General features: G+C 36.3%; 60 protein-coding genes and 2 pseudogenes (1 of these 62 running past the window's edge). 26 read left to right on the plus strand and 36 right to left on the minus strand.

From position 1 onward, the window contains the following. Positions 1-224 (minus strand): helix-turn-helix domain-containing protein (locus BTHG_RS24440; RefSeq protein ID WP_010283503.1); only part of this gene is annotated, 224 nt, incomplete at its 3' end. A 145-nt stretch (positions 225-369) separates the two neighbouring features. On the opposite strand from BTHG_RS24440, the gene BTHG_RS07175 reads away from it, so the two are divergent. Both BTHG_RS07175 and BTHG_RS26700 read left to right on the plus strand, forming a co-directional pair. After that, entirely contained in the window at positions 370-1,512 is a 1,143-nt protein-coding gene (locus BTHG_RS07175; protein WP_010283504.1) for an MFS transporter, read from the plus strand. A 66-nt stretch (positions 1,513-1,578) separates the two neighbouring features. Further along, complete coding sequence (locus BTHG_RS26700; protein ID WP_157256141.1) at positions 1,579-1,749, plus strand: hypothetical protein; 171 nt, start codon at positions 1,579-1,581, stop codon at positions 1,747-1,749. Here BTHG_RS26700 and BTHG_RS07185 read toward each other — a convergent pair. Further along, a complete protein-coding gene (locus tag BTHG_RS07185) occupies positions 1,746-3,167 on the minus strand; it encodes an aldehyde dehydrogenase family protein (RefSeq protein WP_010283505.1) in 1,422 nt (473 codons plus the stop codon). The genes BTHG_RS26700 and BTHG_RS07185 overlap by 4 nt on opposite strands. 173 nt (positions 3,168-3,340) lie before the next feature. Between BTHG_RS07185 and BTHG_RS07190 the strand changes: the two genes are divergently transcribed. Then, the gene (locus tag BTHG_RS07190; protein ID WP_026021726.1) at positions 3,341-5,422 is read left to right on the plus strand and encodes a transglycosylase domain-containing protein; all 2,082 of its coding nucleotides are present in this window, start codon (positions 3,341-3,343) and stop codon (positions 5,420-5,422) included. 314 nt (positions 5,423-5,736) lie between these two features. Here BTHG_RS07190 and BTHG_RS07195 read toward each other — a convergent pair whose 3' ends face one another. From BTHG_RS07195 to trhO, 3 genes are all read right to left on the minus strand, one after another. Beyond that, positions 5,737-6,363 (minus strand): NUDIX hydrolase, encoded by a 627-nt coding sequence (locus tag BTHG_RS07195; protein ID WP_010283507.1) that lies wholly within the window; start codon positions 6,361-6,363, stop codon positions 5,737-5,739. Between the two features lie 16 nt (positions 6,364-6,379). Then, complete coding sequence (locus BTHG_RS07200) at positions 6,380-6,646, minus strand: hypothetical protein (protein WP_010283508.1); 267 nt, start codon at positions 6,644-6,646, stop codon at positions 6,380-6,382. Positions 6,647-6,752: 106 nt separating this feature from the next. After that, positions 6,753-7,721, minus strand: a complete 969-nt coding sequence (gene trhO / locus BTHG_RS07205; protein WP_010283509.1) for an oxygen-dependent tRNA uridine(34) hydroxylase TrhO — start codon at positions 7,719-7,721, stop codon at positions 6,753-6,755. Between the two features lie 223 nt (positions 7,722-7,944). Here trhO and BTHG_RS07210 point away from each other — a divergent pair, with 223 nt between their 5' ends. After that, the gene (locus BTHG_RS07210) at positions 7,945-8,760 is read left to right on the plus strand and encodes a bifunctional hydroxymethylpyrimidine kinase/phosphomethylpyrimidine kinase (RefSeq protein ID WP_010283510.1); all 816 of its coding nucleotides are present in this window, start codon (positions 7,945-7,947) and stop codon (positions 8,758-8,760) included. 197 nt (positions 8,761-8,957) lie between these two features. Further along, positions 8,958-9,203, plus strand: coding sequence for a helix-turn-helix domain-containing protein (locus tag BTHG_RS07215; RefSeq protein ID WP_010283511.1), 246 nt, complete (start codon positions 8,958-8,960; stop codon positions 9,201-9,203). A 39-nt stretch (positions 9,204-9,242) separates the two neighbouring features. Here the strand turns inward: BTHG_RS07215 and modA are convergent, their stop codons facing one another. The 4 genes from modA to BTHG_RS07235 all read right to left on the minus strand — a co-directional run bounded on the left by modA (position 9,243) and on the right by BTHG_RS07235 (position 12,785). Next, positions 9,243-10,013 (minus strand): molybdate ABC transporter substrate-binding protein, encoded by a 771-nt coding sequence (gene modA, locus BTHG_RS07220; protein ID WP_010283512.1) that lies wholly within the window; start codon positions 10,011-10,013, stop codon positions 9,243-9,245. 85 nt (positions 10,014-10,098) lie between these two features. Further along, positions 10,099-11,256 (minus strand): acyl-CoA dehydrogenase family protein, encoded by a 1,158-nt coding sequence (locus tag BTHG_RS07225; RefSeq protein WP_010283513.1) that lies wholly within the window; start codon positions 11,254-11,256, stop codon positions 10,099-10,101. Positions 11,257-11,407: 151 nt separating this feature from the next. Beyond that, entirely contained in the window at positions 11,408-11,749 is a 342-nt protein-coding gene (locus BTHG_RS25700; RefSeq protein WP_157256144.1) for a DUF2680 domain-containing protein, read from the minus strand. 343 nt (positions 11,750-12,092) lie between these two features. Continuing rightward, on the minus strand, positions 12,093-12,785 hold the full coding sequence (locus BTHG_RS07235) for a TerC family protein (RefSeq protein WP_010283515.1): 693 nt from the start codon (positions 12,783-12,785) through the stop codon (positions 12,093-12,095). Between the two features lie 167 nt (positions 12,786-12,952). On the opposite strand from BTHG_RS07235, the gene BTHG_RS07240 reads away from it, so the two are divergent. Then, positions 12,953-15,088: a GDYXXLXY domain-containing protein gene (locus BTHG_RS07240; protein ID WP_010283516.1), complete on the plus strand. Its 2,136-nt coding sequence runs from the start codon at positions 12,953-12,955 to the stop codon at positions 15,086-15,088. A 98-nt stretch (positions 15,089-15,186) separates the two neighbouring features. Further along, entirely contained in the window at positions 15,187-16,386 is a 1,200-nt protein-coding gene (locus tag BTHG_RS07245) for a M20 family metallopeptidase (protein ID WP_010283517.1), read from the plus strand. A 19-nt stretch (positions 16,387-16,405) separates the two neighbouring features. Here BTHG_RS07245 and BTHG_RS07250 read toward each other — a convergent pair whose 3' ends face one another. The 3 genes and pseudogenes from BTHG_RS07250 to BTHG_RS07260 form a co-directional block, all read right to left on the minus strand. Beyond that, positions 16,406-17,137, minus strand: coding sequence for an EcsC family protein (locus tag BTHG_RS07250; RefSeq protein ID WP_010283518.1), 732 nt, complete (start codon positions 17,135-17,137; stop codon positions 16,406-16,408). Positions 17,138-17,330: 193 nt separating this feature from the next. Beyond that, positions 17,331-18,556 (minus strand): annotated as a pseudogene (locus BTHG_RS24450) (ABC transporter permease). Continuing rightward, entirely contained in the window at positions 18,549-19,289 is a 741-nt protein-coding gene (locus BTHG_RS07260; RefSeq protein WP_010283521.1) for an ABC transporter ATP-binding protein, read from the minus strand. The pseudogene BTHG_RS24450 and the gene BTHG_RS07260 overlap by 8 nt, the downstream one beginning before the upstream one ends. Positions 19,290-20,108: 819 nt before the next feature. Here BTHG_RS07260 and BTHG_RS07265 point away from each other — a divergent pair. From BTHG_RS07265 to BTHG_RS07280, 4 genes are all read left to right on the plus strand, one after another. Continuing rightward, the gene (locus BTHG_RS07265) at positions 20,109-20,534 is read left to right on the plus strand and encodes an HIT family protein (protein WP_010283522.1); all 426 of its coding nucleotides are present in this window, start codon (positions 20,109-20,111) and stop codon (positions 20,532-20,534) included. A gap of 156 nt (positions 20,535-20,690) precedes the next feature. After that, positions 20,691-21,773, plus strand: a complete 1,083-nt coding sequence (gene serC, locus BTHG_RS07270) for a 3-phosphoserine/phosphohydroxythreonine transaminase (RefSeq protein ID WP_010283523.1) — start codon at positions 20,691-20,693, stop codon at positions 21,771-21,773. 119 nt (positions 21,774-21,892) lie between these two features. Next, a complete protein-coding gene (locus BTHG_RS07275; RefSeq protein ID WP_010283524.1) occupies positions 21,893-22,411 on the plus strand; it encodes a tryptophan transporter in 519 nt (172 codons plus the stop codon). 280 nt (positions 22,412-22,691) lie between these two features. Further along, positions 22,692-22,889, plus strand: a complete 198-nt coding sequence (locus BTHG_RS07280) for a sporulation YhaL family protein (RefSeq protein ID WP_010283525.1) — start codon at positions 22,692-22,694, stop codon at positions 22,887-22,889. Between the two features lie 49 nt (positions 22,890-22,938). Here the strand turns inward: BTHG_RS07280 and BTHG_RS07285 are convergent, their stop codons facing one another. Then, positions 22,939-23,796 (minus strand): peptidylprolyl isomerase, encoded by an 858-nt coding sequence (locus BTHG_RS07285; protein ID WP_010283526.1) that lies wholly within the window; start codon positions 23,794-23,796, stop codon positions 22,939-22,941. Between the two features lie 306 nt (positions 23,797-24,102). Between BTHG_RS07285 and BTHG_RS26170 the strand changes: the two genes are divergently transcribed. Then, entirely contained in the window at positions 24,103-24,183 is an 81-nt protein-coding gene (locus tag BTHG_RS26170; protein WP_087947064.1) for a YjcZ family sporulation protein, read from the plus strand. Positions 24,184-24,268: 85 nt separating this feature from the next. Here BTHG_RS26170 and BTHG_RS07295 read toward each other — a convergent pair whose 3' ends face one another. Next, complete coding sequence (locus BTHG_RS07295; protein WP_010283527.1) at positions 24,269-24,448, minus strand: hypothetical protein; 180 nt, start codon at positions 24,446-24,448, stop codon at positions 24,269-24,271. A gap of 34 nt (positions 24,449-24,482) precedes the next feature. Beyond that, entirely contained in the window at positions 24,483-25,022 is a 540-nt protein-coding gene (locus tag BTHG_RS07300; RefSeq protein WP_010283528.1) for a DUF3267 domain-containing protein, read from the minus strand. A gap of 246 nt (positions 25,023-25,268) precedes the next feature. Here BTHG_RS07300 and BTHG_RS07305 point away from each other — a divergent pair, with 246 nt between their 5' ends. Further along, positions 25,269-25,610: a DUF1878 family protein gene (locus tag BTHG_RS07305; protein WP_010283529.1), complete on the plus strand. Its 342-nt coding sequence runs from the start codon at positions 25,269-25,271 to the stop codon at positions 25,608-25,610. Positions 25,611-25,620: 10 nt separating this feature from the next. On the opposite strand, the pseudogene BTHG_RS24455 reads toward BTHG_RS07305, so the two are convergent. The 10 genes and pseudogenes from BTHG_RS24455 to BTHG_RS07355 form a co-directional block, all read right to left on the minus strand. After that, positions 25,621-26,200: pseudogene (locus tag BTHG_RS24455) on the minus strand (HTH-type transcriptional regulator Hpr). A gap of 109 nt (positions 26,201-26,309) precedes the next feature. Further along, positions 26,310-26,666, minus strand: coding sequence for a YtxH domain-containing protein (locus tag BTHG_RS07315; RefSeq protein WP_010283532.1), 357 nt, complete (start codon positions 26,664-26,666; stop codon positions 26,310-26,312). 91 nt (positions 26,667-26,757) lie between these two features. Beyond that, positions 26,758-27,600, minus strand: coding sequence for a hypothetical protein (locus BTHG_RS07320; protein WP_010283533.1), 843 nt, complete (start codon positions 27,598-27,600; stop codon positions 26,758-26,760). A 103-nt stretch (positions 27,601-27,703) separates the two neighbouring features. Further along, on the minus strand, positions 27,704-28,648 hold the full coding sequence (gene yhaM, locus BTHG_RS07325) for a 3'-5' exoribonuclease YhaM (RefSeq protein ID WP_010283534.1): 945 nt from the start codon (positions 28,646-28,648) through the stop codon (positions 27,704-27,706). A 65-nt stretch (positions 28,649-28,713) separates the two neighbouring features. Continuing rightward, positions 28,714-28,971 (minus strand): ATP-binding protein, encoded by a 258-nt coding sequence (locus BTHG_RS07330; protein WP_026021729.1) that lies wholly within the window; start codon positions 28,969-28,971, stop codon positions 28,714-28,716. Positions 28,972-29,120: 149 nt separating this feature from the next. Then, the gene (locus tag BTHG_RS07335) at positions 29,121-30,383 is read right to left on the minus strand and encodes an AAA family ATPase (RefSeq protein WP_026021730.1); all 1,263 of its coding nucleotides are present in this window, start codon (positions 30,381-30,383) and stop codon (positions 29,121-29,123) included. A 44-nt stretch (positions 30,384-30,427) separates the two neighbouring features. Beyond that, positions 30,428-31,729, minus strand: coding sequence for an ATP-binding protein (locus BTHG_RS07340; RefSeq protein ID WP_026021731.1), 1,302 nt, complete (start codon positions 31,727-31,729; stop codon positions 30,428-30,430). Positions 31,730-31,734: 5 nt separating this feature from the next. Beyond that, entirely contained in the window at positions 31,735-32,967 is a 1,233-nt protein-coding gene (locus BTHG_RS07345; RefSeq protein WP_010283535.1) for a metallophosphoesterase family protein, read from the minus strand. A gap of 194 nt (positions 32,968-33,161) precedes the next feature. Then, positions 33,162-34,415: an ABC transporter permease gene (locus BTHG_RS07350; RefSeq protein ID WP_010283536.1), complete on the minus strand. Its 1,254-nt coding sequence runs from the start codon at positions 34,413-34,415 to the stop codon at positions 33,162-33,164. Continuing rightward, positions 34,408-35,307 carry an ABC transporter ATP-binding protein gene (locus tag BTHG_RS07355; RefSeq protein WP_010283537.1) on the minus strand — a complete coding sequence of 300 codons (900 nt, stop codon included), beginning with the start codon at positions 35,305-35,307 and terminating at the stop codon, positions 34,408-34,410. The genes BTHG_RS07350 and BTHG_RS07355 overlap by 8 nt, the downstream gene beginning before the upstream one ends. A 162-nt stretch (positions 35,308-35,469) precedes the next feature. Between BTHG_RS07355 and BTHG_RS07360 the strand changes: the two genes are divergently transcribed. After that, a complete protein-coding gene (locus tag BTHG_RS07360) occupies positions 35,470-35,652 on the plus strand; it encodes a YhzD family protein (protein ID WP_010283538.1) in 183 nt (60 codons plus the stop codon). A 365-nt stretch (positions 35,653-36,017) separates the two neighbouring features. Here the strand turns inward: BTHG_RS07360 and BTHG_RS07365 are convergent, their stop codons facing one another. The 8 genes from BTHG_RS07365 to BTHG_RS27905 form a co-directional block, all read right to left on the minus strand. Next, on the minus strand, positions 36,018-36,806 hold the full coding sequence (locus BTHG_RS07365; RefSeq protein ID WP_010283539.1) for an enoyl-CoA hydratase: 789 nt from the start codon (positions 36,804-36,806) through the stop codon (positions 36,018-36,020). Between the two features lie 391 nt (positions 36,807-37,197). After that, positions 37,198-38,817, minus strand: coding sequence for a long-chain fatty acid--CoA ligase (locus BTHG_RS07370; RefSeq protein ID WP_010283540.1), 1,620 nt, complete (start codon positions 38,815-38,817; stop codon positions 37,198-37,200). A gap of 38 nt (positions 38,818-38,855) precedes the next feature. Then, complete coding sequence (locus tag BTHG_RS07375) at positions 38,856-39,995, minus strand: acyl-CoA dehydrogenase family protein (RefSeq protein ID WP_010283541.1); 1,140 nt, start codon at positions 39,993-39,995, stop codon at positions 38,856-38,858. A gap of 217 nt (positions 39,996-40,212) precedes the next feature. Next, positions 40,213-41,727 (minus strand): coproporphyrinogen III oxidase, encoded by a 1,515-nt coding sequence (locus BTHG_RS07380; protein ID WP_010283542.1) that lies wholly within the window; start codon positions 41,725-41,727, stop codon positions 40,213-40,215. A gap of 188 nt (positions 41,728-41,915) precedes the next feature. After that, entirely contained in the window at positions 41,916-42,779 is an 864-nt protein-coding gene (locus BTHG_RS07385) for a Cof-type HAD-IIB family hydrolase (protein ID WP_010283543.1), read from the minus strand. A 303-nt stretch (positions 42,780-43,082) separates the two neighbouring features. Continuing rightward, entirely contained in the window at positions 43,083-43,439 is a 357-nt protein-coding gene (locus BTHG_RS07390; protein WP_010283544.1) for a YlbF family regulator, read from the minus strand. 130 nt (positions 43,440-43,569) lie between these two features. Then, positions 43,570-44,304 (minus strand): DUF445 family protein, encoded by a 735-nt coding sequence (locus BTHG_RS27900; protein ID WP_010283545.1) that lies wholly within the window; start codon positions 44,302-44,304, stop codon positions 43,570-43,572. Further along, positions 44,301-44,705 (minus strand): DUF445 domain-containing protein, encoded by a 405-nt coding sequence (locus tag BTHG_RS27905; protein ID WP_148361152.1) that lies wholly within the window; start codon positions 44,703-44,705, stop codon positions 44,301-44,303. The genes BTHG_RS27900 and BTHG_RS27905 overlap by 4 nt, the downstream gene beginning before the upstream one ends. A gap of 295 nt (positions 44,706-45,000) precedes the next feature. On the opposite strand from BTHG_RS27905, the gene BTHG_RS07400 reads away from it, so the two are divergent. The 8 genes from BTHG_RS07400 to BTHG_RS07435 all read left to right on the plus strand — a co-directional run bounded on the left by BTHG_RS07400 (position 45,001) and on the right by BTHG_RS07435 (position 52,720). After that, positions 45,001-46,359: a YheC/YheD family endospore coat-associated protein gene (locus BTHG_RS07400; RefSeq protein WP_010283547.1), complete on the plus strand. Its 1,359-nt coding sequence runs from the start codon at positions 45,001-45,003 to the stop codon at positions 46,357-46,359. Between the two features lie 30 nt (positions 46,360-46,389). Next, entirely contained in the window at positions 46,390-47,451 is a 1,062-nt protein-coding gene (locus tag BTHG_RS07405) for a YheC/YheD family endospore coat-associated protein (protein ID WP_010283548.1), read from the plus strand. 16 nt (positions 47,452-47,467) lie between these two features. Further along, on the plus strand, positions 47,468-48,826 hold the full coding sequence (locus BTHG_RS07410) for a YheC/YheD family endospore coat-associated protein (protein ID WP_010283549.1): 1,359 nt from the start codon (positions 47,468-47,470) through the stop codon (positions 48,824-48,826). Next, the gene (locus tag BTHG_RS07415; protein ID WP_010283550.1) at positions 48,823-50,010 is read left to right on the plus strand and encodes a YheC/YheD family endospore coat-associated protein; all 1,188 of its coding nucleotides are present in this window, start codon (positions 48,823-48,825) and stop codon (positions 50,008-50,010) included. Before BTHG_RS07410 ends, BTHG_RS07415 begins: the two co-directional genes overlap by 4 nt. Positions 50,011-50,049: 39 nt before the next feature. Further along, on the plus strand, positions 50,050-50,262 hold the full coding sequence (locus tag BTHG_RS07420; protein WP_010283551.1) for a YheE family protein: 213 nt from the start codon (positions 50,050-50,052) through the stop codon (positions 50,260-50,262). Between the two features lie 79 nt (positions 50,263-50,341). Then, the gene (locus BTHG_RS07425) at positions 50,342-50,527 is read left to right on the plus strand and encodes a hypothetical protein (RefSeq protein WP_010283552.1); all 186 of its coding nucleotides are present in this window, start codon (positions 50,342-50,344) and stop codon (positions 50,525-50,527) included. A gap of 76 nt (positions 50,528-50,603) precedes the next feature. After that, positions 50,604-51,512: a PucR family transcriptional regulator gene (locus BTHG_RS07430; protein WP_010283553.1), complete on the plus strand. Its 909-nt coding sequence runs from the start codon at positions 50,604-50,606 to the stop codon at positions 51,510-51,512. Positions 51,513-51,622: 110 nt separating this feature from the next. Continuing rightward, a complete protein-coding gene (locus tag BTHG_RS07435; protein ID WP_010283554.1) occupies positions 51,623-52,720 on the plus strand; it encodes an ABC transporter ATP-binding protein in 1,098 nt (365 codons plus the stop codon). Positions 52,721-52,799: 79 nt separating this feature from the next. Here the strand turns inward: BTHG_RS07435 and BTHG_RS07440 are convergent, their stop codons facing one another. Continuing rightward, complete coding sequence (locus tag BTHG_RS07440; RefSeq protein ID WP_010283555.1) at positions 52,800-53,042, minus strand: hypothetical protein; 243 nt, start codon at positions 53,040-53,042, stop codon at positions 52,800-52,802. 289 nt (positions 53,043-53,331) lie between these two features. On the opposite strand from BTHG_RS07440, the gene BTHG_RS07445 reads away from it, so the two are divergent. The 3 genes from BTHG_RS07445 (at position 53,332) to BTHG_RS07455 (ending at position 54,360) form a co-directional block, all read left to right on the plus strand. Next, entirely contained in the window at positions 53,332-53,541 is a 210-nt protein-coding gene (locus BTHG_RS07445; protein ID WP_010283556.1) for an alpha/beta-type small acid-soluble spore protein, read from the plus strand. Positions 53,542-53,721: 180 nt separating this feature from the next. Beyond that, on the plus strand, positions 53,722-53,940 hold the full coding sequence (locus tag BTHG_RS07450; protein ID WP_010283557.1) for a YozQ family protein: 219 nt from the start codon (positions 53,722-53,724) through the stop codon (positions 53,938-53,940). 30 nt (positions 53,941-53,970) lie between these two features. Then, entirely contained in the window at positions 53,971-54,360 is a 390-nt protein-coding gene (locus BTHG_RS07455; protein ID WP_010283558.1) for a hypothetical protein, read from the plus strand. 81 nt (positions 54,361-54,441) lie between these two features. Here BTHG_RS07455 and BTHG_RS07460 read toward each other — a convergent pair whose 3' ends face one another. Continuing rightward, positions 54,442-55,710 (minus strand): hemolysin family protein, encoded by a 1,269-nt coding sequence (locus tag BTHG_RS07460; RefSeq protein WP_010283559.1) that lies wholly within the window; start codon positions 55,708-55,710, stop codon positions 54,442-54,444. Positions 55,711-55,956: 246 nt separating this feature from the next. Here BTHG_RS07460 and BTHG_RS07465 point away from each other — a divergent pair, with 246 nt between their 5' ends. Beyond that, positions 55,957-56,340: a globin domain-containing protein gene (locus BTHG_RS07465; RefSeq protein WP_010283560.1), complete on the plus strand. Its 384-nt coding sequence runs from the start codon at positions 55,957-55,959 to the stop codon at positions 56,338-56,340. A 355-nt stretch (positions 56,341-56,695) separates the two neighbouring features. Here BTHG_RS07465 and BTHG_RS07475 read toward each other — a convergent pair whose 3' ends face one another. Further along, on the minus strand, positions 56,696-57,671 hold the 3' portion of the coding sequence (locus tag BTHG_RS07475; RefSeq protein ID WP_010283561.1) for an ABC transporter ATP-binding protein. The gene runs 1,040 nt beyond the window's last position; only the last 976 of its 2,016 coding nucleotides appear in the window; the start codon falls outside the window, past its right edge — the gene reads right to left on this strand; its stop codon occupies positions 56,696-56,698.

Raw genomic sequence — 57,671 nt, forward strand, 5'->3', positions numbered from 1 at the left:
AATTTTAAAATCATTTCTTCGGCACTTTTAGCCAGGTATTCTCCCTGTGGTGTAAATTTGACACCGCGCCTATCCCTATTAATCATTTTAATTCCAAATTCCTTTTCAATTTGTTTGATCCGATTTGTTAAGGCCGGTTGTGAAATAAATAGTTGCTTCCCTGTTTTTGTAATATTTTTATTTTCATAGAGTACTTTAAGGATTTCCCAATCCTGACTGCGCATATCGAACACTCCTATCTAAACTTCATTTTAGATATTCATAAATCTTATGACTGTTAATTCAAATACAATATTTTACTTATATCTATCAATATACTATATTTATCAATACATAAGAAAGAATGAGTTAATAGGTGAGGGGAAAAACATGATTCTTTGGATAGTCATCATCATCTGTACTGGGTTTCAGACAATTTTAAACACAACTAGACCTATCATCACGTTGTATGCTTCCGAAATGGGAGCGAATACGTTTGATATCGGAATTTTGACAGCAGCCTATGCCTTTTTTCCGTTACTATTTGCAATACATGCAGGGAGAATTGCTGATAAAATTGGGGATCGATTACCTGTACTTCTTGGTTTAGTTGGGATTACAGCAGGAATGGTTATCCCATACTATTTTCCTTCTATGCTGAGTTTGTTTATTTCGCAACTCATTGTAGGAACTGCAGCAGTGTTTATTACGGTTTCTTTGCAAAACATACTTGGAAATATTGCAACAGAGGAAAAACGAGATCAATATTACAGTTTATTTGGAATTGCGACTGCTATGGGTGCAATGATTGGTCCTATCATCGGGGGCTATTTAGGGGAGCATATTTCTTATTCTTCTGTTTTTCTTGCTTCGATTTTCATCAATATCATTCCTATTTTGATTTCATTTTTCATTCCTGTTTTACGTAAACAAAAGGCCAAACAAAAAGCGAGCATTGGTGCTTCAATCGGTTTATTAAAAATGCCTTTATTACGAAAAGCACTAATTTCAAGTGCGCTTGTCCTTTATTCAAAAGATATTTTCATCGCATATTTTCCGCTGTTTGCAAAACAGTATGGAATTTCAACATCGACAATCGGATGGATTATCTCAATTCAGGGTCTAGCGATTATCCTCGTTCGATTCTTATTACCTGCTTTGACTGAAAAGCTAGGAAGAGACAGCGTTTTAATTGCTTCCGTTTTTATGGCAGGAATATCGTTTTTATTAGTTCCGTTTACTGGAAGTGTGATTTTATTAGGAGCATTAAGTGCCCTTATGGGACTTGGTTTGGGATGCGGTCAACCACTTTCGATGACTACTACCTATAATGCCTCACCAAAGTCCAGGACTGGGGAAGTTTTAGGATTACGTCTTGCCTCAAATCGACTTTCTCAGTTAATTGCACCCGTCTTTTTTGGTGTGGTGGGATCATGGGCTGGCATTTTTTCAGTGTTCTTTATCAGTGGAACATTTTTACTGGGCGGATTATTCGCCATTAAACCTGAAAGGAAAAGGAAACTAGCTTCATAACAAATGTGCAAGCGCCTTGAAAGATGAACATCGACTAAATACTGCCACGTCCTGTGGCAAACGTCGATGTCAGCACTTCCTGTGCAAGTCCGACAAGCACAAGATGGTCTGGCTAGAAGGTTGTTCTTTGACCTTCTTGACGGAACAGGTTGTGACCTCGAGGGGCTAGGCGCTGGAACTAGACGTAAAAAAACGGTAAAAGCCTACAGCATGTGTGCTGTAGGCTTCCTTTATTAGAGTTTAAATGATACAAATTTTAATTCTGTCATTTCTTCTGTAGAATATTTTATTCCTTCTTTTCCAACACCGCTGTTTTTCACACCACCATATGGCATATTATCTACTCTAAAGGTTGGAATATCATTAATAATTACTCCACCAACTTCCAAACGGTCTGCAGCCTCAAATGCTTTTTTTATACTTGTGGTGTAAACCCCTGCCTGTAATCCATATTCTGAGTTATTTACGAGCTCGATCGCCTCATCCCATGTTTTGTAAGAATTAACAGACACAACTGGACCAAATGCTTCATTACAGGAAATGGATAGATTTTCACCAGTATTAACTAGAATAGTTGGTTGAAAAACAGCTCCTTCTCGTTTCCCACCAATAACGACATTTGTCCCAGCTTGTTCAGCTTCTTTTACCCATTTTTCAATTCGATCCGTTTCGGTCGGATTAATGAGGGCTGATACATCTGTGGTTTCTAAATTCGGGTCACCGAGAACGAATTGACTAGTATAGTACTTCATTTTTTCAACGAACTCTTCAAATAAATTTTCATGGACATAAATCCGTTGTACCGAAATACATACCTGCCCTGCAAAATTGAAGGCACCTTCTGCACAGCGAGCAGCTACCGCGTCAAGATTATCCGTACTATCTATAATAACAGCAGCATTTGAGCCTAATTCTAGGGTAACACGTTTTAGTCCTGCTTTTTCTTTAATTCGCGTGCCAACTGGTACACTACCTGTAAAAGTAATCATTTTCACACGCGCATCCTGAACAAGCAGGTCTCCAACAACACTACCTTTACCTGTTACAACATTTAGTGCCCCTTCTGGAAGACCAGCTTCTTCAAATAGTTTTGCAGTCATAATTGCGCTTAATGGTGTTTGTGATGCAGGCTTTAAGACAACTGTATTTCCCGCAGCAAACGCTGGTCCAAGCTTATGCGCTACAAGATTAAAAGGAAAGTTGAAGGGTGTAATAGCCGCGATAACACCCAGTGGTTCTCTTTTTGTGTATCCGAATCTACCTTTTCCGCTTTTTGCAGCATCTAGCGGTACTGTTTCTCCATGAAGTCGTTTTGCTTCTTCTGCTGCGAATTTATAGGTTTCGGCTGTTCTCATGATTTCTGTCCTTGCTGCTTTTAATGGTTTTGCATTTTCAGCAGCGAGGATAAGAGCACATTCTTCAAGTCTTTCGGTGAAAAGATTGGACACTTTCTCCAGTATTTCCGCACGTTCAAATGATGTTAAATCTCGCATTATTTTAGTTGCTTCTTGTGCACTTGCAATCGAATTTTCTACTTGTTCTATTGTGGCAAGTGGTATCATCGCAACTACTTCTTGATTATAGGGTGAGCGTAATTCTTCGTACTCTACGCCTTCTTCCCAATTTCCGTTGATAAATAATTTTTGTTTTTCCATCTATTTATCCCTCCCGTAACACTTTTTAATTTAATCATACTACTATTTAAAATGGCTTTAAACTATACTTAAATTATATTATATTTCTCATAACCAAATAACTGTATTAAAATATAAGTTCAAGCTATCTAATGAATGGAGAAACAAATATGAGAGGTTTATTTGAAAAAATAATGCCGTATATAAAACGTGTCTGGCAATCTATTAAACGATTTTGGCGTGAAAAGCATCTTACAAAAATTTTATTGCTGATAATGTTAGTTTTTATTTTAGTGTCTATGCTCTTCTTTGCCTTTATGGCTAGTCAGGCCAACGTTCAATCATTGAAGGACGGTTTGCGTCAATCAACTGTTATTTATGATAAAGACGGTGAGGTTGCATCCAATATTTTGACAAATCGAACTGAAGGTGTATTAGTTGAAGACCTGCCTGACCATGTAAAAAATGCAGTAATCGCAATTGAAGATGAACGCTTTTATTCCCACAATGGATTCGACATTAAAGGGATTATGCGCGCCTTTTTTAATAATCTGTTTGCCAGAAGGATCACTGGTGGTGGAAGTACGATTACGCAGCAGCTTACTAAAAATGCTCTACTTTCTCCTGAACAGACCTATAAGCGAAAAATTGAGGAGCTCTTTCTAGCATTAGAAATTGAGAAGCATTATTCCAAGGACGAGATTTTGCAAATGTACTTAAACCAAGTCTTTTTCGGAAATGGTTCATGGGGAATAAGCCAAGCTTCAAAAAAATACTTTAATAAAGATATTGAAAATGTATCGATTAGTGAGGCTGCCATGTTAGCCGGTCTCCTTCAAGCTCCTTCTGCCTTAGATCCTTTTCGAAATTACGATGGAGCAATCAAAAGAAGAAATACCGTATTATTAAAAATGCATGAATTAAAAATGATCTCTGATAATGAATATGCACAAGCAAAAGATGAGGAAATTAAGCTTGAGGATGGCGGTGGAAGCTATATCGAAAGAAACTATCCTTATTATGTAGATGCCGTGCTTGATGAAGCAATTAACAAGTATGGACTAACACAAGAAGAAATTCTCACGCGTGGATATCGCATCTATACAGAAATGGACCAAAATATACAATCCGCTCTTGAAGCAGTCTATAAAAAGGACTACCTTTTTCCAAAAAGCCGGGACGTACTCGTGCAAAGTGGTGCTGTAATGTTACACCCTGAAACTGGAGGAGTACTTGGTTTAGTCGGAGGCCGTGGTGATTATGTGTTCCGTGGTTTCAATCGTGCAACACATTTGAAAGCACAGCCAGGGTCAACGTTGAAGCCATTAGCAGTATATACTCCTGCACTAGAAGAAGGCTATGAAGTAACTTCGGTGTTAGTAGATGAGTTGAAAACATATGGAGATTACACACCTGAGAATTTCTCAAGGACGTACCAAGGAGAAGTTAAAATGTACGAGGCGCTTGAAGATTCATTAAATGCGCCAACTGTTTGGCTATTAGACCAGATTGGCCTGGAAAAAGGACTTGATTCCTTGCGAAGATTTGGCATCCCGATTGAAAAAGAAGATGAATATCTTGGCATTGGACTTGGTGGAATGCATAAAGGTATTTCTCCTTTAAAATTGGCTGAAGGCTATTCGGTTTTTGCAAATGATGGAAAGCGTACAGATGGGCATCTCATTTCTAAAATAGTAGGTCCGACTGGGAATGTGATTGCCGAACATAAGGTCAAATCAACTCGTGTAACTTCTAAAAAGGTAGCCGATGATATGACATCAATGCTACTAAATGTTGTTGAAACAGGTTCAGGTAAAGGAACAAAAATCGCTGGGGTTGAGTTAGCCGGCAAAACTGGTTCAACTCAACTTCCATATAAAGGTATTAACGGCACAAAGGATCAATGGTTTGTTGGATATACGCCAAATTTCGTTGGGGCCGTTTGGTTAGGCTATGATAAAACAGACAAAACACATTATGTCCCTGGTAGCAGTTCAGATTATGTCGTTCCTTTATTTAAAGCAATCATGGAAGAAGTACTCCCGACCGTAGAAGTGGAACCATTTGAAGTCGTCTCTGTTAATGCGAAGCTTTCAGGACAAGAAAATCGAAAAACAATCACAAAAGAAGAAATAAAAGAACAAGCTGAAAAAATCGAAGAATCATTAAAAGAAGAAAGTGCAAAATGGAAGTTAGTATTAGAAGAAGCAAAAAAAGATCTTAAAGATGTTAATCAAAAGGTTAAAGAGAAACTTAGAGGTTTATTTGATAACTAGATGGATATAAGTAGAGTATTGCTCGATCGAGCAATACTCTTTTTCGTGATGATTTAAATATGGTTAAATTTACATAATGATAAACGAAAAGCCCTTATTTAGGGCTATCAAGGTGTAGACAAAGTCAGTACTGATTTTGTCTACATGAATTTTTAAGGATATCTAAATTTTAACTCAAGTCCCAGACTGTCTTGAAAGCGCTCGTCAGACAAGGCGCGCAGCTGAACGAAGACGCGAATAGAAGTTGCCGAATGAGCTCAACGAGCGAGGCAAGCAACGCAGTATGCGAGCGTTTGACAACAGTCTGAAAGCCCTTATTTAGGGTTTTTTTCTATGACTTCAATAAAATGTCTAAGTATTTCAGCAGTTAACCCCCAAATGACACGGTCCTCGTAATAATAGAAGTACTCATTCATTCCCCTTATCTGCCATTTGTAATTTTCTCCTCCAATGATATCGTTAAATGGAAAATTTTCTTCCGGTTCGACATGAAACTTAATTTTAAAGTTTTTCGGGGGATTTGTTTTAAAAAAAGATAAAGGTACTGTAAACACTTCTCCAACTTCTGCGGAATTCGGCCTGATTTGTTCGGGTTTGTTAATCACACCGACAAATGGATAAATAATCGTACCGAATGGCGATACAAAATAATCCAGTGGGGATACATCGGTTATCTGCTTTTCATTCACTCCTAATTCTTCCATCGTTTCCCTTATGGCAGTATGCTGTTCATTTTTATCAGTTGAATCCATTTTCCCACCTGGAAAGCAAATTTCCCCTGGCTGCCTTCTCAATTGATTGGAACGAACCTCAAATAAGATATGAACCTCATCCTCTTTTTTAATTAAAGGAAGAAGTATGGAAAAGTGTGTAAAATTCCCACGGCCCAATATAGAAGGTGTTCGGTCTTTTACTATAGATATAATGTTATCGATTTCCATAATTCACCTCAAATTGTTATTGTTTTAACTCTTTGAAAGCTTTAATAAATGCATCTGGATCTTCTTTTATATTATAGGAGAATACTCCCTGATTTGTGTGGAGGTATAAAAAGCTTGTTCTGTAGGAAACATCATATACATGTTCTAGTTGAAATTCATTAACAGAAGAAAGAATTCGGTCATCGAACAATCGTAACTGATGTTGTGTTTCAATATACTTTTGTTCATTCCACTCTATTTTTCTTTGGATAACTATGTAAGGATGGGATGTAATAAAATTCACGATTCGCTCCTTTCCTTTTACTCTATTGTACCAGAATTTCTAGTTTGGGTTATAAGTGCATGATATAAAAAACCACAGTGACCTCAATTCACTGTGGTTTTCATCATTATTGTTGTACGGGTTCTTTTTCAAGAGCTTCTAAACGCTCTGCTACTTCTTCTTCAGTTAAACCATTCTCCGCTACATAGCGGTTGCGTGGGTGTACACGGCATTCATGTGTGCAGCCTCTTAAATATTTATGCTCATTTTCTTCAGAACATAGAATTTGCTTATTACATTCAGGGTTTGCACAGTTTACATAGCGTTCACATGGTTCACCAGTAAAATGGTCTTTACCGACAATTACGTGTTCCTTATGGTTTACTGGAACAGCAATTCTTTCATCAAATACATAAAGCTGACCATCCCAAAGGTCACCTTGTACTTCAGGATCTTTTCCGTAAGTTGCAATACCACCATGTAGTTGTCCAACTTCTTCAAAACCTTCTCTAACTAACCAACCAGAGAACTTTTCACAACGAATTCCACCCGTGCAATAGGTTAAAATCTTTTTACCCTCTAGCAACTCTTTGTTTTCACGCACCCAATCTGGAAGGTCACGGAAAGTTTCAACATCTGGTCTAATTGCACCTCTGAAATGTCCTAAATCATATTCATAGGTATTTCGGGCATCTAGAATAATTGTATTTTGATCCTGCATTTTTTCATAAAATTCTTTTGGACTTAAATATTTTCCCGTTAATTCAAGTGGATTAATATCGTCTTCAAGGCTTAAATTTACAAGCTCAGGACGTGGTCTAACATGCATTTTCTTAAATGCATGTCCATCTGCTTCATCAATTTTAAATACAGTGTTTGCGAAGCGTGGATCTTTTCTCATTTCTTCCATGTACTTATCAGTTTGTTCAATTGTACCGGAAACTGTTCCGTTGATCCCCTCTGTCGCTACTAAAATACGGCCTTTCAGACCGATTTCTTTACAGAAAGCAAGATGCTCAGCTGCAAATTCCGCTGGGTTTTCAATTGTTACATACTGATAGTAAAGTAATACTCTATAAGGTTTTGTTTCTGTCATAATTTTCGACCGCCTATCATTAATATTTGCAAGATATGAATGTGTTTAGGATCGAATTACACTTTTCTCTTACAATAGTGTATTGTATCAAACTCTATACTAGAAAATCAATTTTTTATACCTTCCTTTTATTGTAAAAGCTCTTTTTTTATCATATTATATCTATTTGTGACAATTGTTATATAATATTAAATGTCAAACTTAAGAGATGGGGGTTTCAAATATGAGTTTACCAAAAGCGTTAACAATTGCAGGTTCCGATAGCAGCGGCGGTGCTGGACTTCAAGCAGACATAAAAACCTTTCAAGAATATGGAGTTTTCGGAATGTCTGCATTAACTGTAATTGTGGCGATGGACCCAAAAAATAGATGGAATCACCAGGTGTTTCCAGTTGACCATGATATTATCAAGGCACAATTAGCCACAATCCTTGATGGAGTTGGTGTAGATGCTGCAAAAACAGGTATGCTTCCTACTGTTGATATTATCGAAATTGCAGCTGATGCTGCGAAAAGGCATAATCTACAAAAATTTGTAGTAGACCCTGTAATGGTCTGTAAGGGTGAAGACGAAGTCCTCTTCCCAGACCATGCTGTTGCATTAAGGGAAATTCTTACACCTCTTGCAACAGTCATTACTCCAAATTTATTTGAAGCTGGACAATTAAGTGGAATTGGTTCAATCACAACTGTCGACCAAATGAAAGACGCTGCTGTTAAGATTCATGACCTTGGTGCAAAATATGTACTCGTTAAAGGTGGCGGAAAGTTAAAACATGATAAAGCAGTGGATGTTTTATATGATGGTAATGAGTTAGAAGTACTTGAAGGCGATCGTTTTGAAACATCTTTTACACACGGAGCTGGCTGCACATATTCAGCAGCAATTGCAGCTGGACTTGCAAAAGGATTACATGTGAAAGAAGCTGTATATGAAGCGAAGAAGTTCATTACAGCAGCTATTCGTCATTCCTTCCAATTAAATAAATATGTTGGTCCGACAAACCATGCTGCACGTCGTTTATACGGAGATAAATAAGTAGCGATTGCACAGCTGTAGCTTGACATTGATTGGATAGCTGTAGACAAGTGCCACAGCTTTTCCAATTCTTTAGGTATTTAAAAACCTGCCTAGACGAATTTTATATATGATGGTAATATTGTGGATATCATAGAATGATAGATTTTTCATTGATCTGTCCACTGGTAATAGCCATAGGTAAGGAGTGTGTAAAAATGCCTAGGATTGACAAAGATATCGTTAAATTTTTACGCAAAAGAAACAACATGACTCAACGTGATTTTGCAAAAGCTGTCAATTGCAGCTTTGCACTTATTGCCCTTGTAGAAGTGGGCAAACGCAGAATTACAAACAATCTTGAAACAAAGATTAAGGAGTCATTCAACTTAGACGACCAGCAAATTTCAGCGCTTGCATCTATCGTTCAAGAAGTTGCAAAGGGTGTACATCCGTATATGTGATTAAAAAAAGCAATTGGACATGTGCTCCAATTGCTTTTTTTAGTGTAATCTTAAAAATCCATATTTCTCGAAAATGGCTAAAGCCTCTTCACTTGATAAAAACTGATAAAACAATGTTGCTTCACTAATATGGTTCGACGATTTTATTACCCCAATCGGATAGATGATTGCAGAATGGGTGCTAGGGTCAATCGTTATGCTTTGAATTTGGTTAGAAATTTCAGCATCTGTTTGATAGACAATCCCAGCATCGACATTTCCTGTTTCTACATATGTAAGTACTTGACGTACGTCTTTTGCCGGGACAATCTTATTTTCAAGTACATCCCACAACTTCAATTTTACAAGACTTTCTTTAGCATATTTTCCTGCAGGAACTATTTCTGGAATGCCTATTGAAATTTGTTCAGCCTTCGTATTTACATCGGTGAGTGACGTAATGTTTTTTTCATTTTCTTTCGGAACGATTAAAACAATTTCATTTCCAATTAAGTGTTGATTAAGTTCATTATGAATAAGTCCCTCGTCCACTAAAACATTAAATTTCTCCATTGAAGCTGATAAAAATAAATCGACAGGGGCTCCTTGTGAAATTTGCTGACTTAGTGTACCAGATGCTCCAAAATTAAAACTAATCTTGATTGTAGGATATTCTTTTTCAAAGCTCTTTGTTAATTCCTCTAGTACGTTCTGCATGCTTGCTGCTGCAGAAACTGTTAACTCTACCTTTTCAGATTCTTGATTTGTCTTGGGTGAGCTACATCCGCTTATAAATAGGAAAAAAATGAGTAATAAAATAAATCTGTACATAAAACACCTTCCCTAAGCTAGTATAGCTGATAGGAAGGTGTTTTAAAAGGTTGTCACAAATGAAAACTTTGCGACAACCCACTTATTATTCCATTTCTTTAAATGCCAAATTTGCTAACTTCGCAATTGTCATATCATCCATTGGTGGGTTATGAAGCCCTGCTCTGACATCACGATAATATCGTTGTAACGGATTCGATTTTTGAAGGCTCCTCGCTCCGACAATTCGCATTGCCTTGTCAACAACAGATATGGCGCTATTTGTTGCAATATATTTTGCTAAGCCGAGCTCAGGACCAAGCTGACTTCGATCATCTAAACGATCCCATTTATCAGCAATTGAATAGAGAACGTGACGTGCTTGTAAGAGTTCTGCCTCCATCTCTCCTACTGTTCGCGCTACATTTGGTATCGTTTTAATTGGTCCAATAATGCTATTTGGTGAATATTCATTTGCAAACGTAACCGCGTAATTTCTAGCTGCAATTGCAATTCCAAGATAACATGCTGGGATATGAAGCAACCAGCCGTTTGGCTGGACTTTTAGCTCAGGTGTTGACATTTCGACTAAATCATCTTCTTCAAGTACTACATTACTAAGAACTAAATCATGACTTCCTGTACCTCTCATGGAAATCGTGTCCCAAGTTTCCTCAATTGTGACTCCTGGTTTTGTGCGTTCAACTAAAAATTCACCTACTTGATCCGTTCCATCTATAGAAGCAATAACTCCAATGTAATCAAGGACAGGCGCCATTGTTGTAAAGGTTTTTCGTCCGGATAGAATCCACTTATTTCCTTCCTTCTTAGCTGTTGTTTGAGGTTTCCCCCCTCTAGTCGGACTTCCTGTTTGAGGCTCAGTCGCCGCTCTGTTAAATAATGCACCTTGTAATACCTGTTTTGCATACCATAGTCGCTTTTCATCGTTCCAACGCTTTTTATCAAACAAATCCATGGTTGCCCCTAGGTGCCAACCTATAGATAACGCTGTTGATCCATCTCCTTGCGCAAGTCGTTCTTGTAGTAATACAAGATCATATAAGGAAAGTCCTTCTTCTCCACCATGTTCCTTTGGTATAGAAAGGCTAGTATAGCCTGATGTTCTCAATTCCTCGAAATTTAATAGAGGGAATTCACCTGCTTCATCATACTTTGCAGCTCTTTCATTGAACTTATCTGCTAATTCACTAACAAGTTTATATAAACGTTCTTGTTTCTCTGTTTTAATAAATGAAATGGGCATTTTCACCTCTCCTCCCTATTGTCAATGTTTTATGAAATTCATTATTCTTATTATACTACTAGGAATACAAGAAATAAAAAAAGAAACTCCACCTAATGGTTTGGGTGCTTTCCCAAATCAGGTGGAGATTCCTTATTATTGAAAATGTGCTTTAATCTTGGTCAGTTTTATCCTCATCATCTTTATGCTTTTTATGACGATGCAATGGTATGTATCCATGTTCTTTCACTTTTTCGTAATGTTCATCTAGCCAGTTACGTTTTTTATCGGCTTTTTCTTTTGACAGAACGCCAAATTCAACATACTTATTAAGTATCTCCTTTTTCGTTTTAAGAAGATCAAGATATAACTTATCAAGCTCTTGCTTTTGCTTATCAGTTAATTCAACTTTTGGACTTTCTACATCTTTCCCCATCTCTGCAGATGCTTGAATTCCCCCTAAAAGGAAAAAGCTTAACATTAAAATGATTCCTGACTGAATAATTCTTTTCATCAAAATACATCCTTTCTTCGTTATGTGAAAATTTTCGTGTTTAGTATCCATTATTATCCAAGGAATATACATTGTTTTTTGAAATACCAAAAAGGCAGCCCTATAGGCTGCCACAGACTGTTGACAAACGCTCGCATACTGCGTTGCTTGCCTCCCTCGTCCGCTCATGAAGGATAACTTCTATTCGCGTCTTCGCTCAGCTGCGCGCCTTGTCTGACAAACGTTTTCAAGACAGTCCGGGAATTAAATTTATATTTAGATATCCCTAATAATTCGTGTAGTGTAGACAAAGTCAGCACTGACTTTGTCTACACTCTGAGGCAGCCCTATAGGCTGCCATCTTTTATGAAGCTTTTTGTTTTTCTTTAATTGATTGTGCTTTCGTTTTCTTCATCTTTGTTCCAATCAATACAACAGCTATAATAACCAGAACTTCAAATGTGTATTTGAACCAGGGATTGTCAAAGACATCCTGAAGGAATGGTTCACCCACAATCATTTTTGCAGCTGTCCATGCAAGTATTGCTGAACCTATTGTAACAATGATTGGAAATCGATCGATTAATTTGATAAACAACGTACTTCCCCAAACCATGATTGGAACGGAAATAATTAGCCCCAGAATAACTAATAAAAAGCTACCATGGGCTGCCCCCGCTACACCAAGAACATTATCAAGACCCATCAATGCATCAGCAACAATAATGGTTCTTACTGCTGACACAAAGGATCCTTTAGCCTCTATTTCATGATCATCTTGTTCATCGGTGAGAAGCTTATAGGCTATCCAGATGAGGAGAATTCCCCCAAGAAGGTGCAATCCGGGAAGTTTGAGAAGCCATACTACAGCTAATGTTGCGGCAGCACGTATGATAATTGCTCCAACGGTTCCCCAAATGATTGCTCTTTTTTGCTGTTCCTTTGGTAAATTTCTTGCGGCTAAACCGATTACTATCGCATTATCGCCTGCTAAGACGAGATCAATTACTACAATTGCAAGTAGAGTTGAAAAGAACTCTGCTGAAAACAATTCCATACGTAATTCACCTCGAGAATAGGTTTCCCCAAATTACATGTAACTTTTATGAAAATAAAGGTATCATAATTGGAAAAATATATTATAATCGTTACAACGATTTGTTATTACAACATATAGTACTAGTAGAAAATTTTTATTTTTCCTAGGGAAATGGGGAGTATTAAATGAAGAGGCTGATTCCTTTTGGTTACTTTGCTTCGATTAGTTTGTTTTTATCTGGAATTCTTTACTTTTTTGCTGCCAATTGGCCAGAATTTACTCGATTTGAAAAACTGATTCTTGCAGTGTTCGGGATGTTGCTATTTTATATTTTATCGATGATATCCACAAAATTTCTATCTTATCAACTTTTTTTAGGAAAATGGTTCTTAGTTGCAGGTGCGATATCTTTTGGTTTATGTGTCGCATTAATTGGTCAAATTTACAATTCACATGCAGATAGTTATGTACTTTTTCTTGTTTGGTTAATACCGACATTACTACTCGCGCTAAGCACACGTTACTCCCCTGTCGCAATTCTTAGCTTTGTCCTATTTCATCTTGCATATTGGTTCTATATGAATCCCTCATCATACAGCATTGTTCGCACAGATTTTCAAGAGTGGCTCATATTTCTTATCATCGCAGTGCTTAATTTAATCGTGTTTATCATTTCATTTACACATCTACTGAGTAATAAAGCTATTAGGTATATGTCTTATACCATGGCCCATCTTATGTTAATTGGAATGAGTATTTTTGAATTATATGAACCATATAGCGGCTGGACAAACATCTTATATATTTTATTTGCAGTTCTCTCTTATTTTTATCTTGTTACGAAAAAAATTGATAAATATCTTTCCATTATTTTATTTACAATGGTCAGCATATATGTTTGTACCAAAATCATCGAAATTCCGTTTTTATTTGGAGATGCACTCGGATATCTTGGATTACAAATAATTGGCTCAATTGCCTCTATCGCCTTAATTATCGGTGGCGTCATGTTAGCAAAACATTTGTCATCAAAACATTCTGAAACCATAATAGGTCAAGCAATAAAAGGAACATTAATTGTAATTGTCACCCTTATAGGTTCCTTCATGTTTTCAATTAGTTTTGGAGGAGTACTCTTCCTGCTATTTTCGAGTTATTATGCAACAGTTGTGTTAAGTCTTTTATTTATTAGTGTTGGGCTATTTGTAAAAAGGCTTGGGCCATATGTCAGAAATACCTTGCTATTTATTGGATTCTTCTCGGGTTTATTTGAAGCATTTTTCCTTTCAACTCCTATTACGATTTTCTTTATCATCGTATCAGTTATCGTAACTGTTGTTATGAAAGATGGTTTGATTCGCTTCTTAAGTTACACAACTATCATTGGCTGTTTAGTTAACCTTTTATTTGATGAATTAGGCCTATGGGAACATGTAGAGGTAGTTTTGATTGGTGTCGCACTATTAAATGTGCTTATTTATTATTTTGTTCAATCACATGCTGCGCTTAAACGAATCTGTTCTTTTTATGCCTTACTCTTTTTCTATATGCTTACCTTTTTAAATGATATGCTTTGGCAGGAAATTTTATATAGCCTATTGTTTTTCATCATCACAACACTACTTATCCTTTACTTCTCACGCCAGGATGATGTATTTCTTTATCGCATGACTTTGTTGTTCTGGATAGCTTTATTGGTTTCGACATATTATGATTTTGTTTGGTCACTTGTCCACAAATCACTTTCACTCCTTATTATCGGGCTTGTGTTTTTTATTATCACCCAATTCTTTGAACGCAGATTAGGAATAAAAGAGATAAAAAAAGAAAAGCAATTTAAGAAAAAACAATGGAGTCTAGTTGGACTCATACTCCTTTTACAGTTAGGATTTATTGGTTATCAAATTGGTAGCAATGAATCACAATTAAAAAGCGGAAGAGAAATCAAGCTTGAATTAGCTCCCGTTGACCCACGTTCCATGCTTCAAGGGGACTATGTCATTTTGAGATATGAAATTGCAGAAATCAATGAACTAGAGAATATGCGTTCAGGAAATAGAGTCTATATCATTGCAAAAAAAGATAAAAATGGGGTATATCAACGTGAGAATATCCTCACTTCAATCAATCCTGATGAATATCAACTCGCCAATGACGAGGTGCTCATTGCAGGTAAATACAATGGCTATAATGGAGTAATACTTGGGATTGAAAGTTATTTTGTAAAAGAAGGAACAGGTCAAGATTTACAACGTGATGCCAAATATGCAAAGGTAATCGTTTCGATAAACGGAAATGCATTACTCAAATCTATACATTAAGGAGCCACATGGCTCCTTTTTTCATGCAAAAAAACAATATAATCCAAATATTCATGATATAATTTATTCGTATTACAAAGTAAAGGGGAGAACAGGAAATGTTACATAATCTATATGAATCGTTAGATAAAAAGTACCCTGAAATGGTTGATATTCGGCGTTACTTACATCAACATCCAGAAGTTTCTTTCAAAGAATATAAAACAGCTGAATACATCGCAAATTACTATAAAAAGTTAGGAATCGAAGTACGCACAAATGTAGGTGGAAATGGTATCGTAGCAAAAATCTACGGTAGCGCACCAGGTCCGACAGTAGCATTACGTGCCGATTTCGATGCCTTACCAATTCAAGATGAAAAGGATGTTCCTTATAAATCAACTGTCCCAGGTGTCATGCATGCTTGTGGGCATGACGGGCATACAGCTACCTTACTTGTATTAGCAAAAGCCCTACATGAAATGAAGGATAAACTCACAGGAACTGTAGTCCTCATTCACCAACACGCCGAGGAGTTCGCTCCTGGTGGTGCAATAGCTATGATTGAAGATGGCTGTCTTGAAGGTGTAGACGTTATTTTCGGTACACATTTATGGGCTACAACGCCTACTGGTACAATTGAATACCGTGTAGGACCAATCATGGCTGCTGCTGACCGGTTCGAAATTAACATTCAGGGTTCAGGGGGACATGGAGCACATCCACATACAACAAAAGATGCCATTGTAATTGGATCTCAGCTTGTTATGAATTTACAGCAAATTGTGAGCAGACGAGTTGATCCAATTGAATCAGCAGTTGTTTCACTTGGTTCTTTTATTGCGGAAAACCCATTTAATGTCATCGCAAACACTGCAAAACTTCAAGGTACAGTTCGAACTTTTAGTGAAGATGTTAGAAGTCAAATTGAAACAGAAATTGAACGGATCGTGAAAGGTACATGTATAGCAACTGATTCAACATATACCTATGCTTACCACCGAGGATACCCTGCTGTGGTCAATCATAAGCAAGAGACTGATTTTCTTGTAAAAGCAGCTGAAAACGTAACTGATTTATCAAAGGTAACAGAAGCTGCTCCACAAATGGGTGGTGAAGATTTCGCTTATTATTTACAGTACGTACCGGGAAGCTTTTTCTTTACAGGTGCAATGCCAGCTAATGAGGCGAATGCCTACCCACATCATCATCCCAAATTCGATATTGATGAAAAAGCAATGCTCATTGCCGCTAAAACACTAGGCACTGCAACCTTAGAATATCTATCCGTACAAAAATCTGAAGAAGCAGCTGTATAAAAAAAGAAGGATGTTGTTCTCACAGCATCCTTCCTTTTTCACTTCTTAAGATTCGTATTCGATAACAATTTTTTGCAACTTCACCTAAATGGTCAAGCAAATTACAATTTGCATAGGCACCAACAACTGCTCCTACACCCGGAAGTAATTGAAGCATTTTTACGAAATCAATATAATCACGGTATTCTTGCTGAAACACTTTCCAATCTAATTCCACAAGCTTTTGTTTCTTTTCTTCCCAATTCTCAATTATCTCAAATGTTTTCTTTTTTTGTTCATCACTTGAAAATGCTAATTGAAACACATATAACAAGAAAAGCCGTTCTTCATATTTTTTCGTATCAAATCCATGAATCGCAGCAACATCAAATAAAAACTTCATCTTTATCGAGAGAAGCAGTGGAAAATCAGCTAAGGACAAAAGAAAACCACCTGCACCTGTTCCTGCTCCTTCTGCGGCTGCAGTTCGTCGATAAACTGTTAACTTATCTTCAATTAATTTTTCCTTAACCTGTAACGTCATACCATTCGGATAGTTTCCTTTGGTTGTATATTCCGATCCAACCAATGTAGCCTGAACCATTTTTTTAATGCTTTCTGTAATCACAGAGTGGGCCTTCTCAGGTATCATTTCATTTACTTTAGTTTGCGCTTTTTTGGATACACGTTGAAGCATATTTGACTTCTTGATTAGCTTTTTACGCCATTGAAATAATTCCTCTTCCACCGTTACCAAATACGGATCGTTCATGGACCTCTCCCCTTCCTTTTGTTTATTTGAATCAAATGCGCCTTGGCGTATTTTCGCCCAGTTTTTTTGAGTTTGCTCGAAAACGTTTCATTAAAAAAGCTGTGGCATCCACCAAAGGCTTTACCTTTACTCAGAAGGTTTTTATCCACTAAGTAAAAGTAATACGGAAAAAAGGAGGGAAAGGTTTCATTGTTCAGCCATACATCCTTTCAAGCTTTTGTACTTTCCCCTTTGTATAAACAAACACAAATAGATAGATGAACACTAGACTTGCTACTAATAAGATGACTGAAGTCAACATTTCAGCAGCTAGTACGATGACCGTAAAGACAACACATTGGACAACAAGCAATTGAAATAATAACTGTAAATAAGATGAAAGCTTTGTAGCTTCGCTGATTGGATACATACGAACCCATATTTTCAGGCTATGATGCCTCCATAGTGTAATGAGCTGGTAGCCAGTTAAGTATAAAAATAAAATCATCACAAACGCTTTTCCATAAAGAAAAGGTACAAAATAAATCAGCAATCCGCCTATGATAGTTAACCTCACATACATTCCTAGGTAATCACTAGTTCGCAAAAAGGTGCGCATGTACAGATAGCGGAATGTATTTTTTTTCGAGTATGAAATAAAACCCGTAACCCAATTAAGCCATGGACGTTTCTTCACTCGTTCTTTTAGCTTTGGAACATCAGTAAATAAATTTGCTATCCGGTAAAATGTCAGCATTCTTTTCGCTTCTAACTCAATTAACAAATTCCATTTTAGCCCCTTATTCTCGACTGCTTTATGAAAATAAAGAAGTAACCCAATCATGATTACAACTATACAGCTGATAAAAAGAATGGATGCACCTGAAAACAATAAATACATTAATATGACATTCAATACAAGCCGAATTGCGATATCTGTGTGATAGGTTGAGCTTTCCGAATAATGTTGTGTAAACCAGGTCATTAGAAGATTCCATGCTTTACAAAAAAGAACAATCACAAAGATTGCAAATAAAGATGAGAAGGTTTTATCTGTTACAGCAAGATACAAAGGAGCTGCAACTGCAAAAACGATTAATAACAAATAAATCTGTGAGAAAAGACTATACCAAAAAGCCTTCTGAAAATAAGATGTTAGTTTTTTTCAATTGGTAATAAGAAAACAAGGTCAGCTTCTTTTAACAAAGTTTGGACACGACTACCAGTTAAAATGATTCCTAAAACAAGCCCAATAATAATAGCGTATGGAAAATCTTTTGGCACATCTTGTAGCCAATAATTGTAGTAGTACGCCCCTCCCCCTCCTAGAAATAGAAGTGCAATCAGCAGATGGTCATTTAACATATAACGTAAATAACGATTAATTTCCTTAAAATGTTGGGCTTGGCGCTTACTCCATAATTCTTTGATATCAATCATTTTCTTCTTCCTTTGTCAGGCTGATATAAATATCATCCAGTGTAGCATTCTCCATTTTGAATTGGTCACGGAGATCCTCCAAAGTTCCTGAAGCCTTTACCTTTCCGTTATGTAAAATAATAAAGGAATCACAATATCTTTCAGCTGTTGCTAAAATATGTGTCGACATTAAAATGCCAGCACCTTGATTTTTCATTTTGTTCATTAATTCAAGTAAAGATTGGATTCCCAGTGGATCAAGTCCTACAAAAGGCTCATCAATGATGTATAGGTCAGGCTCAACAAGGAAGGCACACATAATCATAACTTTTTGCTTCATTCCCTTTGAGAAATGAGACGGGAAGAATTTTACCTTTTTTTCCATACGAAATTCCTTCAATAATGGTTGAACCCTTTCTTCAAACACTCTTTTATCAAGTCCATAGGCCATTGCTGTTAATTCCAAATGTTCATAAAGAGTTAGTTCATCATAAAGAATCGGTGTTTCAGGGATTAAACTAAACATCGAGCGATAGGCTTCCATGTCCTCCTGAATCGTCTTCCCATTGATTCGAATAGACCCATTTTTCGGATCCATCAGTCCGATGATATGCTTTATGGTTGTACTTTTCCCAGCACCATTTAAGCCGATTAAGCCTACGATTTCATTTTGCTTGACTTGGAAGGAAACATCCTTTAAAACTGGATTTTTTGTATATCCACCTGTTAGATTTTGTATCTCTAATAGTGCCATGTAAAGCTCCCTTCTTACCCATTCAAAGATTTTACGTATTTTTTGAAATCTAGCTCCAGGTGCCATCAGCTTGCTACTCTTAAGCTGTCGCCGATTTGAGGACGCCTTTTGCTTTTCTTTTTATCATATCAAAAATTGCCAATTTTACATAGTTAAAAAGATTGTATATAACCATTTGAAACGGCCATACTAATTTTTGAAGAGGGCAAGAAAAAAGCCTTGATGTTAATCATCTACCTGAGATGAGGTGTTTGTTAAAGACAATATCCTTGTTTTAGACGACAGCTTTTTAAACTGTTATAAGGGGATGGTTACTTTGGGAAATGTGAGAGAATGTGAGTTCTAAACAAATTACCGCTAACAAAATAACATTATTTTGCAAATGAGGTGTTTGTTAAAGGCTACCTAGTCGCTTTATAAGTTGTATTAACTTATAAACAACAGACAAGGGGATGGTCCGCTTGAACCACGGAATAGACTCACTCCATTAGATAAAGACATTCATTCCTAAAAAAATGAGGTGTTTATCAAAGATACCCTTAACCTATAACAAAAGCCTTCTTCAAGAACAGGATGCATCCTTTGCGATTGCATCCTGTTTCTTGTTTACACCACGCTAATACAGGATGTTCCGTTTATGTACTTTTTTTCCGGTATACCATTTATCGTTTTCTCAGCTTAGCGATATTCCATTTATGGCGTTTTCGGTATACCATTTATCACGACCCACCAAGACGTAAATGAAATATGAAAATTTTTACATCTTTACAACATATGATAAAATAATTTTAAATAGTGATTTTGAAAGGAATGGACAAAATGAGTGATTGTATTTTTTGTAAAATCATTAATGGAGAAATTCCAAGTGCAAAAGTCTTTGAAAATGAACACGTATTTGCCTTCTTAGACATTAGCCAAGTTTCCAAAGGACATACTCTCGTAATTCCAAAAGTACATAAAGAAAACGTATTTGAGCTTACTCCTGAAATTGCCCAAAATATTTTTGAAGCTGTGCCATCTATTGCAAATGCAATAAAAAAAGAATTCAATCCTATTGGATTGAACCTTTTACAAAACAATGGAGAACAAGCTGGACAATCGGTCTTCCACTTCCACCTTCACCTGATTCCACGTTACGGAAAAGGCGACGGATTTGGAATTGTTTGGAAGTCACACGAAAATCAATATTCAGGCGAGGATTTACAAAATATCGCTTCAAGTATATCAAAAGCAATTCAAAACTGATTTATCTAGGCATGACTATACGTCTTGCCTTTTTTCTTTTTAAATTTGTTTTTTCGCTTTTTTTCGAAAAATTTCACGCTATTTTTCGGGAAAACATGATAAGATAAGACATACAAAATTTTAACCATGTAAAGCGATAAAATAGGAGGAGTTACTATGCAACGAGCTTACAACTTTAATGCCGGTCCTTCTGCACTACCACTTGAAGTACTGAACCGTGCACAAGCCGAACTACTCAATTTTAAAGGAACAGGCATGTCTGTAATGGAACTAAGCCATCGCAGTAAAGAATATGATCAAGTCCATCAACAAGCTATATCTGATTTACGATCCCTATTACGCATTCCTGATGACTATCATGTATTATTTTTACAAGGTGGCGCAAGTCTACAATTTTCAATGATTCCAATGAATTTCTTAACGCCAGGAAAAACTGCAGATTACATTTTAACGGGTTCTTGGTCCCAAAAAGCACTTGATGAAGCAAATAAACATGGAGAGACACATGTACTCGCAACAAGTAAAGAGGAAAAATACAGTTATATCCCTGAAATAGATGTTACCAATCACTCTATTAACTCTGCATATGTTCACATTACTTCTAACAATACAATTTATGGTACACAATGGGAAACATACCCAACATATGAGAATGTTCCATTAATCGCAGATATGTCTAGTGACATTTTAAGCAGAGAAATAAATATTAATCAATTTGATATGATATATGCAGGTGCTCAAAAAAATCTTGGACCATCTGGGGTAACAGTTGCGATTATAAAAGATTCCCTGTTAAAACAAGGAAATAGTAATTTACCAACCATGTTGGATTACAATACCCATGTAAAATCAAATTCTCTTTATAATACACCGCCAACTTTTTCAATTTACATGCTTTCACTAGTTCTTGATTGGGTGAAGCAACAAGGTGGTGTGCCTGCGATTGAAGCGAAGAACAACGAAAAAGCTGCACTTTTATACAATACAATCGATGATTCAGATGGTTTCTATAAAGCACATGCCAAGACAGGCAGCCGTTCTATTATGAACGTATCGTACACACTTCCTAATGAAGAGTTAACGAAAAAGTTTTTAACACAAGCAAAAGAAAAAGGATTTATTGGCTTAAATGGACATCGCTCAATCGGTGGCTGCCGTGCATCTATCTACAATGCAGTTCCTTATGAGTCTGTTGAAGCACTAGCTTCATTTATGGAAGTCTTTAAATCAGAAAATTAAAAACTTTAAAGTAGGTTAATAGTCTGATATAATAAAAGGTAAGATTTTTGCAATAGGCAATGAGTGCACTATTGGAAAATCCAAAAATATAGCTTAGAAAAGCTGAGGAGAGATGAGAAATGAATACAAAGGTTTTAGTATTTTTAGCATTATTAGTTGGAATGGGTGCTGTTCTGCACACAGTTATGCCGGGAATTTACCTAGGAATGAAGCCCGACTTGTTGTTGATCTTCATGTTTTTAGGAATTATGTTATTTCCTGAAAAGAAATACGTTTTGCTTGTTGCGATTGTCGGCGGTCTGATTTCTGCATTGACAACGACTTTCCCAGGTGGTCAAATTGCAAACCCTGTCGATAAATTAGTATCAGCATTTGTATTTTATGGCATGTTCGTGGTTGTTAGAAAGAAGACTCAATCACTAGTAATGGTATGTGCTATTACTGCAGTAGGAATTTTAGTTTCTGGATTTGTTTTCTTAAACACTGCACTTATCATAGCTGGGCTACCTGGAACATTCATCGGATTGTTCGTTACTGTAGTAATCCCAGCAACTGTAATGGGTACAATTGCAATGGCGATTATTTATCCAGTTGCACAACAAATTATTAGACGTACAAATTTTACAGTTAGTGCATAATCAAGATTTACGGGGTGTCCAACCATGTGTCGGGCACCCTTTTTTCTGTCCGTTTTTTGTGAATTTAGCTATCATCGATAGACATGAAATAAAACGGAAAGTTAGAAAAGAAAATCGATAGAATCCAAAGTAAAGTTGATAGAACCAAAGTAACGACTACAGAATCACGTGATTACAGTTTTGCTCCCCCCTTCTCCATCAAAAATCTATGAATTTAAGTGATATCTAGTTACTTTTCATCATATAGTAGAAGTAAAAGAGTGGACAAGGAGTGAATGCGATGTTATCTGTACCTTGGTTTGTATATGTAGCATTATTTGGAGTCCTTTTTAGTGCATATATGGTGATTCGAACAACTAAAGAGGAAAAGAAAATTGAAGACTCTTATATTGAGCAGGAAGGTAATGTATATATCGAACGCATGAACAGCGAAAGAGAAAAACGCTCAAAGCATGTGAATAAGCCAGAGGCTATGTAAAAAAGCACATAATAAAAGGACCGTTTCGTCAAAAAACGGTCCTTTTCCATTATTCTGCTGCAGCTTCAGTTTTAAATAAGTCTTTAAATTCTTTATCTTTTACTTTTACATCTGCATTATCGATTGCTTTATCTAAAGCATTTTGAAGAGCTGTTTGATCTGCTTGAAGCAACGCTCTACGTATTTCATCTTTTTCTTCTTGCTTCTTCTTATCGAAGTTTTCTACTGTACCTGTTACTTTAATAATATGATAACCATATTGTGATTCAACAATATCACTTACTTCGCCTTCTTTAAGAGCAAATGCTGCTTCTTCAAATTCAGGCACCATACGTCCTTTTCCAAACCAGCCTAAGTCCCCACCATTTTGAGCGGAACCATCGTCAGAGTATTCTTTTGCAACATCTTCAAACTTTTCTCCGTTATCAAGCTTTTTCTTAGCTTCATCAATTTTCTTTTTAGCTTCTGCTTTTTGTTCTTCTGTTGCCTCTTGTGGAACTTGTACTAAAATATGGCTAGCCTTAATAACTTCGCCTTCTTTTACTTCAATTTCATCCATTGCTGCTTTTTCCTTTAGCATGTCAGATTTAAGAAGTTCACGAACGAAATCTTCACCATTTTGCTCAACAATTGCATCAAATTGAGCACCTAAACTTGCTTGCATTTCATCGTATTTTGCATCTAATTCTTTATCAGTTACTTCATATTTCTCAGACAACACTTTTGTATAAACTAAATCTTTTAGGATGACAGCACCCGCTTGATCCTTCATGGCATTATATAATTCATCTTTTGTCACATTTCCTGCTTTTGTTTCAACTAGCACTGTTGAATCATTGGCATTGTTACATGCACTTAGGCCAAAAATTCCTACAGCTGCCGTTAGAGCAATTATTGATTTCTTCATAACACACTCTCCTACTGTATACATTTTTTATCTATGGTTTGTCCAAGGCTACAAAAATTACTATAACATACTTTTAAAAAAGAAAGAAAACATTTTCTTTAAAGTTATTTAAAAAATGGGACATTCGCACAGTCATATAGGCTTTTTGCGAATAGGATATAGTGAACTGAATAAAAGGCTATTGCCTTTAAAGGTTCAAAACTTCAGTTAGTTGTGAAAAAGATTTCCAATAGGCGAGACAAACGCCTATTCGTTCACAAATGATCTCGCATAAAATACCGTATGAAGAAAAATGGAGGTGTTAGTATGAGCGGATACGCAGGTGGATTTGCGCTAATCGTTGTGTTATTCATCCTATTAGTTATCGTTGGTGCTGCTTGGTTCTAAAAAATGCTCTTGCATAGCATTACGTGTAAACATGAAATCATGTTTACCAACAAGAAAAAGGATGACCTATTCCGGTCATCCTTTTTTACGTAAACAGGACCTCCACATAGGAGGAAATTAGTAAAATTGTAATTAATATATTGATTGTCCGATATACTTTTGGCTGGCGGTCATCAGGAATTTCTTTTTGCTCACAAAGCCGGTAAGTCATTTGATTAATATAAAACAAAATAAAAGCAGCAAACGGAATATAAAATAAGATCAATCCTAATCCCCCCATCTAAAATCAACTATGAAGTTTACTTATGAATTAAGATATCATAGCCATCCTCTATTTCTTCAACTGTACAGGACCTTGGTGCCTTTATAAACTGTCCTAAATGTATCAAATCGGGTACACATAATCCAAAATTCACCGCAGCAATTATCGAAAAATAATGAATATATCCTGGAAAAACAATACAAGCAACTAGCATAAGAGCCGTAACAAATAAAAATGGTGTACCCATAACCAGGATAATAAATGGTTTTGAAAGTGAACTTTTCGAACGAGTAGTAATGACCGGAATGATTCCTGAAACCCATTTAAATGTTACTTTTAGCTTCTTTCCAGTCAACCAGAACGGTAAAACATGCAGTGTTGCATGTAGTGGATAAATCAGCAATAATGCTAATAAAAAGTAAATTGATCCATTTTCTTTTAATTCAATTGAAGAATACATTAAATTCATTGGTAAGTAAAAGAGAATAAATGCTATGAACATTGATATCAAGGATATCAAAAGAATTCGATGGAATCCATAATCCTTTGAAAGATTAATGGTTTTCCAGCAAGTCATACAAAATCACCATCCGCAATCATTAGAAGTAAATTATTGGAAGTCATATCCAAACTGAAGTAAAAAATTCATTTGTAATTTAGATACTCTAAACTTACTAAACTACTTTACTGTGTTTCTAAAAAAATTGCAATAGGTATCCAAAAGAACGATAAAATACATGCTTTTTCGACTTTTTTCGAGTTTTTGGGGCATGTTATATATAAGAAGAAGTTTGCACATCTTTAAAAATTTGGAGTGTTAAAAATGGAAACCATTGAAGAGCGTTTAGAGAGGCTGGAGTACTATCAGACGTTAATTCTGAAACTCTTGGATGATAAGCTCTCCCCTTTTTATAAGTTAATTATGGAAGCAAAATTAACGAAAAGAGAGGTTGAACAATTGTTTAACACTTGTGAAGAACTGAGCAAAGAATACAAAATACAAAAAGCGGAGGGATTAATTAGTTTCACACCGCTTTTAACTCAATTTGTAGGAATGCTTCATCCAAGTTTAGATCCAAGAACAACCATTAACGCTTTAGCAAAAGAAAGAAAATATACCCCTTTAATGAACGAGTTTAAAGGGATTATTGACATAATTAAATAAGGCACGTTCATTACATCTCAATTTTCTCTTCCACTCGTTTGTAAAGCTTGCCATCTACCTCTATAAAATCTTCTTCGATATTCTTAAAGGACTTTTCAAAAATTTCCATATAATCATCACCATAAATATTGCGGACAATGCTCATTACTTCAACAATCTCCGGAAACTTTCCATAAAGGTTTTTTAGTGGTAGTGCCCCTTCCAATACTCCATTTTTACTAGGATTGTAGGCTTCAACTATTTTTAAAAAGATTTCTTCTCCTTTTGGAGTCAATTCGATATACGTGTTACGCTTATCGTTTTCCTTTTTTTGAAAATTGTAGTAGTCCACGTTCTTCTAACTTTTTAGAAAAGTTAAATGCAGTCGAAACATGCATAACTCCAAACTTAGCAATCTCTGAAATAGAAGCACCTTTCAAATGATAAGCTATCCAAATAATATGATGTTCATTAATATTTAAGTCATAAGGCTTGATCCATTGTTGCCAGTCCTTTTCAATAGATTTCCATAATGCCTTACTAAGTTGTGCGATTCTTTGACTAAAAAGGAGCGCTTCTTTGATGGAGGCCATTTTTTCTTCATGTTTCATAGATTCACCCACTTTTCTATTTTCTCTTATTACTATTATGCCAATAAAATAAAAATTAATAAAGATGTAAATTTACAAAATTTTTAAATTAGGTGAAAAAATTTTGATATCACTTGGTTGTAACCGCTTTTTCTAACTTTTCTAAAGCGTTTTCAATTGTTAAAAGCTCTTTTTGTATATTTTTTTGATTATTTTCTATTTCGTGTTTCCACTGATTCAGTGATTGTTTAACATCGCTAGATACTTTTGTGATTGTATTCATCGCAAGACTAGTTGACTTTGAAACCTGATTTGTTAGTAACTTCCCTTCAGTAACAACTTGAGACAAGGTACTTGAAAGCATTTTTTGATTATTTTTTAAAGTCCTTCTAAAATCTTTGCCAGAGGTAGGCGCAGTTAAAAGGACAGACATACCAACGATTACACTACCAATTAATACACCATAAAATAGAGATTTTGTTGACATCTTATTTAATCACTCCAAATCAAAACCATTATTTACAGAATTCAACAAAAACTAAAAAATTCCTTTTTACAATTTCATATTTTTTACAATATTAAAGCTCTTTTTGCAATTCTTTTTGTTGGATATACCAACGGTCAACCATACTGTTACGTACAAGAATAAAAACAAGCTGTTTCCGCTCTCTCCCTTGTTTCTCTCGATATATTTCAACTTCTACTGGAATTTCCATACTTAAGAGACCTTTTAAATCACTTAATGGTAAATAAGAGATATTTGTAATCGAAAATATCGTTATTTGGTCCAATGTTTTGTACAGCTTCTTATTTTTTGATTGTGGGAGAAAAGTTAGTTTTATTATCTTCCTGTCCTTTTGATTAACTCCCGTTGCAAATATTTCAATCAGGTGGTACGGGTCTGCATTGCTAACATATTCATCTAACTTACCACCAGCCTTTAGTAACATCAGTTTATGAGCTAAATCAGGTTCGTTTGAACGGTGGGTGGTGCTACCTAAAAAATGCACACAAAAATGACCAGGAAAACCATTCTTTAATGCACCAGCGCCATGTGGCATTCCATGCATGGAGGCAGCTATCATTTGATCACCATATTTCACGATGATTGCTCTCCGCTTCCAGCTCCACTTTCCATTGTAGATTTTTTTCATGACTTTCGTATCCTCAATTGTAAGTGGTTGAACATCTGCATGTCTGCTACCTGCCCTTCTTTGTACACGAAATTGAAGACCCGTTTCAACATCTATAATTGTAAAGAAGGATTTTCGCGGAAGAATCTCATTGACGATATCCCATGGAACCATTTCAACTTTAAAACTTAATGGGCTATCTTTCTCATCATATTGAGTTGTTGCCTCGACGGTTGCAAGGTTTGTGGAATATAAAAAAAGAAAAAGTAGAAGTATTATTCTTACCATTTTTCAGTACCTCTTTTTTTTACATAGCTTTCCAATAATATAGAGATTCTATTAATAAAAAAAACTCGACTCTAATAAAAAAAGAGTCGAGTTTATCATGAATTTAACTTTGAAAGTTTGGCTTATAAAAGCTTCGATTATCCAATGCAAAGACGCGTTCTGAAAATTCACCTGGTTTCACGCGTTCCAATGCACGATCTAACATGTTCATTTTAGCATCAAGATTATCGATATAATGAAGAATTTCTGCTTCTTTAATCATTGGGGGTTTAGGGCTACCCCATTCAGCCTTACCATGATGGCTAAGAATGATATGCTGCAATACGGTAACTTCTTCTCCCTCGATACCAAGTTCTTTCGCTGCTTGTCCAATTTCATTAACCATGATAGAAATATGGCCTAATAAGTTCCCTTCTATTGTATATGTTGTTGAAATAGGACCTGATAACTCTTTTACCTTCCCTAGATCATGTAGAATGATTCCTGAGTATAATAAATCCGTATCAAGAGACGGATAAAGGTTGGAGATTGCTTTTGCTAAATCCAACATTGAGACAACATGATAGGCAAGGCCAGAAACGAATTCATGATGGTTTTTAGTTGCAGCCGGATATTCGAAAAAGGCAGCTTGATGCTTTTTCAATAAATGCCTAGTAATTCGCTGGATATTTGAATTTTTCATTTCAAAAATATATTGTGTAATTTTTGATGACATTTCATCCTGAGGTATAGGTGCAACTTCGAGAAAATCTGATATTGTAACCCCATCTAAATCTGTAACAGGGCGGATATTTCGAATTTTAAGCTGGTTTCGACCACGATAACTATTAATTTCGCCTGCAAGTCTTACAATTTTTTGAGCAGCATAATTAGCTTCATCTTCAGAAGTCGCATCCCAAAGTTTTGCCTCAATTTCTCCGCTCTTATCCTGAAAAACGATAGTTAAGAATGGTTTTCCATTACTTGCTATCCCCTTGGTTGATGATTTAATAAACAAATACACATCAACTTGCTGTCCGACATCATAATGAACGATACCCTTTACCATATTTTCTCCCCCTGTGTGACTATTTGCTAATGTATCTATTAAAAGTTCTCAATTTCTATCAAAAATTATAGCACACTTTTGTGACTTTCTTTTATTACTTCTTTCCCTAAATTAACGAGTTCGACCTCTCCAAATCCTTCCACAACATGTTGATGACAGGTGAATAATAGAACCTGATTTTCCTTAGATAATTCTTTGATTAATGAAATTACACTTGATAATCGGTATGAATCAAAATTTACAAAGCTATCATCAATGATAAATGGATAGGATTGATTTGGGTGCATCGTTTTAGCAAGTGAAAATCGTAACGAAATATACAATTGTTCAGAGGTCGCCTGGCTAAGTTCATTCGGCTTAAAACGAACCCCATTTTCATCTTCAACAATAAAACCATCTTCTTCTTTGTCGAGGTAGATTCTTTTGTACCTCTCATCCGTGAGTACCGAAAAATAATGTTCAGCTCTCTCGACTACTTTTGGAAGTCGGAGCTTACGATACTGCTCAACTGTCTTAGATAAGATATCTTTCGCGACTGCAAGTGTTGCCCAGTTTTTTGCATGGTTTTTATTATAGATTTACCTGCCTCATAGGTATGGAGGGCATCCGCATAACTTCCACCTTCTTCAAGTTCATGTAGGCGGTGGTTGATAGCCGACAGCTGACTTAGCCTCTCTTTTTCAGTTGCATTAAGTTTAGTGATTTCACCCGACATTTCCTCAATATGATTTACATAATTCCTTTCAAGATTACAATTATTGACCAACTCTCCAAAACGCTCAAGTTGTGCATTAAGAAGATTCATTCGTTCCAAAAGTTCTTTTGCAGTAGCATTCGCTTGTCCCTTTGCCCTAAAAGCCTCTTCATTCGAAACTTCTGCGATTTGCCATAGTACCCTGCATTCTTTTTGAAGATAGTCTATCTCAAACGAAAGCTTTGAAATTTGTTCATTTGAATCCTTTAATTTTGCTTCAATTTGTAAAAGCTGTTCGTATTTCTTTTTTTCTTCCTTTAAACGGAAAGCGATTTGGTTAATTTTATTGGGTCCTTCATTTAAAAAATTCACCTGTTTTGCAACTGTATTGACTTTCGTATTGAAGTTGGAAACTTCATTTAGAAGTTCCTCTTTTATTTCGGAAAGTTTTTGTTTATTTAGTGCTCTATCCTTGATAGCCTCAAGAATTTGAAATGCATCCAATAATCGTTCATTGGAAATTTGAAATGGCAGTCCATATGTTTTTTTTATGTTTACAGCTCTTTCCTCTATAGAAACCCCCGACTTTTCCCATTCCTCAAAGCCCATGAGAACTTTTTCATATGCCCGTTCATTTTGAAGAAGTGTGGCAGTTTCAATCTCAATCTGTTGCCTTACATGTTGATCACGTAATAGCTTTTTAGTTATATCTTCATCATCCGAGCTGTGGCTTTCCATAATTTGCTCTTGTATAACCTCTAGCTTTTTCAGTAATCTTTCTTTATCTTCCTGAAGTTCCTTCATGATTGAGGAAGATATCTGAGAGGCCGTCCTTTTTCCAATAGGAAGAAGAAAAAGGGCTATAATTGTAACTATTCCACCAGTTATCCATTCTTTTGTAATATAAAAATAAATTGAAGTAATAAGTAACGCCAGGGTAATTCCATAAAATAAACGAGTAAGCTTAGCCTGATTTTCCGATTCCTTTGCTTTAACCCTTTGGATTTTTTGATTGATTCTTTTTACCTCTTCCTCAATCATTCTCTTTTCTTTTTCTTTACTTTCTTTCGCAGTATAATCGCCTTTTATTTTTCAAATTGTTTTCGTTCATCTTCTGAAAGAACTTGTTTCCTTAAGTCTTTTATCTTTTGTTCTGTATTTTCTAATGCTTCTTTTGCTTGGGTAAAGCTATCATCTAAGAAATTCTTCTGTTGTTTATGCCGTGCGGTATCAGATACAATTTCGGAAAATATATCTTTTACAGCAATACTAAGGTTTAATTTATAAAACTCTGATTCAGGTAAGGCAAAATTTATTCGATCCTTAAGTTGTTTTAGTTCATCTTCCACCTGTTGAAGTTCTCTTGCTACGAATTGTATTCTGTCCTGTTTTTCAATATAAAGGCTATTATTTTCAATTAATTCAAGTATTTGTTGTTCATTTTCTAGATATGGGGTTGATAATTGGATTTCGTTCTTTTCTTTATCCAATTTTTTCACTTGTTCTCCTAGGGCTGCTACTTGTGCTTCATATGGCTTAAGCTGTGCTTGTAGTTGTTCGTAACGTCTCAATCCATTCTCTGGGAATGGCTCAAATACAGGTAGCCCATTTAAGAGATTTCTTTGGGTTTGATATTCATCTAAAAGTGGCTGAATCGATTGAAGTTTTTCTGATTCTTGAATTTTGTCCTTTAGGTATTGTTTTCTTGAATCAAGGTTCCACAGTTCATTTTCAATTCGATGCCTTTCATCTAACAATTCCTCATATTCGTTGTTTTTTTCCTGCCATTTTACAACTTTTGTATGATCATCCTTAAGTCGAATGAGCTCGGTATTTAGGAGAGGATTCTTTCCTTTTGGTTTAAATAAGCTGTCCATTTCCTTTGTTAATTTATTTTGAAGTTCTAATAAAGCGTCTGTTCCAACGGTTCCTGCAGAAAATAAATATCTTCCTACATCCTCACTCTTTAAATTATGTACGCCTTGAAGACCATGAATATTAAAGGAGTATATATTTTGGTATAGATTTTTATCCATCCCTTGGAAAAGCTCTGAAATAAACTCTTCCCCTTTGACTGTGCCATCTGGCATATAAACAGATACATCGCCTGTCGCTTTTCCTGGCAATCTTTCAATCATAATTGTTTCACATTCATTTGTTTGGAGAATGAGCTTACCACCATATTTTGCACCTATTTTAGGGATATAGCGTTGTTCATTTTGTTGTTTCGTAGGAAACCCAAACAAAATGCTATGGATAAATGACATAAGTGTTGATTTCCCGGCTTCATTTTGACCAAAAAACACCTGAAGAGTTGGAGACAGATGTACTAGCTCTAAATTTTCTAGTTTTCCATATCCGTAAATCTGAATGCCAATGATTCTCATAATTTTCACCTCCTGTTGGAATAATAGAGTTCCCGAAGGATGATGCTTTCCGCATCATGAAGAATTTCCTTTAATTCTTCTTTTGTAAAACTGTCTATATATCTTCGAAAACTTTGATGGTTCCGTAATGGGAGTAGTGCTTGTTCAAAGTCCCCATAAGTCTCCATTTTTTCTAATAAATCACCTATAAAATGAGAATCTTCCTTTAACTTTTCTCGATTGATTTCGAATTGTATATTTTGTTTAAATCCAACAACATAAACAAAGTTATTCCTGTCTAAATCATCATTTAAAACAGATAGGAGATCTTCTTTTATTGCGTTTTCCTGTAGCTGGTTGTGAAGTGGCCCAGTTCCTGAATACTCAATTGTTACAAATAACCCTTGGTTTTCCTTACGGAGGAGATTGAGATGGGAAAGTGATATGTCGACGAGTTGGTCAAAACTAGTAAGCTCGGATATGTCGATAGTTGTGTTTTCCCAGATAAGGTCCGCTGTAGGAAAAAAAGTATAGTTTGCTTGGGCTTTTGAAAGCTTTACTAAATATCCTCCTTTTTCCCCTGTTTCCTTTTTATGTCGACCTTGAATATTACCAGGATAAATAATAGGAGGGTCTTCAGAAAGGACTTCTCTTGTGTGAATATGTCCTAGAGCCCAGTAGTCAAATCCTTTTTGCTGGAGCTCGGATAACAAGAAAGGAGCATAACGACTATGAGCACTTTCTCCTTCCTTACTACCATGTAAAATACCTATGTGAAACGGGGCTTCTCCTTTTTTTTCATAGGATGTGGTTTTATTTTCGATGACGGCCTTTTTCGTGTAGCTAAACCCGTATATGTTTGCAACTGTATCTCCATTTTTTAGATAAGTAATGACATCTACATCTTCATTTTGAAACACATGGACATTGCTTGGCCATTCAAAATATGGCCAGTTCCCCCCAAGATGATCATGATTTCCGTGGATGACAAATGCTTCTATTTCATGTTCATGAAGTCGTTCCATTTCCCTTCGGAACCGTGATTGGGCACGGAGACTCCGGTCTTCTCCGTCGAATAAATCACCAGCGATGATAACAAAATCAACCTTTTGTTCAATCGCAATGTTTATTAGTCTAGTAAAGGATGTAAAAGTACTATTTTGTGCACGCTTAAAAATATTTGATGGTAGATTTGTTAGCCCTGAAAAAGGGCTATCCAAATGTAAATCGGCGATATGTAAAAAAGTGAGTGAATCCATTTCAACACTCCTATTGATTATTTACCTTTATTCTAACATCTCCATTATACGAATGCACGTTCTTATTTTATGAACTTTTTTGATTAACTTATCAGGTTCTTTTGTACATAATATGAGGAGTCTTTAAAGGTAAAAAACCGAGGGAAAATATCCCTCGGTTAAATTGGAACCAGAAGAACCGTCCCTCTGGTACCTTATTTATCATTTTTCGTTAATTGCAGGGCTTTTTTGATGTCTTTGAAGGAGGATGATTTGCCGTACATAAGGACTCCTCCACGGTAGACTCGTGCACCAAATATTGCTAGTAGAGTGATTGTTAGAATTAGGATACCGATTGATAGTGCAATTTCCCAAGTTGGGAGGGTTAGCATACCAACGCGCAAGAACATGATCATTGGTGCAAAAAACGGAATATATGAAGTAATAGTAATTACAGTTGATTCAGGTTTTGTTAGGCCAAACATTGCAATCATAAAGGCTGCAACAATTAATAATGTCATCGGTGTAATCATTTGTTGAACATCTTCAATTCGACTCACCAGTGAACCTAAGAAAGCAGCTAGTGTTGCAAAAAGGAAATATCCTAAAATGAAGAAAATCCCAGCGTAAACAAAGGTTGAAACTGGTAGGTCACCAAACCCAAATACTTCGAAAAAGCCACCTTCCATTCCACTCATGCTTTGCTTTAAGGAAGCATATCCAATTGCTAAAATGACACCAAATTGAGTTAAACTTAGTAAAGCAATTCCGAGAATCTTCCCGAACATTTGCTTAATTGGAGAAACACTTGAAATTAGAATTTCCATAACACGGGATGACTTTTCAGTAGCAACCTCCATCGCAATCATATTTGCGTACATGATAACCGCAAAATAGATAACAAACAACAGAACATAAACCAGACCACGAGCTTGATTAAGTTCCTCTTCCGATTTTGCATTTTCCTCTAGGGCAACACTATCAAATTGAACAGGAGCATACAATTCATTAATTTGATCAGCAGATAACCCTGCTTTTGTTGTCGCAATTGTCACCTTCAATTGCTGTAATGCTTGTTCAAGTTGTCCAGTAATTTCAGAATCAGTAATGGATGGAGCTTTATACACCCCTTGTGGAAGTCCTTCCGGAGTTTCTGTCAAAATGAGATATCCATCCAATTCTTCTGCTTTAACCTGCTCTTGTGCTTGTTCTTCTGTTCCTCCTATTTTTTCGAGGACGATATCACTAGACATGGCTATAAATGCCTGTTCATATGCCTGATATAGTCCATCAGACTCAGTTAAGACTGCGACATGACTTGTTTCATCTTTATCAAATTTTTCAATGATTGATTGAATATTAGCTAGACCAACAATAAGGAGTGCTGTAATAAGTGTTGTGATAATAAAGGATTTCGTTTTTAATTTACTGACATATGTGTGAAATAAGATAATCCAAAACTTATTCATAGGAAGCACCTACCTTTTCGATGAATATATCATTTAAGGAAGGTTCCTCTAATACGAACTTTCGAATAAACCCTTTTCCCGCAATAGAATCAAGGATTTTTTGTGAAATTTCTTCACTTTCTACCTGTAAATGGAGGCCCTCCGCTGTTTCTTTTGCCTTTGTTACTCCTGCTAAGGTTTTTAAATGACTGATATCAAAATCAGCATGTACAATCACATTTTTCTTTCCAAAGGACCGCTTAATCTCCTTTAATGAGCCATGTACAACTGGTCTCCCATGATGCATAATACATAAATGCTCACATAGTTCCTCTACATGCTCCATTCGGTGACTTGAAAACACAATAGATGTCCCTGCATTTTTTAAATCCACCACTGCGTCCTTTAAAAGTTCAACATTCACAGGATCCAGTCCACTAAACGGTTCATCAAGAATAAGTAGCTTTGGATTATGAATGACAGAAGCAATGAATTGTATTTTTTGCTGATTCCCTTTTGATAATTCCTCGACTTTTTTCGTTGCATATTCAGGTACTTTAAATCTCTCTAGCCAGTAATCAATTTGTTTTAAAATCTCTTGTTTTTGCATACCTCGTAATCTGGCTAAGTAAACAAGCTGATCGCGCACCTTCATTTTTGGATACAAACCTCTTTCCTCCGGTAGGTATCCAATCATATGACTTGTGTCATAATTTATTTTTTTCCCATCCCAACTAATTCGGCCTTCACTAACATCTAATAGTCCTAGAATCATTCGAAATGTTGTTGTTTTTCCTGCGCCATTCGCTCCTAAAAATCCAAACATTTCACGCTCAGGAATTTCGATTGATAGATTGTCAACTGCAGTAAAGCTACCAAATCGTTTCGTTACATTTTCTAGCTGTAATGCCATATCGACTCCTCCTTCTCTCCAGTTGTTTTTACGATTAAGGTAGGAAAAAGTTTCATTTTTTATGATAACACGTAAGAAAATGATTTTTCTTGCGTACAATTTAGGAATCAACTACACTTTAGGTATCAGAATTTTTAACTTTTTTCATGGGGGAGTTCATCAATGAATTATGTGTTAACTGTCTTTGATAAAACGGGAGAAAAATTACTTGAAGAAACATTTGAAGCATCTACTGAGAAAGAAGCAAAGACAACTGGTGAAAGAATCCTTAAGGAAAAAAAATATCTAGAAACGACACATCGCTGTACAAGTTCTGCAGGAAAATTAGTGTTGTTTCATCGTTAGGTAGGTGCTCTTTCTTAGAGTGCCTTTTTTAGATTCTGAGGCACACAAATGATATACCGGAAACAGCTTAATCGGTATATCGCGAAACCAAAAAACAATAAATGATATACCCGCAAATGACATAAACGCTATATCGTTAAATCGACATACGATATATGATATACCGGAAACGGCTTAATCGGTATTTCGGAAAGTCAAGAAACAATAAATGTTATACCGCAAATGACATAAACGCTATATCGTCAAATCGACATACGATATATGATAAACCAAAAAAGGCATATACGGCATATAGGACAGCATCGACTGTAATTAATTTTTTCGATATAAAAAATCCCGCTGACTTCTCAGCAGGATTTTCTTCATTATTTTCCAGTAAATATCGGTTTTCTTTTTTCTAAAAATGCTTGAATTCCTTCACGGTGATCCTGTGTATTTCTCATTGCATACTGTCCTTGTTTTTCTAATTCTAATATTTGTTCAAGTTCTGGTAAGTGCATTTGATTATAGATGGATTTCGATTGAATCATGGCAAGAATAGGTTTCTTTTTCCACTTTTTCAACTTATGAATCACAGCTGTTTGCAATTCTTCTTCTGCAACTTCATCAATTAACCCAATGTGTAATGCTTCCCCTGGTGAGAGTTGCTTCCCTTCCCAAATCAGATGCTTGGCTCTTGCTTCGCCAAGCCTTTTTTCAAGGAAGAAATGTGCACCTCCATCAGGTATTAGGCCGATCCCGATAAAATTCATGGCAAGCCTAGAATGTACATCAGCAACAATATAATCTGCACCAAGCGCAAAGCTTAATCCTAGACCGGCAGCTGGTCCATGGATTGCGCTGATAACTAATTTCGGTATTGTGTAGAGCGTTTTCACTATTTCAGAAATAAGCTCCATTACAGGTGCAAAGGCAGTATCATCAGTGGTGTTTAACATTGTTTTAATGTCCCCACCAGCTGAGAATCCGCGTCCACTTCCTGCTAATACAAGGATATCCACTTCATCATTGGCAGCTACCTCTTTTAAACTATGTAAAATTTGGTTTAACATTTCAACATCCATTGAATTCAGTGCCTCCGGGCGATTTAGAGTAAGATATGCTACTCGCTCATCCATATGAAGAAACACTTTTTCTACTTGTTCAGTTGCCATTATTAAGCCCCCTTAAGTGGTGTTTCTAATATTATACAATTATATTAAAATAAAAGAAACCGTTTTCAAAAAAATAAGGTCATCCAAAATTATTTGGATGACCACAGAGTGTAGACAAAGTCAGTGCTGACTTTGTCTACACGAATTATTAAGGATATCTAACTATTAATTCTATTCCCAGACTGTCTTGCGAACGCTTGTCAGACAAGGCGCGCAGCTGAGCGAAGACGCGAATAGAAGTTGCCTTCATGAGCGGACGAGGGAGGCAAGCAACGCAGTATGCGAGCGTTTGTCAACAGTCTAAGGTCATCCTAAATTATTTGGATGACCATTTTATAATATACTTTTCTCTCATGTTATCCAGGTGCACTCCTCATAAACCTTTTAATCATTATTTTACTTGTGAAAGATGTTCCTTTAATTGGTCCCTTAGTGCTCTCTTTAGAAACTTACCTACCGATGTTTTTGGAATTTCATCCATGAAGATAATATCATCTGGTAACCACCATTTTGCAAATTGTGGCTTTAGAAACTCGTCCAGCTCTTCCTTTGTGGTTTGGCCCTTCACGGCATCTTTTAAAACCACACATGCCACAGGTCGTTCTTGCCATCTTTCATGCGGAACCGCTATAACCGCTGCTTCAAACACCGCTTCATGTGCCATAAGTGCATTTTCAATATCAACAGAGGAAATCCATTCCCCACCACTCTTGATTAAATCCTTTGTTCGATCAACAATTTTTACAATCCCCTCTTCATCGATTGTGACAACATCTCCTGTATGGAGCCACCCATCACGGAATGCTTCATTTGTCCGCTCATCCTTGTAATATTCATCAGCAATCCAATTTCCTCTTAACAACAGTTCTCCCATTTCTTTTCCGTCATTTGCAACCTCTCCATTTGCCCCAACTACCTTCATTTCAACTAAAGGCACAATGGATCCTTGTTTTGAACGTATTTCTAATTTTTCCTCTTCTGAAAGGTTAGTTTGATAGCTTTTAAGACGAGATAAAACAACTAATGGTGTAGTTTCTGTCATCCCATAAGCATGGATAAACGGGATTTTATATTTTGATTCGAACGCTTTAATGAGTCCTTTTGGAGCCGCAGATCCTCCACATAAAATGCGGGTTAAACTGCTCGTATCGTAGTTTCCTTGTTCTAATTCATTGAGAAGCCCGAGCCAGATTGTCGGTACCCCCGCTGTCATTGTTACCTTCTCAGTATCGATTAATTGTGCTAAAATCTTTGGAGTAAAATATGGTCCTGGCATGACGAGTGTTGTTCCAAACCACACTGCAGCAAATGGTAACCCCCAAGCATTCACATGGAACATGGGAACAACTGGCATGGCGATATCACTTTCTGATAATCCAGAGCTATCAGCAAGCCCGAGCGCCATACTATGCAACACAACTCCTCTGTTGGAATAAATAACCCCTTTAGGATTTCCTGTTGTTGCAGATGTATAGCACATTCCCATTGGGTCATTCTCATCTAAATCTTTCTTAAATTGAAATGTTGGATTTCCCTCACTTACAAGCTTCTCGTAATGATAAAGTGGTTCTAAGTTTGATTTAGGCAACTCATCCTTATCTGTCATGACAACAAAGGCCTCAACGGATTTTAATTGATCTTTTACTTTTTCTAAAAGTGGGAGCAGATCTTCGTCAAAAAGCAAAACCTTATCTTCAGCATGGTTGATGATATAGGTAATATGAGCAGGTGAAAGGCGTATATTGATTGTATGCAAGATTGCTCCGATCCCTGGAATTGCAAAGTACGCTTCTAAATGGCGATGATGATTCCATGCAAGTGTTCCAACACGGTCCCCTTTAGACACGCCTATTTTTTCCAGTGCACTTGATAATCTTCTTGTTCGGTCACCTATCTCCTTATAAGTATGAGTTACAATCCCAGAAGAAGTTCTCGAAATAACTGTTTTCTTTGGAAAATACTTTTCTGCGCGTTCTATCATTGAAGAAACTAGCAATGGTACATTCATCATAACTTATTCCTCCACTTCTAAAATTTTTATTGATACCCTTATAACCCCATATTCTTTACAATGATGGATTTCATAATTTCATTTGTACCTGCATATATCGCTGATACTGGAGTGTCACGATACCTTCTAGCAATCTCGTACTCTTCCATATATCCATAGCCTCCATGAAGATGCATGCATTCGGCGGCCACTTTTTTCGCCATATCAGTTAACCACCATTTTGCCATTGAAACCTTTGTCACCACATCCTTTCCTGCCATATGCTGTTCAATCAAATCATCTAAAAACGTACGCCCGATTTCAATTTCTGTAGCCATTTCAGCTAGTTTAAATTGAATATGTTGGAATTTACTAATTGACCGTCCAAAGGCTTCACGCTCTTTCACATATTTTAGCGTCAGTGTTAGCATTGTTTCCGCTGCAATTTGAGCTGAAATCGCAACGATCAATCTTTCCTGTTGGAGCTGCTGCATTAAATAATAAAAACCTCTCCCCTCGATTCCAATGAGATTTTCCGATGGTACCTTTGCATCTTCGAAAATAAGTTCAGCTGTATCTTGGGCATGAAGACCAACTTTATCCAGCTTCCTGCCTCTTGAAAATCCCGGTGTATCTTTTTCAATCGCTAATAAACTAATCCCTTTATGTTTTTCTTTAGGATCTGTCTTACATACAACAAGGACCAAATCCGCATGGATACCGTTTGTAATAAATGTTTTCTGACCATTGACAATGTAATGGTCATCTTTCTTAATTGCAGTTGTTTTAATTCCTGCCAAATCAGAACCAGCACCAGGTTCTGTCATTGCGATTGCGGTTATTATTTCGCCAGAGATACATTTTGACAGCCATTTTTGTTTTTGTTCCTCAGTCCCATATTCACTTAAATACGGAACGACAATGTCACTATGAAGCCCAATTCCAATCATGCTTGCGCCAACCTTTTCGAGCTCTTCGTTAATCACCACTGAGTAGCCAAAGTCAGCTTCAAGACCTCCGTATTTTTCATCAACCCAAGGGCAAAGGAATCCATTTTCCCCCATTTTTGTCCAAAAGGAACGTGGGATAATCCCGTTTTTTTCCCAATTGTTATAAAAGGGGTATGCTTCTTTTTCAAGGAACTTCCGAAAGGCATCTCGAAAAATATGATGCTCATCTTGTAAATAACGTGCTGTCATACTATCCCTCCTTATTTAAGGGTTTGTTTTAAGTAAATTGTATGTGTCTTGTTGGGTAAAAATAATGGCGGTATGTAAATGAAGGTCCATTAAAAAGGAAAGCGTTTTCATTTTATAAAAAAGGAGTCTGTTAAACTTTATGAGGTCTCGTACTTGAATAATTCCTCATTAAGACGAAAAATCCTCTATTTTCAGTTAAAAAAAGAGGCATAGTTTCCTATACCCCTTTTGGAACTCCAAATAGTTCGTTTAAGATATTGATTTTTTTAGTTGTGTATTCAATAAAATGATCATTATAGGATTTTGGATCCTTTGGGTTTGCAAACTGAGTAATCTTTCCTGTTACCGGATCTACAAATTTACTAGCTGCTCCGCAGCCTAGGCCAATTATTGTTTGCATTTCTTCCATAATCATAATATTGTAGATACTCTCTTGCCCTGGAATTGAATAGCCTACATTCTCTAGGTTTCCGAGGATATTTTTCATTCGATACAAATAATAGGGCACATAGCCATGTTCCTTCGTCCAAGATGAGGCATTGTCCATCATTTCAGTTATTTCTTCACGGCCTGCAACCTTATATTTCTCTTTGTTTCTCGTCATTTCAGATGCACGTTTAAAAGATAGGGTATGAACAGTTAATGACTCAGGCATAAGCTTTTCTGTTTCTGAAAGTGTGTAAGCAAACTCTTCCACTCCCTCACCTGGAAGACCAATGATTAAGTCCATATTAATATTGTTCATTCCCATATTGCGGGCAAGATGGAACTTTTCAATGGTTTCTTCAACAGTGTGATGACGTCCAATCGCCTTTAACGTTTCCTGTATATAGGACTGTGGATTAATACTTATGCGGTCAATATTCCACTTCTTGAGTACTTCTAATTTTTCTGGTGTAATCGTGTCAGGTCTACCTGCTTCAACAGTGATTTCACGTATGTTTTTAACATCAGGGAAGGACTGATACATTTCTTCATATAACATGTCCATCTCCTCAGCTGAGATGCTTGTTGGTGTTCCACCACCATAATAGACGGTTGTAATTTTAATGTCATTTTCCTTTAACCAGCGACCTATCTCACGCATCTCATAATGGAGCCCACCAAGAAATGAATTAACGGAACCTTGTCTTCCATTAATGGCATAAGCCGGGAATGTACAATAGGCACATTTGGTTGGGCAGAATGGAATCCCGATATAAATACTAACTTCATTTTGAAGTTCATATAAATCAGGTACCATTGTCAGTTGACGGTCAACGATTTGCTTCATTAATTCAATTTTTTCGTCGGTAATTAAATACTCTTCTTTTAGCTGTTTGTGTGCTAATTCTGAAGAAATACCCTCTTGAATTTTCTTATGTAAAAGCTTTGTTGGGCGGACACCTGTAAGCATTCCCCATGGTTGAATTATTCCTGTATAATCTTCCATGATCATGACATATACATGTGAAACTGTATGTTTCATTTTTTTAAATAACTCTTTTTCATTTTCAAATGGAGGATACTCCTTATGATAGCTTCCCTCGTATTCTTGGCTGAACTTCATATCAGTCAGCTTTGCATATGTGGTAATTGAAGGATTGTTATATTTATATTGGAAGTCTATAATAAGGTCTGGATTTTCAAGATTTGTAATTGAAACTTCACTTTCCTCGTAATATAGATTCGTGATGAGCTGTAAAGGTCGAATAAACCGCTCATCCTCTAGCCCTTTGAACAAAATACGCATAGTTTGTCTCACCTTTTCAAAAAATTAGCTCCTATAAGTGTACAGAATGTCCGTTTTTTAATCAATATAAGAATATTGGATGGTTATTGAGTTGGCGTTGGATTTTATCGATTTTATTTTAGTTCTATTAATTTTAGCAGCTTTCCCAATAAAAAACCCCCACAACTGTGGAGGCGTAAAACTCAATTCTATTTTTCAATCTTAATTTGTTTTAAAAACTCAATTCGTTGTTGCTTTCTGAAATGCTCTTTAATCATGTAAGAGACGCCATTCATATTATTAGAACGGGTTACCCAATCGGCAGCAAATTTTACTTCCTTCGGTGCATTCCACATCGCCACTCCTAAACCAGCAGATCCAATCATTTCGATATCATCTAGAGAATCACCGATGACCACTGTTTCATGCAATGGAATATCTAGGTGATTGGCTAAAGCTTTTAAACCATTAAGTTTTGAAACTCCTAAAGGTGTGATTTCTAACTTATGTGGTTCTGTTAAAGCGACTTGAACGTCCTGGAAGTGCTCATTCATTGTCTTCTTTATTGACTTAAGCTCATCATCACTTTGTGAATAGACCTCAATTTTAGGTGGTGCAACAGGATTATCCGTTAAATAGTCCCCAAGTGAATCGACAAACTGCATTGGATAAAAGAGTGGGTCTCCGGAGCCAAACATCGCTTTTGCGATAAGATTTCCTGGGAACCTCATACGATTTCCAATAGAAAACTTCTCGTGTTGGAGGCGAATGCTGCACTTAAAGTTTTCTAATACCTGGACAATGTTAAATGTTTTTTCTTCTGAGATTCGTTTTACATAAATTGGATCATCTAGATTGTCACTGATGAATCCTCCATTATGCGTGATTAGCAAAGTATCAAGCTTTAATGCTTTTGCTATTTTTTTTGTCGATGGAAAGTGACGTCTTGTTACAAGTGTCACATAAACTTCCTTTGCTCGGACATATTCAATGGCTTCCTTTGAACCACTTTGAAGCCGACCATTCGGACGCAGTAATGTGCCATCAACATTTATTGCTAGTAACCTATACATATAGCAGGTCCTCCTTCTCGATGTTACTGTCCCTATACATATGGTTATGAAAAAATAAAACTGATTAGAACAAAAGACTATTATAGAAAAATGGGAAACGGGAAGATTTTTCTTAAGTAGATATACAAGGAATTTTTTTCTCATTCATTTAAGCTCTTGGCTTCACATACCTTTGGTGCTTTATGGCTGAAAGGAGGCACAATACACTGAAGCTCTTGAGCAATCAAGCTTGCTCTAATTATTTCAGTGTATTGTGGATAAAAAAAGAGCCCTCGCCAATTTCGCGTAGGGCTCCTTGAATGATTATTGTTGGTCCATGCTGCCGTATAATTCTTCAAGTGGCTTTAGCATGATTTGGTTTAGTTCGCCAATAACAACGCTCATCCGTTGCTCAGCTTCCATAAGTTTTGCAATTGTAGCATGTTGTTGAACAAGTGCTACTTGTTTTTGAGCTTGCATGACTTCTTCTTGTGAAATATCTTCACCCATCATTTGTTTTTGTTGAAGGGATAACTGAATGTTTCGAAAGCTTTCAAATAATTTTTTTGCACCTTGGTCATTGTTAACTTGATCATATAACTGTTTTAGTTGCTTAAACTCATCACTTTCACGAATCGCCTTTTCTACTCCATACGCAACATCATATAAATTTACACCCATTTTACCTACCTCCTTTTCCAGACTTAATACTAGGAAAATGGTTCCTTTCCACTATAACAAACATTGCCACACAATTCATCTTTATTCAGAAGCTAGGATATTGTCTTAACAATAGGGCTTTTTCCTAGACCTACTGAAGAAATTGTGCAATAATCCCTTGAAATATCCCGATAATCCCACCAAGCAACGCTCCTAAGTAGGTAATCATCTTAAATTCCCGTTTCGAAATTCCTAACACCATTTCCTCTAGACGTTCAACTGAAAATGTTCCAACCTGATCTTTTACAATCTCCTCTATCTTGAGGCTTTTCATCAATTTTTCAATACGATTCGCTACAAATTCGCCTGCCACTTCAATTCCTTTAGGGACTAGTGTCTCAAGAATTCGCTCTTTATAAGGAATCAGCATCACATTTGCTGGGGTCGCGAGATATTTCTTAACTGGAATGAAGTTTAGAGTTTGTTCATTTAGGAAGGAAAGGATTTTTTCTGATCCTATTTGTTCAACAACTCTGTTAAACTCCCATGCTTTTACCTTATTCCATTCTCGACTAATTAAAGAATGTAAAAGTTCCTTCGTTCCTGGGTTTCTAAGGAATTTAATAATTTCTGGCTGAATTTTATCCATTAAGCTCGAATTTCCTAAAAACATTTGCAACATATTTCCGAGCATGCCCCGAGTCGCTAAGAAGTCATCCACCATTCTTTTTAATCGTTGTTTTCCTTCATCACTTTCGAAATACTCTATACCTTTTGCCGTAATATATTCAGCAACCTTGGGAAACGTCACCTCAATTTTTGCTAGTAGTTCCTCAGGAATGACATGTCCAATTTCCTTTGAACCGAATTCGTCTATAAGACTCATATATTTTTTTCTATAAAGCGAATTACTTTCTCCTCTGCCACTTCATCAAGATTATGTATCCCTAGTTGTTGCGCAAGCTCGATAAAGTTTTTTTCCGTATCAAGGAATTTTCCGACTTCTTCCTTCGCCCAGCCCTCAATTGTTCTGACAAAGTTTTCATCCTTTAGCTTTTTCTTCAGGCTTTCAGGAGTTAATAGATGTTCTACTACAGTCCTACCCATTTGATATGCCAGTTCATCTCTTCTTTTCGGAATTAATCCAGGTGTAAACGGAAGTCGCTTTCCCCCAATATAGATGGCTTTATAGGGTCGAAACAGCATTTTAATTGCCAATGAATTTGTTACTCCCCCAATAATCGCTCCAATCACCATCATCAATACAATCATTAAAAATACATTCATACAATCACCCTTTAAAAATAAACTTTTACCTTTATTCAGCAAAATACGGCTGAATAAGTTAATCCTCCGGAAGATGCCACAGATTTTCAGAGGAAATATTCGAGCAAGCTCGAAAAAATCTGAGCACAAATACGCTTAGGCGCATTTGATGTAGTCACAGTTTTTACTACTTTTTCATACGATACGATATCAGACATTCGCCTATATATGTGGCTAAAAGAGGATTTCTGAGATTGATGCACCACCTAATCAATTATAGTGTTTGAACGTCAAGTCAGCAAATGGGGTTATCATTATGACAGAAAAAATTCTTATCGAGGTGATTCCTGTTCCTGACGAGCAGGAATCTACTTTTCAAATAAAAATGAGTGATAGCATCTTCAAGAAACTTGGCTTAGAAAATCAACAGAAAATTGAATTATACTGCAGTAGGAATAGTATCATCGTTGATATCGTATCTATTAATGAAAGCGAGCCTGTAATGCAATGTACTAACCTTGTCTTACGTGAATTACAACTCCCTACTGAAAACTTTTCAATCATGCTATTTAAAAAAGAAAAAGGCGAACTTGAAATTGGTCCGGTTGTAGGTCTTTTAACAGAGGTAGTTGAGAAAAACAATCGGGTTGGACTTGGCACAATTGCTGAGTTTTGCGAGGAATTATCGCTGTATGCAAATGAAATTGGAGTACTCTTTTATGTATTTTCTTTAAATACATTTTATGAACAGAAAGGATACATCTATATAGATGGGATATGGAAGAAATCCAATGTGCCTTATCCCCATGTGGTTCACAATCGAATTCACTCGCGTAAACGTGAGCAATCATTACGTTTTATTGATTTTACAACTGAGTTGCAGATGAACAATGTTCCATATTTTAACGATCATTTTTTAAATAAATGGGAAGTTCATGAAATTCTTAGGGACAATAACCATCTACATTCCTACATGCCAGATACCATGCTTCTAACAAGTAAAGATGTCCTATTTGAAATGCTAGAGAAATATAAATGTGTATTTGTTAAACCAGTTCATGGGAGTCAAGGGAGAAATATTTTTCGTATTCAAAAAACCGATGAAGCCACTTATTACTTAGATTATACTACCTTTTCAGGCGACATTGAGACTATCCATCAAAGCTTTGCTTCCCTATTTCAATCCTTATTTTCAAGGCTAAAACAGCATACTTTCATCGTTCAACAGTGTATCCCGCTATTATTGTTTAAAGAAAAACCATTGGACTTTCGGGTGCTATGTCAAAAGCAATCAAGTGAAAAGTGGCAATTAACCTCTATAATTGCCCGTGTATCGTCAAACGAAGATTTCGTTTCAAATCTTGCAAGAGGTGGGGAAATTCAAAAGGTCAATCATGTTCTATTAGAGAACTTTGATGTTAAAGAGATTCCTCATATTAAAAGGTTAATAAAGGATTTAGCACTTGAAGTTGCCGAAATTATTGATGGATCAGCTGATGGGATTTTCGCAGAATTAGGTATTGACCTAGCACTAGATCAAAACGGTAAGCCAAGTATTATTGAGGTCAATACAAAACCATCAAAAAATCTGGATCAAGAAAAATTATCCACCAAAATTCGCCCAAGCGCAAAAGCACTCATCCATCATTGTGTCTTCCTTTCCAACCTGATTTAAAAATAATGATGCATAGAAAGGAGTGGGTTTATGATTTCACTAGGTTTTGTTACTCTTTATCCCAACCAAGAATTAGGTTATGCAACGGAGCTTGCAAAACGTGCCCCCCAATTTGGTATTCAAGTTTATCGATTTTCTCCAACATCAATCGAACCAGGCACTGAAATGATTCGTGGAGAAAAATACAATCATGCTTCGAATACATGGGAAAGAAACTTATATGAGATTCCCATGTATTTATATGATCGTTGTTTTTACTCTAATGATGAAGTCTCTAAGAAGAGTCAACCGATTATGAACTGGTTAAAAATGAGACCAGGAAATATGTTTCTAGGGCAAGGTCTTCCTAGTAAATGGGAGATTTATAATGTTTTAAGTCAAGATGAGAAATTATCACCATATATCCCTTCTACTGAGCAAGCTCTTTCCTCTTCTGCCATCCTACGAGCCCTAATGAAGCAGCATCAAATTATGTTAAAGCCGGAGAAAGGATCAATGGGCAAAGGCATTATTGGCCTATTTCTTCATCAGAATCATGTAGAGGTAGCTTATAAAGAGGCAAACCTTTTAAAAAAGAAACAATTCACCACACGAGGGGATTTAAAAAAGTGGATTGACGCTGTTATTACCACCCAACCATATTTGTCCCAAATTTATTTACCATTACATGATGAAGAAAATCGGCCTTTTGATATTCGAATTTTACTTCAAAAAGGTGAAAATGGAAAATGGTTTGAGCAAGGTCGAGGGATACGACTAGGATTGAAGGATCATCTCATTTCAAATTTAGGAGGTGGCGGTAAAACTCACTCTTTTGAAAGCTGGACTGAAAATTTACCCTTCAATCAAAAGAAATTACTTGAGGATAATATTCATACAATTATTAATAAGTTGCCTGATGTGTTAGAAGAGAAATTTAGTCCCCTGTTCGAACTAGGAGTTGATTTAGGCCTTACAAGGGATGGTGCCATCTGGATTTTAGATACAAACTCAAAACCAGGTAGAAAGGTCATTTTAGAAACTAGTCCGACACAAGAAGAATCCCTTTATACAACACCATTACAATACTGCCTCCACCTTCATTCTACCTAAAAAAGGAGCTAAAAGAATGCGAACACCACTTCCACTTACAATAATGAAACAAGAAAACGGAAAAGTGTATATACCAAAATCGTTCCAAATAACAACACCTATTAAACATATCTTTTTTGGAACGTCCTCCTGTGAATGTGAGGTTACCCAAACCGATAAGGAAGAAATCAAAATCTCCGAGGATATTTTTACAACTTTAAATATCCCATACTCAGGTACAACACAGGTTATTATTCATGAAGAAAATCTCCATATAGGTCCACTGATTGGAATTTTCACTGCTGGGTTTAGTGAGTCAATGATTCGTCCAATTGGAGATCGGACTTTGTTTTTTTCAAAACTTTTAGCGCAAGAAAAAGCAGTTGGAGCATATGTTTTTATTTTTGGAGCAAAACATATTGATTGGGAAAAAGGTACAATTCACGGACTATTTCATAACCATAATGGTTGGGAAACGTTTGAAGTTCCGTTTCCTAATGTTGTTTATGACCGCCTACCAAACCGTCGTACAGAAAAACATAAAACATTAAGTGAAATAAAGCAACGTTTGCATCATGAATACTTAATTCCGTGGTTTAATCCAGGATTTTTTAATAAATGGGAAATTCACCAACTGTTAGAGGCGGACCGTCGAGTCGCTACGTATTTACCTGAAACCCATAAAAGCCCGACATTTTCTCTAATTGAACGTATGCTTTCGAAATATCAGCATGTTTACATTAAACCTGCTAATGGAAGCCTTGGTTTAGGGATTTATCAAATTCTATTTGATCGCGAAACGGAAGATTATTATTGCCGTTTCCGCGACGAGGATGGAAAAAACCGTTTACAGCGTTTTTCATCCATTGAAACTTTTATTAATACACATTTCCGAAACAAGCGGTTGGAACATTATATTGTCCAACAAGGGATTCATTTACTTCGAATTGATCACAAAACAATTGATTTTCGAATCCATACGAACAAGGATGAAAATGGGAAATGGCAGGTAAGTGTGATGGCCGGAAAAATTGCTGGACGTGGCAGTGTTACAACCCATCTAAATAATGGTGGCGTCGTACGGACACTCAATGAAGTTTTTCCCGATGTAGAAGAATGTAAGAAGGTAACTGATTCACTAACACAGGCAGCTCTTTTGTTAAGTGAGGTCATTGATACCAGACAAAAAGGAAACATTGGAGAACTTGGATTTGATTTAGGCGTTGATAAAAATGGTAGTGTTTGGCTTTTCGAAGCCAACTCAAAACCTGGTCGCTCCATTTTTTCACATCCAAAGTTAAGGAAATATGATAAGCTCTCAAGCAGGCTTCCTTTACAATACGCCGTTTATTTAACTGAGGCGACAATTAAGGCACCTGAGGAAGTTTTCAGATGAGCACCATTTATTATCACACCAAAAAACGAGAATGGTACCAATGTGAGGAGACAAATAGCCTTTTCTTCGGAAAGGTAAATACGAGAATTTCTTATGTGGGGAGCAAACAAGATCATTCGCTCCCTTTTTCTGTTAAAAGAGTGGGGAAACAGGTCGGACCTTTGGTTGGGATTCTAACTGGATCTTCAAAAGATAATACCTTTATTGGAAATTTTTCTGTTTTAAAAAACATCCTAAAGTCCTTGAAAGACAGTGGAGCACTTGGAATTGTCATAACGCCAAATTCCATTAGGGATTTTCAAGCAGTTGAAGGGTTTACTTTTTATCAACCTTTGCAAAAATGGATTAAACTGCGCACCCCTCTCCCTAATGTAGTATATAATCGCGTTCCCTACCGTCTTCTGGAGAAAAGTCAACCATTTATTGAAATTTCTTCTTTATTTAAAGCAAATGGAATCCCTTTTTTTAATCCTTACTTTTTTTCAAAATGGAAGGTTTATCAAATCTTAAAGAAAAATAAATTTATTTCCTCCTTTCTTCCGGAAACCGTTCTCCTTAAGCAAAAAAGGGACCTTGAACAAATGGTTATAAAACATCACGACCTTTATTTAAAAAATACGGCAGGACATAAAGGACTGGGACTTTACCGGATAAAAAAAGATAAAACTACCTTTGTCGTAGAGACAGCAAACGAAAAACAAATCTATCCTTCCCTTTCCTCATTCTGGGAGAAGAACGAAAAAGTCTTTGTTCAAGAGGAGTTTATTTTGCAAAAAGCCATTCAATCTGACAAATTTAATGGGAGACGCTATGATTTACGGCTTTTATGTCATTATAATGAAAGTGGACATTTCATTAGCGGCATCGGAGTACGTGTTGCTGGTGATCATAAAGTTATCACACATGTTCCAAATGGTGGAACGATTATTCCATATAAATCTGTTCGTCCACGATTTAACGAAACGATTCTGCAGCAACTTGTATATGAGATTGGAAAAGAACTTGAGGAGCAAACAGGTGAATTTATCGGAGAATTCTCAATTGACCTTGGTCGCTCACTAGATGGGGCCATTTTTATTTATGAAATTAATTCAAAGCCAATGGTATTTGATGAAGAAGACATACAAAAAAAAGGGCTTGAAAATTTAACCAAACTCCTTATAATGAAAGGAACAAAAGCTTAAGAAGCTAGACGTACAAATACAACCTAGGGGAGTTAACCGATGATTTCACATTTTCAATGGAAACCGTTATATAATAGTAATCAAATTCCTGGCTGGAGCTTTTCCTTCTACTATCACGGAACAAAATATAATGGAAATTATAATAAAGATGGAAGCATTGATTGGCATGGCAATCACCCTGATTTGAAATCCTTAGATGAGATAACAAAACAAATTCATGAGTTAATGCTGTTTCATGTTTATGACAATTAGTTTAACCTAACAAATATACTGCACTTTTGTTTAATTTTTTGCCTCCTTCACATACTAATTCAACAAAGGAGGTTTTATTATGACTAAAAAAGGGAAAGAACGCGAAGACCTTCAATATGAAGGAAAAGATGAAGTATTTATGGACGTCGACCGCTTTATTAATGAGGGAATGGCTGGTGGAAGTGTTTATCGTTTTCATGGCCAAACAAATATAGAAGAAGCACGCGAACTTGAGGAAGAAGAACCACCCAATATAGTGGAATAACAAGATAACGACTCACTCTCCTTCTGTTATAATAGAAGGAGATTTTTTATGCAGATGCATGTAAGGAGTATTTCAAATGATTGAAAATTTAAAGTTACATTATAAAGATGCTTTTATTACAGCCAAGTCTCCATTTAAAACAGATCAGTTTTTGTGGTTCATAACAGATTCAGGAACCTTTTTTGGGATAAGAAAAGAACGCATTTCAACACAAGAGGCTTCCCTCTTATCTTCACTCTTCACACCTTATAGTACGTTTGACAATGACATGTCCGATAACGAGGCTTTTTGGTATAACCTTTTGTTTTTACAGCAAGGAAGCCTATCACCTAATCAATTTTCGTTTACACATTGTCGGTTTATTCAATTTCATATCGACCAACCCATTACTGATCAACTTGAATTCCAGGAGGCTTTTCAGGCTCTTTTACCCGGTGACACGATTTTTCTATGGGAAAGTGATACAAGTGGTGTTCTAATTGAAACAAGAAATGAGGATATGATTGAGGATGTGATTTACGAAGAAATTACAGTTACACTAACGAGTGATTTTTACACTGACATGAGTTTATTCATCGGACAAACCCATCCCCTGTCTGACAATCTCAGTTCTTTTTATAAAAATGAAAGAGTGTGGTTCCAAAAGGGAATGCATTTTTTACATAAACAGAAGGTCTATCGACTACATGATATTATGCCGTTTTTATTGCTTGAAAGAATGGACATTGATTTTCGAAAGCAACTAAAAAATGTGATTCCAGAGGATCTTCAAAATGACCAGGAATTACTTGAAACCATTAAGGTTTTCTTTGAAAGTGATTTGAATGTATCCAATGCAGCTAAACGACTGTATATGCATCGCAATAGTCTACAATATAGAATAGAAAAATTTATTGAGAAGACCGGAATTGATATAAAACATTTTCATGGTGCCTTTACAACCTACTTGGCCATTTTGGAATTAGAGCATTTTCCCAATTCGTAGACTTGCACGAAAACCCTTATATCGTTTTGTGCAATATACACATTTACGAATTTGTCCTACCTGGAGTAAACTTTATTTATAGAAAACGTTTACACTAGGAGGAGAAAAAAATGGCAGAATTAGTTCTAGATCATATTTATAAAGTATATGACAATAAAGTTACTGCGGTAGAAGATTTTAACCTTCATATTCAAGATAAGGAATTCATCGTATTCGTAGGTCCATCTGGTTGTGGTAAATCAACTACATTACGTATGATTGCTGGATTAGAAGAAATTTCTCAAGGGGATTTCTTCATTGATGAAAAACGTGTAAATGATGTTGCCCCTAAAGACCGCGACATCGCAATGGTATTCCAAAACTATGCGTTATACCCACATATGAGTGTATATGATAACATGGCTTTCGGATTAAAACTTCGTAAATTCCCGAAAGATGAAATCGATCGCCGTGTTAAAGAAGCTGCAAAGATTCTTGGCCTAGAAGAATACTTAACTCGTAAGCCAAAAGCTTTATCAGGTGGTCAACGTCAGCGTGTTGCTTTAGGACGTGCGATTGTTCGTGACGCTAAGGTATTCTTAATGGACGAACCTTTATCAAACCTTGATGCAAAGCTTCGTGTACAAATGCGTGCTGAGATTTCTAAACTTCACCAACGTCTACAAACAACAACTATTTACGTAACACATGACCAAACAGAAGCTATGACGATGGCAACTCGTCTTGTTGTTATGAAAGATGGTATTATTCAACAAGTTGGTGCACCTAAAGATGTTTATGATAATCCAGAGAATGTATTCGTTGCTGGTTTCATTGGATCACCTGCAATGAACTTCTTCCCAGGTAAATTACAGGATGGTACTTTCACAACTGGTAATGTAAAAGTTGCTGTACCAGAAGGAAAAATGAAAGTTCTCCGTGAACAAGGATATGTTAATAAAGATATCATCCTTGGTATCCGTCCTGAAGACATCCATGATGAGCCTGTATTTATTGAATCTGCTCAAGATTCAAAAATTAATGCTCTTATTGAAGTATCAGAATTAACTGGTGCTGAAACAATGCTTTATTCACAGCTTGCTGGTACTGACTTTGTTGCACGTGTTGATTCACGTACACAAGCAAAACCAGGTGAAACAATCGAACTTGCATTTGACATGAACAAATGCCACTTCTTCGACGCTGATTCAGAAAGAAGAATTCGATAATAAAAAACAAAGGGGCCAGAGGGACGGTTCTACTGGTTCTCCAATAAATGGAGAACCGCAAGAACCGTCCCCTTGGTCCCTATTCTTTTATGATCTTCATTTCTTGGTTGTGGCAGTTTGGGCAATAGAATAGATGACCACATTCGTTGTTTTGAAAAGTTGTTTGGATACCATCTATTTTCTTCATGTCATCAATTTGCATATAGGCACTGTAATCATCAAAATAATCTATAATACGACCTGAATCCTCTAACAAATTCCCACATTGTGCACATGAGAAGCTTGCATTTTTAAAGCCATTACATAATGGACAAATAGGCATGGTCTTCTCTCCTACTCATATTCATAATTACTATAGTAGTTTTCGAAGAAACAAACCTGTTATGCTTTCTTTTTCATAGGAATTAATTGGTAGATAGAATTTCGAATATAATCTTCTCTTCGTCACATAATACTTAGTACAAACACAGCAAAACACAACTCACCAAGCAACAAAGCATCTTCAAAAAACATTTTTATATGGGTTAGCCTAGAGGCTAAGGAAACCCTTATATCTGGTGCAATTCCGGAGTAACCCACCAAAAAAAATCAGTTTAAGGAGATGAAGGAAAATGGCAAACAACAATAGCAACAACAGTAACCAATTATTAGTACCAGGTGCAGAACAAGCTATCGACCAAATGAAGTATGAAATTGCTCAAGAATTTGGTGTTAACTTAGGTGCTGACACTACATCTCGCGCAAACGGATCAGTTGGTGGAGAAATTACAAAGCGTTTAGTATCTTTCGCTCAACAATCTATGAGTGGTCGTCAAGGTTAATAACAATTAAATATTTTGGCTTAAGAGGCATCCTTCACGGGTGCCTCTTGTATTATGTGTCCTTTTCATTCTCGGCTTACCAATGGACTATAAACTAATGTTCCAACTTTTGACTTGTTTTATTAGATATTGTTGTTGGGATACTAAGTTAGAAGATATTACTTTTAGGAGGAGTTTGCTTTGAAAGATAAATTACAAAATAGTACGGAAGATTTAGCAGCTAGACATTACCAACCAGAAGATTATGGAAAAAATGACCAATTATCTTCAGGACTTGCTACCACTCATGAGCAAGTAAGTGATTCTTACATGGAAGGTGAAATTCAAGCACCCTTCAATAACAAGAATATAAAAGATACTGATTTAGAAAATGAAGGATACCAGGATTATTATTCTTAACTCCAGAATCCCTTTTAGGAGAGATCCGAATTGAGTGAAGTAAATCAATTTATACAGGATATTACAACAAAGGCAAAAGATACTTTAACAACTACATCCCAAATGGTAAAAGAAAAAATTAACACAGTTCTACAAAGACCAATGGCCACAATAGATGACCTTGCTCAATATATTTCAACCCATCCCGGTACCAGTTTCGATACAAAGGAATTTCTTGGATTTCAGTATCATTTCTATCACTTAAAGGTTGAGGATACGACCTTTTATCTAGAAACAAAAGGCAATCACGGCGACTATATTCTAGACGTTTCAGTATCCTCACCAGAAGGAATACTATTTGAATACCACTCTTTTGAAAAGAAATACGGAGTAGACGATAAAGTACCTATCCCACCAGCATTGGCCAATATTATTCAATAAGGAACCAAGGGGACGGTTCTACCGGTTTTCCATTTATTTGAAAACCACTAGAACCGTCCCCCTGGACCCAAAAGTTCTTATTTAATTTTCGATTTCGAATATTGGTTGGTTTACTTCTACGGTGACTTTTCGGATGCGGCGGTTTTCTACCTCTTTGACTGTTAAGGTGAGATGCATGTAATCGAAGGTGTCACCTGGAACCGGAATTTTTTCAAATGATTCAAACATCCAGCCGCCAACTAAATGGTGTGAGCTTTCTGGTTCTTCAATGCCAATAATTTCCGCAAAATCATCAAGTGGCATATCTGCATTTATTTCATACGTATTTTCATCTATTTGTGTAATATATTTTATTTTCTCATCATGTTCATCCCAAATCTCTCCCACGATTTCTTCGATGATATCCTCTAACGTAATCAAACCTGAAGTTCCACCAAATTCGTCTACTACAATTGCCAAATGTGTTTTACTTTTTTGTAGCTCTGGTAATAGAGTTGAAATTTTCATTGATTCAACAACGAAAAATGGTTTACGAAGAATTGAGCGAACATTTATTTTCTTTTGTTGTACGAGTAGGCTTAAAAATTCACGTTCTGATAATATTCCAATGATATTATCGATATTGTCTTCATACACAGGGACACGTGAAAAGCGCTCCTCTAAGAACATATCGCGAATTTTTTCAATCGAATCATTGACTTCAACAGCGACCATATCGATACGTGGGGTTAGTATTTCACCAACTAGAATATCGTTGAAATCAAGAGATCGGTGTACTAGTTCTTTTTCTTTATTATCAATGACCCCTTCTTCCTCACTTAAATCAACCATTACTTTGATTTCTTCTTCAGTAAAAGAAGGGTTATCATTATTGCTTTTAATAATCTTAGCTGCTAATGCTTTAAGTAGTCCAAATAGATATGTAATTGGTGTCAGTATCTTCATTAATGAAAATAATATCCCTGAGACCCGTAATGAGAAACTTTCCGCATTTTCCTTTGCGAATGATTTTGGAAGGACCTCCCCAAATATTAAAATGAGCAATGTCATCACAAATGTACTTATTACAAGTCCAGCATTCCCACCAACAAGATCTGAAGCAAGCTTTGATGCTATTGATGCTGCAGCTATATTTACGATATTATTTCCAACAAGTATTGTTGAAAGGGCGTTATCAAAATTCTCTGTAATATAAAATGCTTTCTTACTTCCACGTCTCTTTTCATCCACATAATTCTTTAGTCGTATTCGGTTAACACTCGAATAGGCTGTTTCACTTGCAGAGAAGAACGCTGATAACATGATTAAAACGAGTAACAAAATAATCGTACTCAGTGGCAAATCGTCCACGTGTTTTTCACACTCCTAAATTGAAATTGACTTTGTTTTTGTTTAAGATGGTAACAATAAAGGTATTACCAAAACTTAAAAATCAAGTTATTGATTATTTTTATAATAGCAAACATTCTTTTATATGGGAATGATTATCTATTACAATGCGCCTTGGCGTATTTGCACCTGAGGTGTGATTCAAATCACACCATATTGTTTTTAGTATTGATATAGTACTAATAAAAATAAAGTGGTGGTGATTTTATGGACTTTAAACTTAATACATTATATGAAGAAATTGGCGGCGCAGAATCTATTCAAAATTTAGTGAATACTTTTTATCCGAAAGTTTATGAAGATCCTGATTTAGCTCCATTATTCGAAGGAGATATCGAGGAAATTAAAAGAAAACAATATATGTTTTTAACTCAGTTTTTAGGTGGACCTACATTATATAGCAACGAATTTGGACCTCCAGCCATGAGACATCGTCATATGCCATTTGAAGTTACACCAACACGTGCAAGAGCTTGGCTTCGTTGTATGAAAGAAGCATTCGAGGAAACTGGGCTAACTGGTGAAGGGGCCGAAGCCTTCTATGCTCGTCTTCAACAAGTGGCAGGGATTATGGTAAATACGCCTGATTAAGAGATAAGCGTAAGGCGTCAGCCTATCGGCGACAAGCACATAAGACAAGCGATGACTAAGGTGCATGTAACCTTACGTAGCGATTGGCTTAGACCCGAGAACCGATAGCGTATGAAGCTAGATATCAAAAAATCCACGAAATAATCGTGGATTTTTCTTATGATTCGATAACAATCGCACCTATAAAGAATACTAAAACTAAAGCTGCAGCGATATTAAATGTAATGGTTAATTCTTCCACATTGACTCCCCCATTAACTTTCTATGATTTTAGAGTATCATCTAATGTGGAAAAATTAGGTTTATTTTAAGGCAGTATTTTGTCAAAGGAATGAACTTTTTGTGACTCCTACCCTTAGCCTGCCCTCGAACTTTTTCCTTGTTGAAGCTGATACATTTGATAATACTTTCCTTTTTTCTGCATCAGCTGATCATGATTTCCTTGCTCAACAATTCGACCTCGGTCAAGGACGAGAATCTGATCTGCATTTTTAATCGTTGATAAACGATGTGCAATAATGAAGGTCGTTCTTCCTTTTTTCAAGACTTCTAACGCCTCTTGGATGATTGCCTCTGTTTCTGTATCAATACTTGCCGTAGCTTCATCTAAAATAAGAATGGCTGGATCATATGCAAGTGCACGTGCAAAGGAGATTAATTGCCTTTGACCTGATGACAATGTACTTCCTTTTTCAATTACTGGCTCATCATAACCTTTTGGTAAGTTTTTTAACAACTGATCTGCGCCAACGTCCAGTAAAGCTTTCTCTACCTTTTCTCTCGATATGAAAGGGTCATCTAAGCTTACGTTTGAAGCAATCGTTCCAGTAAAAAGATAGGGGTCCTGTAAGACAATTCCCATATGTTTACGAAGTTGTTGCTTTGGGATATCATTGACATTTTTCCCGTCAATCGAAATTTGTCCTTCCTTACAATCATAAAAACGGAATAATAAATTCATGATTGAGCTTTTTCCAGAGCCAGTATGCCCAACAAGTGCTACGGTTTCTCCTTGTTTTGCTTCAAAGGAAATATCTTTTAAGACGTACTCCCCTTCTTTGTATCCAAAGTTAACATGGTCGAATACTACATTTCCTTTATAGCGAGGCATTTCCTCCTGATTGACAGCAACACCCTCTGAATCAAGTAGTGTAAAAACTCGTTCCCCCGCAACCAAGGATTGTTCTAATATCGCTAACTGGTTAACCATACCCGTGATTGGCTGGAATAACCGATTTAAATAATCAACAAACGCATAAAGGACCCCAAGAGAAATGATGCTATTTGCTGACAAGGATGCACCTCCAAAATACCAGATCAATGCAACGAAT

Origin of the sequence: Bacillus timonensis (assembly GCF_000285535.1) — a bacterium.
In the GTDB taxonomy this organism is placed as follows: Bacteria; Bacillota; Bacilli; order Bacillales; family Bacillaceae_L; genus Ferdinandcohnia; species Ferdinandcohnia timonensis.

Excerpts from the sequence above, each read along its gene's own strand:
- BTHG_RS07175 (WP_010283504.1), top strand. The coding sequence starts at position 370 with ATGATTCTTTGGATAGTCATCATCATCTGTACTGGGTTTCAGACAATT.
- BTHG_RS26700 (WP_157256141.1), top strand. The coding sequence starts at position 1,579 with ATGTCAGCACTTCCTGTGCAAGTCCGACAAGCACAAGATGGTCTGGCT.
- BTHG_RS07185 (WP_010283505.1), bottom strand. The coding sequence starts at position 3,167 with ATGGAAAAACAAAAATTATTTATCAACGGAAATTGGGAAGAAGGCGTA.
- BTHG_RS07190 (WP_026021726.1), top strand. The coding sequence starts at position 3,341 with ATGCCGTATATAAAACGTGTCTGGCAATCTATTAAACGATTTTGGCGT.
- BTHG_RS07195 (WP_010283507.1), bottom strand. The coding sequence starts at position 6,363 with ATGGAAATCGATAACATTATATCTATAGTAAAAGACCGAACACCTTCT.
- trhO (WP_010283509.1), bottom strand. The coding sequence starts at position 7,721 with ATGACAGAAACAAAACCTTATAGAGTATTACTTTACTATCAGTATGTA.
- BTHG_RS07210 (WP_010283510.1), top strand. The coding sequence starts at position 7,945 with ATGAGTTTACCAAAAGCGTTAACAATTGCAGGTTCCGATAGCAGCGGC.
- BTHG_RS07215 (WP_010283511.1), top strand. The coding sequence starts at position 8,958 with ATGCCTAGGATTGACAAAGATATCGTTAAATTTTTACGCAAAAGAAAC.
- modA (WP_010283512.1), bottom strand. The coding sequence starts at position 10,013 with ATGTACAGATTTATTTTATTACTCATTTTTTTCCTATTTATAAGCGGA.
- BTHG_RS07225 (WP_010283513.1), bottom strand. The coding sequence starts at position 11,256 with ATGCCCATTTCATTTATTAAAACAGAGAAACAAGAACGTTTATATAAA.
- BTHG_RS25700 (WP_157256144.1), bottom strand. The coding sequence starts at position 11,749 with ATGAAAAGAATTATTCAGTCAGGAATCATTTTAATGTTAAGCTTTTTC.
- BTHG_RS07235 (WP_010283515.1), bottom strand. The coding sequence starts at position 12,785 with ATGGAATTGTTTTCAGCAGAGTTCTTTTCAACTCTACTTGCAATTGTA.
- BTHG_RS07240 (WP_010283516.1), top strand. The coding sequence starts at position 12,953 with ATGAAGAGGCTGATTCCTTTTGGTTACTTTGCTTCGATTAGTTTGTTT.
- BTHG_RS07245 (WP_010283517.1), top strand. The coding sequence starts at position 15,187 with ATGTTACATAATCTATATGAATCGTTAGATAAAAAGTACCCTGAAATG.
- BTHG_RS07250 (WP_010283518.1), bottom strand. The coding sequence starts at position 17,137 with ATGAACGATCCGTATTTGGTAACGGTGGAAGAGGAATTATTTCAATGG.
- BTHG_RS07260 (WP_010283521.1), bottom strand. The coding sequence starts at position 19,289 with ATGGCACTATTAGAGATACAAAATCTAACAGGTGGATATACAAAAAAT.
- BTHG_RS07265 (WP_010283522.1), top strand. The coding sequence starts at position 20,109 with ATGAGTGATTGTATTTTTTGTAAAATCATTAATGGAGAAATTCCAAGT.
- serC (WP_010283523.1), top strand. The coding sequence starts at position 20,691 with ATGCAACGAGCTTACAACTTTAATGCCGGTCCTTCTGCACTACCACTT.
- BTHG_RS07275 (WP_010283524.1), top strand. The coding sequence starts at position 21,893 with ATGAATACAAAGGTTTTAGTATTTTTAGCATTATTAGTTGGAATGGGT.
- BTHG_RS07280 (WP_010283525.1), top strand. The coding sequence starts at position 22,692 with ATGTTATCTGTACCTTGGTTTGTATATGTAGCATTATTTGGAGTCCTT.
- BTHG_RS07285 (WP_010283526.1), bottom strand. The coding sequence starts at position 23,796 with ATGAAGAAATCAATAATTGCTCTAACGGCAGCTGTAGGAATTTTTGGC.
- BTHG_RS26170 (WP_087947064.1), top strand. The coding sequence starts at position 24,103 with ATGAGCGGATACGCAGGTGGATTTGCGCTAATCGTTGTGTTATTCATC.
- BTHG_RS07300 (WP_010283528.1), bottom strand. The coding sequence starts at position 25,022 with ATGACTTGCTGGAAAACCATTAATCTTTCAAAGGATTATGGATTCCAT.
- BTHG_RS07305 (WP_010283529.1), top strand. The coding sequence starts at position 25,269 with ATGGAAACCATTGAAGAGCGTTTAGAGAGGCTGGAGTACTATCAGACG.
- BTHG_RS07315 (WP_010283532.1), bottom strand. The coding sequence starts at position 26,666 with ATGTCAACAAAATCTCTATTTTATGGTGTATTAATTGGTAGTGTAATC.
- BTHG_RS07320 (WP_010283533.1), bottom strand. The coding sequence starts at position 27,600 with ATGGTAAGAATAATACTTCTACTTTTTCTTTTTTTATATTCCACAAAC.
- yhaM (WP_010283534.1), bottom strand. The coding sequence starts at position 28,648 with ATGGTAAAGGGTATCGTTCATTATGATGTCGGACAGCAAGTTGATGTG.
- BTHG_RS07335 (WP_026021730.1), bottom strand. The coding sequence starts at position 30,383 with ATGATTGAGGAAGAGGTAAAAAGAATCAATCAAAAAATCCAAAGGGTT.
- BTHG_RS07340 (WP_026021731.1), bottom strand. The coding sequence starts at position 31,729 with ATGAGAATCATTGGCATTCAGATTTACGGATATGGAAAACTAGAAAAT.
- BTHG_RS07345 (WP_010283535.1), bottom strand. The coding sequence starts at position 32,967 with ATGGATTCACTCACTTTTTTACATATCGCCGATTTACATTTGGATAGC.
- BTHG_RS07350 (WP_010283536.1), bottom strand. The coding sequence starts at position 34,415 with ATGAATAAGTTTTGGATTATCTTATTTCACACATATGTCAGTAAATTA.
- BTHG_RS07355 (WP_010283537.1), bottom strand. The coding sequence starts at position 35,307 with ATGGCATTACAGCTAGAAAATGTAACGAAACGATTTGGTAGCTTTACT.
- BTHG_RS07360 (WP_010283538.1), top strand. The coding sequence starts at position 35,470 with ATGAATTATGTGTTAACTGTCTTTGATAAAACGGGAGAAAAATTACTT.
- BTHG_RS07365 (WP_010283539.1), bottom strand. The coding sequence starts at position 36,806 with ATGGCAACTGAACAAGTAGAAAAAGTGTTTCTTCATATGGATGAGCGA.
- BTHG_RS07370 (WP_010283540.1), bottom strand. The coding sequence starts at position 38,817 with ATGATGAATGTACCATTGCTAGTTTCTTCAATGATAGAACGCGCAGAA.
- BTHG_RS07375 (WP_010283541.1), bottom strand. The coding sequence starts at position 39,995 with ATGACAGCACGTTATTTACAAGATGAGCATCATATTTTTCGAGATGCC.
- BTHG_RS07380 (WP_010283542.1), bottom strand. The coding sequence starts at position 41,727 with ATGCGTATTTTGTTCAAAGGGCTAGAGGATGAGCGGTTTATTCGACCT.
- BTHG_RS07385 (WP_010283543.1), bottom strand. The coding sequence starts at position 42,779 with ATGTATAGGTTACTAGCAATAAATGTTGATGGCACATTACTGCGTCCG.
- BTHG_RS07390 (WP_010283544.1), bottom strand. The coding sequence starts at position 43,439 with ATGGGTGTAAATTTATATGATGTTGCGTATGGAGTAGAAAAGGCGATT.
- BTHG_RS27900 (WP_010283545.1), bottom strand. The coding sequence starts at position 44,304 with ATGAGTCTTATAGACGAATTCGGTTCAAAGGAAATTGGACATGTCATT.
- BTHG_RS27905 (WP_148361152.1), bottom strand. The coding sequence starts at position 44,705 with ATGAATGTATTTTTAATGATTGTATTGATGATGGTGATTGGAGCGATT.
- BTHG_RS07400 (WP_010283547.1), top strand. The coding sequence starts at position 45,001 with ATGACAGAAAAAATTCTTATCGAGGTGATTCCTGTTCCTGACGAGCAG.
- BTHG_RS07405 (WP_010283548.1), top strand. The coding sequence starts at position 46,390 with ATGATTTCACTAGGTTTTGTTACTCTTTATCCCAACCAAGAATTAGGT.
- BTHG_RS07410 (WP_010283549.1), top strand. The coding sequence starts at position 47,468 with ATGCGAACACCACTTCCACTTACAATAATGAAACAAGAAAACGGAAAA.
- BTHG_RS07415 (WP_010283550.1), top strand. The coding sequence starts at position 48,823 with ATGAGCACCATTTATTATCACACCAAAAAACGAGAATGGTACCAATGT.
- BTHG_RS07420 (WP_010283551.1), top strand. The coding sequence starts at position 50,050 with ATGATTTCACATTTTCAATGGAAACCGTTATATAATAGTAATCAAATT.
- BTHG_RS07425 (WP_010283552.1), top strand. The coding sequence starts at position 50,342 with ATGACTAAAAAAGGGAAAGAACGCGAAGACCTTCAATATGAAGGAAAA.
- BTHG_RS07430 (WP_010283553.1), top strand. The coding sequence starts at position 50,604 with ATGATTGAAAATTTAAAGTTACATTATAAAGATGCTTTTATTACAGCC.
- BTHG_RS07435 (WP_010283554.1), top strand. The coding sequence starts at position 51,623 with ATGGCAGAATTAGTTCTAGATCATATTTATAAAGTATATGACAATAAA.
- BTHG_RS07440 (WP_010283555.1), bottom strand. The coding sequence starts at position 53,042 with ATGCCTATTTGTCCATTATGTAATGGCTTTAAAAATGCAAGCTTCTCA.
- BTHG_RS07445 (WP_010283556.1), top strand. The coding sequence starts at position 53,332 with ATGGCAAACAACAATAGCAACAACAGTAACCAATTATTAGTACCAGGT.
- BTHG_RS07465 (WP_010283560.1), top strand. The coding sequence starts at position 55,957 with ATGGACTTTAAACTTAATACATTATATGAAGAAATTGGCGGCGCAGAA.